The organism is Curtobacterium sp. ME12 (assembly GCF_903970855.1).
GTDB classification, from domain to species: Bacteria; Actinomycetota; Actinomycetes; order Actinomycetales; family Microbacteriaceae; genus Curtobacterium; species Curtobacterium poinsettiae_A.
Window position 1 is genome coordinate 57,672 of sequence record NZ_CAJCKD010000004.1, and the last position, 57,671, is coordinate 115,342.

The following is a 57,671-nucleotide window of genomic DNA, read 5'->3' on the forward strand; positions in this document are numbered from 1 at the left end:
GGGTCCGGACGGCGTCGCGCTGCACGGCGTTCGACACCACGACGGGCACCGTGACCGGCACGGTGAGTGAGGCGAGGGCGTCGAGCACCCGGTTGTCCGCTGCGACCAGCACGATCGCTGCGACGTCCTGCGCGAGCAGCGTGGTGAGTGCGCCGGACAGGTCGGACGGCCGCGGCTCCTCCGGCAGCGTGGACAGCAGCACGTGGTACCCGGCGGAACGGGCCGCCCGTTCGAAGCCGATCGAGGTGCTCGACGGACCGTACAGCGCATCGCCGGCGGTGATGATGCCGAGGGCCTTGCTCCGCCCTCCGGCGAGGGCGCGGGCGGCGGCGCGGGGCCGGTACCCGAGCTCGGTGACGGCGTCGGTGACCTGTGATCGGTACTGCTCGCGGACGGTCGGGTCGCCGTTGATCACGCGGGAGACGGTCTGGTGGGACACGCCCGCACGCTCGGCGACGTCGAAGATCGTCGGGGCCTTCCGGCGCTTGCCGCCCCTGCCCTCGGGGGCGGTCGTGGTGCTCACGTCGCCAACCGTACCGCTCGGTCCGGCCACCGCGGCAAGATCACGAAACGGCGACGCTGAGTTGACACCCCGTCACGGAACCCACAAGATGTGAGCGCTCACACGAGCGCATCCCGCGGGGCACAGCAGCCCCGGCACCCGAGGCGTCGAGGACGACGTAAAGGAACAGAGGTACTTCGATGATGAAGCGCAGGATCATCGCGGGCGTCGCAGCCGTCGGCATCGCGATCTCGCTGGCCGCTTGCTCGGCCGGCGGCCGTGCATCCACCGACGGTGGCGGCAGCGGCGACAACAAGGGCGCCCTCGTCGGCGTCGCCATGCCCACCAAGGTCTCCGAGCGGTGGATCAAGGACGGCAACGCCGTCAAGAGCGACCTCGAGAAGGCCGGCTACAAGGTCGACCTCGAGTACGGCGACAACAAGGTCCAGCAGCAGGCCCAGCAGGTCAGCAACATGATCACCAAGGGCGCGAAGGTCCTGATCATCGCGTCGATCGACGGTGGCGCGCTCTCCGACCAGCTCGACGCCGCCGCCAAGGCCGGCATCAAGGTGATCTCGTACGACCGCCTGCTCACGGGCAACAAGAACGTCGACTACTACGTGTCCTTCGACAACGAGAAGGTCGGCGTCGACCAGGCGAACAGCCTGCTCACCGGCCTGGGTGTGCTCGACGCGGACGGCAAGAAGACCGGCGAGAAGGGCCCCTTCAACATCGAGGTCTTCGCCGGTTCGCTCGACGACAACAACGCCGGGTTCTTCTTCAACGGCGCCATGAAGACGCTCAAGCCGTACCTCGAGGACGGCACGCTGAAGATCCAGTCCGGCCAGGACGAGCTGTCCCAGGCCGCCACGCAGCAGTGGGACCCGGCCACGGCCAAGGCCCGCATGCAGAACCTGGTCGCCAAGTCCTACTCGGGCGGCACCACGCTCGACGGCGTGCTCTCGCCGTACGACGGCATCTCGATCGGCATCATCTCGGCGCTGCAGGGCGCCGGGTACGGCACGAGCGACCGTCCGCTCCCGACCGTCACCGGCCAGGACGCCGAGGCCGCCTCGGTCAAGTCGATCATCGCCGGTCAGCAGTACTCGACGATCTACAAGGACACGCGCAAGCTCGCCAAGCAGTCGGTCACCATGGCCGAGGACCTGCTCAGCGGCAAGGAGCCCGAGGTCAACGACACGAAGAGCTACGACAACAAGGTCAAGGTCGTCCCGACCTTCCTGTTCCAGCCGACGGTCGTCACGAAGGACAACTACAAGGAAGTCCTCGTGGACTCGGGGTACTACACCGAAGCCGACCTGAAGTAGTCAGGTCCATCTCACGGACCGGAGGCGCGGTGCCAGCCCGCACCGCGCCTCCGGTCCGTCTCCACCAGCGCGCCCACGCGCGCACGACGGAAAGGCGTCCACATGGCGGACACCATCCTCGAGATGCGGGACATCACCAAGACGTTCCCCGGCGTCAAGGCCCTGCAGGGCGTCTCGATCGAGGTCGAGCGCGGCCAGGTCCACGCGATCTGCGGCGAGAACGGCGCGGGCAAGTCGACGCTCATGAAGGTGCTGTCGGGTGTCTACCCGGCCGGTTCCTTCGACGGCGAGATCCTACTCGACGGCGAACCCGTGCGGTTCGCGGACATCAACGACTCCGAGGCTGCGGGCGTCGTGATCATCCACCAGGAGTTGGCGCTCAGCCCGTTCCTGTCGATCGCCGAGAACATCTTCCTCGGCAACGAGCAGTCCAAGGGCGGCTTCATCGACTGGAACAAGACGAACCTGACGGCCGCCGAGCTGCTCAAGCGCGTCGGGCTGAAGGACAACCCGGTCACCAAGGTCGTCGACCTCGGTGTCGGCAAGCAGCAGCTCGTCGAGATCGCGAAGGCGCTCTCGAAGGAGGTGAAGCTCCTCATCCTCGACGAGCCCACCGCGGCGCTGAACGACGACGACTCCGCGCACCTGCTCGAGCTCATCCGCTCGCTGCAGGCCGAGGGCATGACGGCGATCATCATCAGCCACAAGCTCAACGAGATCAAGGCGATCGCGGACAAGGTCACGATCATCCGTGACGGCAAGACCATCGAGACCCTGGACATGCGGGCCGACGACGTGTCCGAGGACCGGATCATCCGCGGGATGGTCGGCCGTGACCTGTCGAACCGGTACCCCGAGCGCGAGAACCCCGTCATCGGCGAGGAACTGCTGCGGATCGAGGACTGGACCGTCCACCACCAGCTCGACTCGTCGCGCGAGATCATCCACCAGGCCAACCTCAGCGTCCGCGCCGGCGAGGTCGTCGGCATCGCCGGGCTCATGGGCGCCGGGCGCACGGAACTCGCGATGAGCGTCTTCGGCCAGTCCTACGGCACCGGCATCAGCGGCACCGTCTACAAGCGCGGCACCCCGATCAAGACGCACACCGTCTCGCAGGCGATCGACAACGGCATCGCCTACGTCACCGAGGACCGCAAGCGCTACGGCCTGAACCTGATCGACGACATCAAGCGGAACATCTCCGGGTCGGCGCTCGGCAAGCTCGCGAACTGGGGCTTCGTGAACTCCTCGGAGGAGACCACGGTCGCCAGCCAGTTCCTCAAGAGCCTCAACATCAAGGCGCCGAACGTCGACGTCGTGACGGGGAAGCTCTCCGGCGGGAACCAGCAGAAGGTCGTCCTGTCGAAGTGGATGTACGCCGACCCGGACGTGCTCATCCTCGACGAGCCGACCCGCGGCATCGACGTCGGCGCCAAGTACGAGATCTACACGATCATCAACCAGCTCGCCGACCAGGGGAAGGCGGTCATCGTGATCTCCTCCGAGCTCCCCGAACTGCTCGGCATCTGCGACCGCATCTACACCCTCTCCGAGGGCACCATCACGGCCGACGTCCCGCGCGCCGAGGCGACGCCCGAGGTCCTCATGCAGTACATGACCCAGGAACGGGAGACCCCTGTCAATGAACGCGCTTAAGTCCGCAGTCGGCTACCTCACCGGGCAGCTCCGACAGATCGGCCTGTTCATCGCGCTGATCGTCATCGTCATCTTCTTCCAGGTGACCACGAACGGCATCACGCTGGCCCCGATCAACGTCTCGAACCTGATCGTCCAGAACAGCTACATCCTCATCCTGGCCATCGGCATGGTCATGGTCATCATCGCCGGCCACATCGACCTGTCGGTCGGGTCGGTGGTCGCCTTCACGGGCGCCATGGCCGGCGTGATGATCACGCAGTGGAACATCCCGTGGCCGATCGCGGTCGTGCTCTGCCTGGTGGTCGGTGCGCTCGTCGGCGCGTGGCAGGGCTTCTGGATCGCGTACTTCGGGATCCCGGCGTTCATCGTGACGCTGGCGGGCATGCTCGCGTTCCGCGGCGCGGCCCAGATCGTCCTGCAGAACCAGCAGATCTCGCCGTTCCCCGCCGGCTTCCGCTCGCTCGGCTCCGGCTTCCTGCCGTCCTTCGGCACCACCGGGTACGAGCCGCTCACGATGATCCTCGGCTTCGCTGCCGCGGCCGTCATGGTGATCGCGGCGTTCCGCGGTCGCATCACGCGTCGCAAGTACCAGCTCGAGAGCGAGCCGTTCGCCTGGTTCATCGTGAAGACGGCGTTCGGTGCCGTGCTCGTGATCTACGTGGCGCTCCTGCTCGCCAGCTACAACGGCACCCCGATCGTGCTCGTCGTGCTCGGTGCCCTCGTGGTGATCTACTCGGTCGTCATGCGGAGCGCGGTGTTCGGCCGTCACATCTACGCGATCGGCGGCAACGCCCTGGCCGCGCAGCTGTCGGGTGTGAAGACGAAGCGCGTCACGTTCCTGCTCTTCGTCAACATGGGTGTCATCTCGGCCCTGGCGGGCGTGGTCTTCACCGGCCAGCTCAACCTGGCGGCACCGGGCGCGGGCAACGGCTTCGAGCTCGACGCCATCGCCGCCGTGTTCATCGGTGGCGCGGCCGTCACCGGCGGCATCGGCACCGTGCCGGGCGCCATCGTCGGTGGTCTCATCATCGGTCTGCTGAACAACGGCATGTCGATCCTCGGGGTCGGCACCGAGTTCCAGTCCCTGATCAAGGGTCTGGTGCTGCTCGCCGCCGTCGCGTTCGACGTGTTCAACAAGCGCCGGGCGGCGTCCGCGCGCAAGTAACGCGTCGGAGTCGCCCCCGCCGAAGCGACAGAAGTGCACGGAACAGCCGTGCACTTCTGTCGCTCCCGCGTTTCAGCGGGACAGGACGGCCCAACCCCCGGCCGGGAGGCGCAGGGTCCCGTCTCCGAGATCGGCCCCGCCCGCCTCGACCTGCGTCGCGTCGGCCACGGGCACCTCGACGGGATCGTCCGACAGGTTCAGGGCGGTCACCACGGCGGCGTCCGCCGTCGCGGTCCGCAGCACCACGGCGGTGTTCGTCAGGTGCACGACGTCGGTGTGCGCGCGGTGCAGCCACGGGTTGCGGCGACGCAGGGCGATGAGCGCCTCGTACGCGTGGGTCAGGTCCGTCGGCGTCGGGACCTCGGCCGGGAACTCCGGGCGGACCGCGTCGTCGCCGCCCTCGCGTTCCTCCTTCACCCCGGTCCAGCCGTACTCGTCGCCCGCGTAGACCACCGGGGTCCCCGCCACCGTGAACAGCACGGCGGCGGCGTGCGCGGCGAACCGCTCTCCCACCGCGCTCGCGATCCGGGTGACGTCGTGGTTGCCGACGAACGTGGTCGGGGCGAACGTGGCCAGCAGCGCGTCGTGCCGCTCGATCGCGTGCGCGAGCTCGTGACCGTTGCGGTCCGCGATGCCGTGCCAGATCCCCTGCCACAACTCGTACTGGGTCAGCGAGTCCATCGTCGAGTCGCGAGCGATCGCCGCCGCGTCTCCGTGGATCACCTCGCCACTGAACCAGGCGTCCGGGAACCGCTCCCGCACCCGCGGTAGCACCCGCGCCCAGAACGCCGGCGGCACCGCGTACGCCGCGTCGAGCCGCCAACCGTCGACGCCGCGGGCCAGCCAGTGCGTCATCACTCCCACCACGAGGTCCTCGGTGGCGCGGCTGTCGTGGTCGAGCGCGACGAGGATGTCGTGGCCCTCGAACAGTCCGACGGGCACGGGCTGCCCCGGCTGCCACCCGGACCAGTCGATGGCGAACAGGTCGGCGGTCGGCGCCTCCGGGCCGTGGTCGGACAACGCGCGGAACGCCGGGTGCTCACGGCCGACGTGGTTGAACACCCCGTCCAGCAGCACCCGAACGCCCCGCTCGTGCGCCGCCGCGACCAGGGCGGTGAAGTCGGCGTCGTCGCCCAGGCGCGGGTCGATGCGGAAGTGGTCGACCGTGTCGTACCCGTGGGTCGAGCTCGCGAACACCGGGCCGAGCAACAGGCCGTTCAGACCGAGGTCGACGACGTGGTCGAGCCACCCGGCCAGGCGGTCGAGGCGGTGTTCGAGCGGACGCTCCCCCACCGGCGCCGCGGGGCGGATCTCGGCGCCGACGAACCCGAGCGGGTAGACGTGCCACCACATCACGTGCTCGACCCAGGCGGGTTCGGGGTGACGGGCGGGTGCGGTGTCGGTGCTCACTCGTCCGATGCTGCCAGCCGGACCTGCACCGGGTGCGCTCGTGCTGGGAACGGACAGGAGCAGCAGGACGAGGATGAGGGCATGGGACGCGCGATCAGGACGGCAGCGGACGCTGCGGCGAACGAGGCGGAGCACGCCGAACGTACGTGCGCGTCGTGCGGGCGAACGATGCCCTCGTCGGCGGCACCGGAAACGCGGTACTGCTCCGCAGCGTGCCGCAAGCACGGAGTCGACGCCACCGACCGGGCCCTCGAACAGCGCATCGACGAGCTGCTCGCCGTGCGCGCACGGACCTCGAGCATCTGCCCGTCCGAGGTCGCTCGGTCGCTCGAGCCCGACGACTGGCGGCCGCTGATGGAACCCGCCCGCCGCGCCGCCCGTCGCATGGTGGCCCGCGGCGAGGTCGAGATCACGCAGGGCGGCTCCGTGGTCGACCCGTCGACGGCGAAGGGGCCGATCCGCATCCGTCGCCCGCGCTGAGGGAACACGTGTCGTCCATCGTCGGTTGCATGCAGGGATGACTGCAACCGGATCGACCGAACCGACCCCTGTCCAGCCCCGAGCCCTCGTCGTGGGAGCGAGCGGCATCACCGGCTCCGCCCTGGTGAGCCACCTGCTCGACGACGGCTGGGAGGTCGCGGCGCTGTCCCGCCGGCCGATCGGCCGCGACGGCGTCCGGACCGTCGCCGCGGACCTCCGCGACCCCGAGAGCCTGTCCACCACGCTGGCGGACGAGCAGCCGACCCACGTGTTCTTCACGGCGTGGCAGCGCCAGGACACCGAAGCCGAGAACATCCGCGTGAACGGCGGCATGGTCCGCGACCTGCTGGCAGCGCTGTCGCACGCTCCGCTGGCGCACGTCGCCCTGGTCACCGGCCTGAAGCACTACCTCGGCCCGTTCGAGGCGTACGCCGCCGGCGAGATGCCCGACACGCCCTTCCACGAGGAGGAGCCGCGCCTCGACACCCCGAACTTCTACTACGCGCAAGAGGACGAACTCTTCGCAGCGGCCGAGCGCCAGGGGTTCACCTGGTCGGTGCACCGCTCGCACACCGTGATCGGGCACGCCGTCGGCAACGCCATGAACATGGGGCTCACGCTCGCCGTGCAGGCCACGCTGGCGAAGGAACTCGACCTGGACTTCGTGTTCCCGGGCAGCGAGGCGCAGTGGAACGGCCTGACCGACATGACCGACGCCGGCATCCTCGCCGAGCACATGGTGTGGGCCTCGACTTCGCCCGAGGGTGCGGACGAGCCGTTCAACATCGTCAACGGCGACGTCTTCCGGTGGCGCTGGATGTGGCCGCGCCTGGCCGCGCACCTCGGTGTCGACCCCGCGCGCGTGGTGGGCTACCAGGACGCGCCCCGCCCGCTCGAGGTCCAGATGGCCCCGTACGAGGCCGAATGGGCCGGCATCGCCGAGCGGCACGGCTTGGTCGAGTCGGACATCACCCGGCTCGCCTCGTGGTGGCACACCGACGCCGACCTCGGTCGTGCGATGGAGGTCGTCACCGACATGGGGAAGAGCCGCGAGGCCGGGTTCACGGCCTTCCGACGCACCGAGCAGGCCTTCGCCGACCTGTTCGCCCGGTACCGCGCGGACCGCCTGATCCCCTAGCCGGTCACCGGGGTACGTCGTTCCTCGGACCCGGCCGCGAGCGTCGCCGACCCGCGTGGTTGTCTCGTGGTCACACGCGCCGGGAGCCCTCGGCGGTTCCCGGAGGAAGGAAGACACCATGTCGCTCGGAGACAAGGCGAAGGACGTCACGCAGAAGGTCGCCGGCAAGGTCGAGGAGGCCGTCGGCAAGAAGACCGACGACGCCGAGCTCACCCACCAGGGTCAGAAGGACCAGGTCATGGGCGAGGGTCGTCTCGACAAGGAGAAGGCCAAGGACGCGTTCGACGGCAAGTGAGCCTCGGGCTCAGACGCCCGTACCGCTCGTCGGTGCGGGCGTTCGTCGTTCCCGGAGGCGGCCGCGTGGACCGCGCGCAGCGTCAGAACGCGTACCGGATGCGACAGGAGGGCAGGTGCTCGGCGACGAGTTCGCGGAAGCGCTCGACGAGCTGCCCCTTCATGCCGGATCGGTAGCGCACGTTCACGGCACCGTTCTGGGACACCTTCTGCTCCTGCAGGTCCGGACGCCACAGCAGGTCCTCGGCCTTGGGGTGCCAGCCGAGGTTGACCTCGTGCAGGGGTTGGTTGTGGGTCAGGAAGATCACCTCGGCCGCGAGCTGCGCCTTGGCGGCCGGGGACAGCACGTCGTCGACCTGCCGGAGCAGCTCGGCCCAGTCCGACTCCCACGTCGGCGTGAGGATGATCGGCGAGAAGTTCAGGTGGACCTCGTACCCGGCGTCCACGAAGTCGTTCACCGCAGCGATCCGCTCGGCGATCGGGCTCGTGCGGATGTCGGTGACCTTCGCGGTCTCGTGCGGCATCAGCGAGAAGCGGATCCGGGTCCGGCCCATCGGGTCCCAGTCGAGCAGGTCGCGGTTGACGTACTTCGTCGCGAACGAGGCCTTGGCCGTCGGGGTCATCCGGAACAGGTCGCAGAGGTCGCGCACGTTGTCGCTGATCATCGCGTCGACCGAGCAGTCGCTGTTTTCCCCGATGTCGTAGACCCAGGCTTCTGGATCGCACTGGTTCGGCTCGGTCTTCGGCCCCTGCTTCGCGACGTTCCGGGCGACGTGCTTCGTGATCTGGTCGATGTTCGCGAACACGGTGACCGGGTTGCTGTAGCCCTTGCGCCGCGGCACGTAGCAGTAGGCGCAGGCCATCGCGCAGCCGTTCGCGGTGGACGGGGCGATGAAGTCGGCCGAGCGACCGTTCGGCCGGGTGACGAGCGACTTCTTCACCCCGAGCACGAGGGCCTCGGTCTTGATCCGCACCCAGCGCTGCACGTTGCGCTCGTCGCCGTGCACCTCGGGGATGTTCCAGTGCGACTCGACCGGCACCACCTCGGCGTCCGGCCACTGCCCGACGATCTCCTGCCCGCGCTGCAGCTCGAGGGCGGCGGGCTCGGCGTAGATGCGGTGGACGTCGAGCATCGGGCGGACACGTGCGTTGCTCATCGACACCTGTCTACCGGGGACCACCGACGGTGCAGACTCGGGGCATGACCGCCGAACCCGACGACCACTTCTTCGTCGTGGACGGACGACGCTGGCGCCGCACCGACCCGGCGCTGCCCGAGGACGTCGCCGCCGCCCTCCGCTCGCACCTGGGCCGCGGTCGCAACGCCGTCAAGCAGGCGAAGCGGGCGGACGACGACGCTGCCCTCGAGGCCGCGCGACACCGCAACGGTCTCGCCAAGCACGGCCTCGGCGAACGGGGTCCGGAGTGGTGGACCCGCCCCGAGGCCGACCGGATCGCTGATGCCGAGCACGCCCTCGCCGAGCTGGACGCCCGCGACGAGGGCTCCTCGTGACGGTCGTCCGGCCGCCGCGGTGGGAGCTCGTCCTGACGACGTCGACACTCTGGATCCTGTCGGCGATCGGTGCCGCCACGGCCGCCGCCGGTATCGTCCACGGCGACGTCCTGCTCGTCGTGGTCGGCTCGGTCTGCGCTGTGCCCGGCGGATGGGCCGCGGTCCGCGCCCCCCGTGTCGGCGTCCGACTCGCGGCCGATCAGCTGCGCTACGAGGGGTGGCTGGTCGGATGGACCGCACCCCGGCAGGCGATCACCGTCGTGCTCGACGACGGGAGCGTCGAGTGGCGTGACGGACGAGGGGTCGAACAGCGACGACACATGGCCATGCTGGCGCAGGCATGGGAGGACGATGGCACGAAGTTCGCGCCGTACTGGCGGTGGCGCCGGGAGGGACTGCTCCAGGTCCGCCAGTGGGCGGGCGCCCGAGCCGTCTGACCAGCCGGGGCCGAGCGCACCACCGACGCCTCGGCCGTCGGCGCCGCACCACATCGAGTGAGCAGAAGACGTCGGGTGTGTGGGGCACACTCGACGTCTTCTGCTCACTGGGAGCCCGGCGCCGACGCCAAGCGCCGACGCCCGGCGGGGCCGCTAGGCCTCGGTGTGGCCCAGGTCGGGCTCGACGAGCAGGCACGCGGTGCGGGACGCGGCGGCGTGCAGTTCGAGCACGACGAGCTCGTTGCGACCGTGGCGGAGCACCGGCCCCGGGATCGCCAGGGTCTGCTGCGGGCCTCGTGACCAGTACCGACCGAGGCAGAACCCGTTGACCCAGGCGACACCCTTCCGGAACCCGTCGAGCGACAGGTACCGGTCGTCCACGGCGTCGAGGTCGAACGTGCCAGCTGCGAACGTCGGCCCGGCGAGCACCTCGCCACCGGTCGGAGCGACCTCGGACAGCGCGGCCACGGCGGCAGGTGCGATGGGGTCGAGGGCGAGCGGCGATGCCGTCCACCGGGCAACCGGGACGCCGTCGATCGCGACGCCCCCGATCAGGCCCTTCGGCTCGCCGATGCGGATGCCGTAGTCGACGCGGCCCTGGTCCTCGACGAGGAGCTCGAGCGTGCCGGTCACCGGCGGCAGGGTGATGGCGCGGTCGTGGTGCTCGCGCTCCAGGACCCCGACCACGACACCGTCGGCCGAGACGATCGCACGGTCACGCACCTCGGTGCCGACGGTCAGCACCCCGCCGGCGGGCAGGTCGACCTCGGCGCGGTAGGCGACGAAGCCGCTCGCAGCTCCGAGCGAGTCGAAGGTCGGCGGCTCGTCGTGCGCGGACCACGTCGTGAGCGTGGGCAGCAGGGAACGGAGCGACGCGACGCGGTCCAGACGGACGGCGAGGTCCGTGGCGGGGGTGATCCGGGCCTCCAGGCCGACTCCGTCCGCCACATCGGACGCGAGCCGACCCGATCCACCCGGCTCCATCGACGCCGGCAGCGGCGGGACGGGCGCGTAGCGCTCGATGACCGCGCGGAAGGCGTGGAACTTCGCCGTCGGTCGGCCGGCCTCGTCGAGCGGGGCGTCGTAGTCGTACGACGTCGCGATCGGACGGTAGACGCCCTTGTCGTTCGCGCCGTTCGTGAAGCCGAAGTTCGTGCCGCCGTGGAACATGTAGATGTTCACCGATCCCCCGGCGGCGAGCAGGTCGTCGAGGTCCGACGCCGAGGCAGCCGCAGGGGTGGTGTGGTGGTGCTCGCCCCAGCTGTCGAACCAGCCGTCCCAGAACTCCGAGCACATGAGCGGACCGGTCGGCTGCGCCTGGCGCAGGCGGGCGAGGCGTTCGGTGGAGCGCGACCCGAACGAGCCGGTCTTGTGCAGCGAGGGCAGGGAGCCGTCCTCGAGCATCGTGCCCATCGGCTGGTCGACGCTCGTGAAGGGGACGGTGAGCCCGATCGACCGGTGCATCGCCTCGAGCTCCCGCAGGTACGAGGGGTCGGAGCCGTAGGCGCCGTACTCGTTCTCGACCTGCACCAGGACGATGGGCCCGCCCTGGTCGATCTGCCGCGGGACCAGCACGGGGGCCAGGTGCTGCAGGTACGTCTCGACCGCTGCGAGGAACCCGGGCTCGTTGCGCCGGACGCCCACGGAGCCGTCCGCGAACAACCAGTACGGCAGACCGCCGTTCGTCCACTCGGCACAGATGTAGGGGCCGGGGCGGACGATGGCGTGCATGCCCTCGGCGGCGACGAGGTCGAGGAAGCGGCCGAGGTCCAGCCCACCCGACAGGTCGAACACCCCGGGCGACGGCGCATGCGCGTTCCAGGCGACGTAGGTCTCGATGGTGTTGAGGCCCATCAGCTTCGCCTTGCGGATCCGGTCGGCCCACAGGTCGGGGTGCACGCGGAAGTAGTGGATCGCGCCGGACAGGATCCGGTGCGGCTCGCCGTCGAGCAGGAAGTCGGTGTCGCCGATGGCGAAGCGCATGGTGTGATTCTCTCGTTGCCGGCCGGGCCGGTCGTGGAGCCGGCGGGGCGTGGAGCGGGGCCGTGCGGACGTGTCCGCACGGCCCCGCCAAGGGTGCGGTGCTACTTGGTCGAGACCGTGAAGCCCTGGTCCTTGCCGTACTTGGCGAGGGCCTTCTGCCAGGCCTCGAGGCCGGCGTCGAGCGAGGTGCCGTTCTCGTACGCCTGACCGACGGTGTCGGCGTAGACGCTGTTCGCGTACACCTGGTACGGCAGGTAGGTGAAGTCGTTGTCCGAGGACTTCGACGCGTCGACGAGCACCTTGTTGATCTGCTGACCGCCGAAGTACTCCGGCTTCTCGTCGAGGAACGCGGACGAGTCCAGGTCGGCGGTGGTCGACGGGAAGCCGCCGGACTCCATGAAGACCTTCGTGGACTCCTTCGAGGAGTTCAGCCACTTGAGGAAGCCGGCGGCCAGGGCCGGGTTCTTCGACTGCTTCATGACGACCTCGGCGCTGCCGCCGTTGTTCGCGGTCTGGGCGGTGCCGCCGTCGTAGGTCGGCATCGGGGCGACGCGCCAGTCACCGGACGCCTGGGCGACGCCGGACTCCAGGTTGCCGGGCATCCAGGCGCCGGTGATCATCGTGGCGATCTCACCGTTGCCGAGCTGCTTGTACCAGTCATCGGTCCAGCCGACGGTCTTCGACAGCAGCCCCTGCTCGACGAGCTCGTTCCAGGTGCTCGTCCACTTCTTGGTGCCCTCGTCCTGCAGGTTGATGGTCACCTTGTCACCGTCGGTGGTGAACGGGGTGCCACCGGCCTGGGCGATCATGCTCGTGGTGAAGCCCGCGTCGCCGGAGTCCGCCGCGAGGTACGCGTTCGGGTCGGCGGCGTGCAGCTTCTTCGCGGCGGCGACGTACTCGTCCCACGTCTTCGGCACGGCGAGGTCGTACTTGTCGAAGACCTTCTTGTTGTAGAACATCGCCATGGGGCCCGAGTCCTGCGGCAGGCCGTAGACCTTGCCGTCGATCGTGACCGAGTTCCAGGTGCTCTTCGCGAACTTGCTCTCGAGGGAGTCGAACCCGTACCCGCTCAGGTCGAGCAGCGATTCGGACAGGGCGAACTGCGGCAACGCGAAGTACTCGACCTGCGCGACGTCGGGGGCGCCCGAGCCGGCCTTGATCGTGTTCTGCAGCTTGGTGTACTGGTCGGCGCCGGTGCCGGCGTTGACGAGCTTGACCTGCACCTTCGGGTACTGCTTCTCGAAGGCGGCGACCTGCGCCTTGGCCGACGGGGTCCACGACCAGTAGGTCAGGGTGCCGCCGTCTTTCAGGGCCTTGTCGATGTCGTCGGCCGAACCGCCGGCGGACGACCCGCCGGAGGCGCACGCGGCCAGTGCGATGGCGGCGGTGACGCCGATGGCGAGGGCGCTGAGCCCGCGCCGGAGACGCTTGTTCATGGGAGTGCCTTTCACTTCTTCGTGGAGGGGGTGGAGCTGCTGTGTGCCGGACCGGCCGGCGCGTGGCGGGGTCGCCACGGGCCTGCCGTCCGACGGATCAGGCCTTGACCGACCCGGCCGCGAGGCCGGACTGCCAGAAGCGCTGGAGGAAGAGGAACGCGACCACGATCGGGATGATCGTGAGGAGCGATCCCGTGACGACGAGGTTGTAGATCGGCTGCGCGCCGGACCCGGTGGCCTGGGCGTTCCACTGGTTCAGGCCGACCGTCAGCGGGTACCACTTCGGGTCGCTCAGCATGATGAGCGGCAGGAAGTAGTTGTTCCAGGTGGCGACGACCGCGAAGAGCAGGACGGTGACGACTCCGGGCGCGAGCAGGCGGAGCGCGATGGTGAAGAAGATCCGGAACTCGCCGGCGCCGTCCATGCGGGCGGCCTCGAGGAGCTCGGCGGGGATCGCGTCGACCGCGTAGGTCCAGATCAGGTACATGCCGAACGGGCTGATGAGCGAGGGCAGGATGATCGCCCACGGGGTGTTGGTCAGGCCGACCTGCGAGAAGAGCAGGAACGTCGGGACCGCGAGGGCCGTGCCGGGGACCGCGATGGCGCCGAGGACGACGGCGAAGACCGCGCGCCGACCGGGGAACTGGAACTTCGCCATGCCGTAGCCCGCGACGGTGGCGAGCAGGGTGGCCCCGCCGGCACCGACGACGACGTAGAGCAGCGTGTTGCCGAACCACTGGAGGAAGATGCCGTCGTTGTAGGTCAGCGTGTCGACGATGTTCTGCCAGAGGTTGAAGTCCCCGCCGAACCACAGACCGAACGTGGAGAGCAGTGACGCCTGCGTCTTCGTGCTGTTCACGAGCAGGTAGAACAGCGGCGCGAACGAGTACACGACGAAGACGACCATGACCGCGGTGAGCAGGCCGGAACGCTTCGGCTTGCGTCCGTCGACGTGCTGTTCGGCCTTGCGGGAGGCGCGGGTCGAGCGGGTGCGCGGCGCACGTTGCGTCGTGGTCGCCTCGGTCACCGTGGCCGCTGCGGGCCCGGCGGGGTGCTGGATGGTGCTCATCGGTTCTCCTCGCGGGTGCCGCGGACCTGGACGACGTAGGCGATCACCGCGGTGATCACGCCCATCACGATCGCCACCGTGGCGGAGTAGTTGAACTGCTGGCCGCTGAAGGACAGCGAGTAGGCGTACATGTTCGGGGTGAAGGCGCTGCCGATGACGTTCGGGGCGAGTGTCTTGAGCAGGTTCGGCTCGTTGAAGAGCTGGAAGCTGCCGATGATCGAGAAGATCGTGGCGATGACCATCGGGCCGCGGAGCGCCGGGAGCTTGATCGAGAAGACCGTGCGCAGCGGACCGGCACCGTCGAGCTCGGCCGCCTCGTACAGCTCACCGGGGACGGTGCGGAGTGCGGCGTAGAAGATCAGCATGTTGTAGCCGAGGAACTCCCACGTGACCACGTTGCCGATCGACGTCAGGACCCAGCTCGGGCTGAACGGCTGCAGCAGGTCGATGCCGAGGGCGTCGTTCGCGGCGCCCGTCAGACCGAACTGGTTGCCGTAGATGAAGCCCCAGATCAGGGCCGCGACGACCCCGGGGACGGCGTAGGGCAGGAACACCGCGATGCGGAAGAAGCTCGTCCCCCACAGTCGGGCGCTGTCCAGGGCCAGGGCGGCGACGAGCGCGAGCCCGAGCATGATCGGCACCTGGACGACCAGGAAGACGGCGACCCGACCGAACCCGGACCAGAACTTGGCGTCCTGGAAGAGCTGCACGTAGTTGGCGAACCAGACGAACTGGTTGCCACCGATGAGCTGGTCGCGGAACAGGCTGAGCCAGAGCGCGTACCCGATCGGCACGATGAGCATCAGGACCAGGACGACGACGAACGGCCCGACGAACAGCCATCCGGTGAACCGTCCCCGCGGCTTGGGGCGGCGGCCGGCGGGGCGCTCGGCGGTGGGGCGCGGTGCTGCCTCACCGGGGCGCGCTGCGAGCGTGCTCATGTGACTCCTTCGTCTGCTGCGTTCGGGCGGTCGGTGTCGGCGACTCGGCCCGGGCCGGATCAGGGTGTCCGGGCGGTCACCGATGTTGACGTCAACATCGAACGACGCGACGATAGCATGGCAACGTCAACATGCGCTAGCGTCCGGGGAGGCCGACCGTTCGGCCCTCTCGATCCGGAAGGAGCGCCAGCGTGACGATGGAGTCCCCCGCCGGCACCCGCCGCGCCCCATCGATGGCCGCCGTTGCCGACGTCGCCGGGGTGTCGATGCAGACGGTCTCGCGCGTCGCCCGGGGCTTCGACAACGTCAGCCCGGAGACCCGCGACCGCGTCCAACGCGCGATGGAGTCCCTCGGCTACCGGCCCAACCGTGCCGCCCGCGCCCTGCGCTCCGGCCGCTTCCGCACCATCGGCGTGATCATGTTCACGCTCGCGTCCTTCGGCAACATGCGCACGCTCGAGGCGATCGCCGACGCCGCCGGGGTCGCCGACTTCACGATCACCCTGCTGCCCATGGCCTCGCGCACCGAGGCGGGCGTCCGCTCCGCGTTCTCGCGCCTGCACGAACAGGCCGTCGACGGCGTCGTGATCATCATCGAGTCGCACATCATCGACACCGCCGAGGTCGTGCTGCCCGACGGCGTGCCGATGGTCATCGTCGACTCCACGGGCAGCACCGACCACCCCGCGATCGACACCGACCAGGCCGACGGCGCTCGGCAGGCCACGCAGCACCTGCTCGACCTGGGCCACGAGACCGTCTGGCACGTCGCCGGGCCGGAGTCGTCGTACTCGGCAGCCCGGCGCCTCGCCGCGTGGCAGGACACTCTGACGCGCGCCGGTCGACCGGTCCCCCCGGTGTTCCACGGCGGCTGGACGACCGAGCACGGCTACGAGGCCGGGCTCGAGATCGCCGCACGCCCGGAGATCACCGCGGTGTTCGCCGCGAACGACCAGACCGCTCTCGGTGTCCTCCGCGCCGCACACGAGTCCGGTCGCCCGGTGCCGTCGTCGCTCAGCGTGGTGGGGTTCGACGACTCCCCCGAGTCCGACTCGTTCTGGCCGCCCCTGACCACCGTGCACCAGTCCTTCGACGAGGTCGGCCGCCGAGCGGTCGCGAACCTGCTCGCCCAGATCGACGGCGAGCGGGTCAGCGTCGTGGCCGACCTGGTGCCGGTGCGGCTCGTCGAGCGCGCGAGCACGGCGGCGCCGCCGGCGCGCTGACGCGGCGCGCCCGTCCACCGAAGCGACACGCTGCCGCCGAAGATCCGGGGAGAACTGTCGCTCCCGCGGACCTGACCCGCCTCCCTGCCGGCCACCTGTCGCTTCGGCAACCACACGCCGGACGGGAGGCCCGGTGCCAGGCCGCCACGGGCCTCCCGGCCGCCGCGCGGGCCACGTCACAGGCCCGGCGACAGTCCACGCGCCCGTCACCCCGTGAGGCGTCCCCCAGCCCGTGACGGCGCGGTCGCCGCGCGGTCGCCGCGCGCCCGCGCCCGCAACGAGCAGAGGACGTCGGGCGCGAGCGCCCGACGTCCTCTGTGCTCACTCGACGCCCGCCGTGGCGTGCGCCGAGGCGTCCGGTCAGCCGATCGAGACGGCGGTCCAGGAGACCGGCGGGAGCTCGATCGTGACGGTGTCCCCCTCGCGGCGGACCGACTCGTTCGTGCGGAGCCCCACGCGCGAGGTGTTCTCCAGGTCGTTCACGGCGTGCAGGTCGTCGTCCCAGACGCCCTCGGCGTGGACGTCACCCGTCGCACCGATGCCGGCGAGGTCGATCGTCACCGTGGTCGGCTCGGACGGGTGGCGGTTCACCAGGAAGACCGCTGCCTTGCCGTCCTCGGACACGGTGGCAGCGGAGTCCACGACCGGGACCTCGCCGTACTTGCCGCCGTCGACCGTGTCGCCCGAGGCCTTGACCTGCAGCGACGTGCCCTGCGCCAGGCGCGAGGTGACCGAGAACGGGAAGAAGGTCGTCTGGCGCCAGGCCGGTCCACCGGGCTCGGTCATGATCGGGCCGATCACGTTGACGAGCTGGGCGAGCGAGGCCGAGGCGACGCGGTCGGCGTGCCGGAGCAGCGAGATGAGCAGGCCACCCACGACGACGGCGTCGGCGACGGTGTAGACGTCCTCGAGCAGACGCGGGGCGACGGGCCACTCGTCGAGCGTGAAGGTCTTGGCCTTCGCTTCCCACTTCTTGATCGACCAGACGTTCCACTCGTCGAACGAGATGTCGATGCGCTTGTCGGACTTCTTCTGCGCCTGGACGTGGTCGGCGGCCGTGGTGACCGTCTTGATGAAGTGGTCCATGTTGACGCCCGAGGCGAGGAACGACGGCAGGTCGTCGTCCTCCTCGTAGTAGGCGTGCGCGGAGATGTAGTCGACGTCGTCGTAGGTGTGCTCGAGGACGGTGCGCTCCCACTCGCCGAACGTCGGCATCGACGCCCCGGAGGAACCGCAGGCGACGAGCTCGAGGTCGGGCTGGATCTGCCGCATGGCCTTGGCGGTCATGGCGGCGAGCTTGCCGTAGTCGTCGGCGTTCTTGTGGCCGAGCTGCCACGGGCCGTCCATCTCGTTGCCGAGGCACCACATCGTGATGGCGAAGGGTTCCTGGCGACCGTTCGAACGGCGGTATTCGGACAGTGCCGTCCCGGCGTCGATGTTCGCGTACTCGAGGAGCTCGATGGCTTCCTGCGTGCCGCGGGTGCCGAGGTTCACGGCGAGCATGAGCTCCGAGCCGACCTGGTCGAGCCAGTGCTGGAACTCGTGCAGGCCGACCTCGTTCGTCTCGGTCGAGTGCCAGGCGAGGTCGAGGCGGCGGGGGCGCTGCTCGACGGGGCCGACGCCGTCCTCCCACTTGTAGCCGGAGACGAAGTTGCCACCGGGATAACGGATGGCGGAGACGCCGAGTTCCTTGACGAGTTCGACGACGTCCTTGCGGAAGCCGTGCTCGTCGGCGGTCTCGTGGGCGGGCTCGTGGATGCCGTCGTAGACGTGGCGGCCGAGGTGCTCGACGAACCCGCCGAACAGGCGACGTCGCACCGGCCCCACGGTGAACGCGGCGTCGAGGACGAGGTGTGTGCGGGGCATGGATCTCCTTCGATCGTGGCAGTGCGGTTCGTGCGGGGAGCGGGTGGGGCCACGGACGGGAACCGAAGCGGGCCGTCACGAAAGTGAGCGCTCACCTGCCGGAAACGCTACCGGGTTCCGCGCCGTCGCGAAAGGGGTGGCGGATGCCGGGAGCGAGCGCTAATGTGAGCGCTCACGGAGCACCGGAAGGTCGTTCCGTGTCCGGAGCAGCAGTGCTCCGGGTCCGGAGCAGCGATGCTCCGGCGGGAGCACCGACCCTGTTCCCGAGCCCGGCCCATCCCGATGGAGTGATGCCATGCCGATCCCACCCGCAACACCCGCGTCGCGCCTCTCGCGCCGGGGCTTCCTCGCCGCCGGCGCAGCGGCCGCGACGGTCCTGCCGCTCGCCGCCTGCTCGAGTCCCCTCGCCGCCGGCCTCGCCGGCAGTGCGCTCAACCCCGAGACGCTCGTCTTCTGGAACCTGTTCGGCGGCGGCGACGGCGTTCGCATGCAGGCCATGGAGGACGGCTACGCGAAGCAGCACGGCGGCGCGAGCGCGCTGCAGGGCACCACGTTCGCGTGGGGCAACCCGTACTACTCGAAGCTGACACTGGCCACCGTCGGGAACAAGCCGCCGGACGTCGCGGTCGCGCACCTGACCCGTGCGAAGCCGCTCTGGGACGGTGACCTGCTCGACCCGATCACGTCCGACGACCTGGCGAGCGTCGGCCTGAGCGCCGCCGACTTCAACCAGAAGGCCTGGGCGGCGCAGAAGACCGACGGCAACAACATCGCGGTCCCGCTCGACACCCACCCCTTCGTCCTCTTCTACAACGTCGACGTCTGCAAGAAGGCCGGTCTGATCGACGGCGACGGCAACCTCGTCGACCTCAACGGCATGGACAACTTCGAGAAGGCCCTCGCCGCGGTCGCCAAGGTCACCGGCGGCACGGCGCTCAACGTCGCGAACGTCGTGCCGGAGACGGCCACCCCGTGGCGCTTCTTCTGGACGATGTACAACCAGCTGAAGGACGCCACCCCGTTCATCAGCGACGGCGGGTCGAAGCTCACCGTCAACGAGGACGCCTACAACGAGGTCACGAGCCGGACCCAGAAGTGGGTGAAGGAGGGCTGGCTGAACAAGGCCCTCGACTACGCCACCGCGCAGTCGCTCATGTTCGACGGCAAGGCCGGCTTCTTCATGCAGGGCGAGTGGGAGATCAGCACCGCGCAGTCGATCAAGGGCCTGAACTTCGGCATGGCGCCGATCCCCCAGCTCTACGACAAGCCGGCGACCCAGGCGGACTCGCACACGTTCGTCCTGCCCAAGAAGGACCGCACCCCGGAGCAGCGCAAGCAGCACATGCTCTTCATCAAGCAGATGCTCGAGCAGAGCCTGACGTGGGCCGAGGGCGGGCACGTGCCGGCCTACATCCCGACGTTCGACAGTTCGGCGTACAAGAAGCTCACGCCGCAGTCGAACTACGCGGCCGCAGCCGAGACCGCCGTGTTCGACGACGCCGCCTGGTACGGCGGTTCCGGCTCGACGTTCGAGGGCACGGTGGGCGCCCAGCTCGCCCTCGTGCAGCAGGGCAGCTCGTCCCCCGCGCAGGCACTGCGCGCCATCAAGTCGCAGCTCGCGACGTACCTCAACACCCCGAGCCCCCTGTGACCCGGCACGCAACCGCCCGGCAGGCTCCCTCCGGGCAGACGACCCCCGCGATCGCCGTGAACACCGCGCGAAAGGCACGATGACGTGACCACAGCACCTGTCCTCGACCGGCCGACGGACGCGACCACCGCGCCGCGTCCACGCCGGAACCGCTCCTACGGCTCCAGTGTGAACCGCGGCCAGGGCCGCAGCGGCTGGCTGTTCCTCGCCCCGTTCGGCCTGTTCTACGTGGCCTTCCTGCTCGGCCCGACGGTCTGGATGATCGTCACGAGCTTCTTCAACACCTCGACCGTCCGCACCGGGCTCGGCAGCTTCGCGGGGTTCGCGAACTACGCCGAGATGCTCGGGCGCAGCGACTTCTGGTCGTCGCTCTGGCACACGCTGCAGTTCACGCTGTACACGACCCCGCCGCTCGTCATCCTGGCGTTCGTGTTCGCCGTACTGACGAACCGGATGAACCGCGGCCAGTGGTTCTTCCGCCTGGCGTTCTTCCTGCCGTTCATCCTGCCGTCGGCGACGATCTCGCTGATCTGGGTGTTCATCTTCACGCCGAGCACCGGCCTGTGGGCGAGCCTGCAGTCGGCGATCGGCATGACCCCCGGCTCGGGCATGCTCTCGAGCCCGAACACGGCCATGATCGGTGTGGCGATCGCCACCGTGTGGTGGACCCTCGGCTTCAACTTCGTGCTCTACCTGGCCGGTCTGCAGGAGATCCCGCGCGAACTGTACGAGGCAGCCGCGGTCGACGGTGCGTCGAACTGGCAGCAGATCAAGTCGATCACGCTCCCCCTGCTCGGCCGCACGACGACGCTGGTCGTCCTGCTGCAGATCATCGCGAGCCTGAAGATCTTCGACCAGGTCTACCTGATGACGAACGGCGGGCCGGGCATCTCGACCCAGGTCTCGCTGCAGCTCATCACCGGCGTCGGCTTCACCGACAACCGGCTCGGTGCCGCATCGGCCGCGTCGGTCCTCCTGTTCATCGTGATCGTGGCGATCGCGGTCATCCGGCAGCTCGTCGAGCGCGCTGCCGCCAAGCGAGAGATCGGGGCCTGACATGACCGCCACCGAGAGCATCACCACCGGCCGCAAGCTCCGCACCGGCGTCTCGTCCGCCGCTCCCACGAGCGCCGCGAAGATCGGCGTCAGCGGTCGTGGCTTCACGATCGCTTCGGGGATCGTCCTGACGATCTTCGCGATCATCTGGCTCATCCCGAGCGTGTTCGCCCTGAAGACGTCGCTGTCCGACAACGGCGTCGCCGCCCTCGGCGCCAATGCGATCCTGTCCAACTGGAACCCGACGCTGCACTCGTACTCGTCGCTATTCCAGGCCGGCGACATCTGGAACTGGTACCTCGCCAGTGCCATCACGAGCGTCGTCACGGCGGCACTCACCGTGCTGTTCGCGTCGATGGCTGCGTTCGCGCTGTCGCGGCTGGTGTTCCGCGGCCGCAACATCGCGTTCCTGCTCATCATCCTCGGGATCATGATCCCGACGCAGGTGCTGATCATCCCGATCTTCCAGGAGCTCAACGCGGTCGGCCTGCTCAACACCTACTGGTCGGTGATCTTCCCGCAGGTGCCCGCCGTGATCGCGGTGTTCATCTTCAAGCAGTTCTTCGACGGCATCCCGAAGGAACTCGAAGAGGCCGCGCGCATCGACGGGGCCGGCATCTGGAAGGTCTACTGGTCGGTCATCCTGCCGCTGTCGCGTCCGGTGATCGCGGCCGTGACGATCCTGACCTTCGTCGGGGTGTGGAACAACCTGCTGCTGCCGCTGTTCGTGCTGTCCAACCCGGACCTCATGACGATCCCGGTCGGGCTCGCCACGGTCCAGGGCAGCTTCGGCCAGCGCTACGCCGACATCCAGGCGGGTGCGATCCTCGCGGCGCTGCCGTTGATCATCCTCTACCTGATCTTCCAGCGGCAGATCGTGGAGGGCGTGACCGGCTCGGGCCTCAAGGGCTGACGCGACCCCACCACGGACGGGAGGCCCGGTGCCAGCTGGCACCGGGCCTCCCGTCCGTCCGTTGGTCGCGTCGCGTGCGCGGCGCGGCTGGTGCTGTCGGGCGTACCTGGCGGAACCGGGCGTACCTGGGCGGAAGTTCTGTGACGGTACGCCCGAACGCACCAGGCAGCGCGCCCGCCAGGGGAAAGACCGGGCGTACTTGGTCGGAACGGGCATACCTGGCGGAACGGGCGTACCTGGTCGGAAGTTCGGTGACGGTACGCCGGAAAACACCAGGCAACGCGCGCGCCAGGGGAAAGAACGGGCGTACCCGGGTGGAACGGGCGTACCTGCCAGGCACCGAGCGGGTCAGGCGGGGACGGAGACCTTCGTCTCGTGCTTCCAGAACCCGGAGAACGTGATGCGCGACTTCGGCAGGCCCGCACGGTGCAGATGGCGGCGGCCCTCGGTGGCGAGTCGCGACTCCCCCACGACGAACGCGTACCCCTGGTCGTCGGACGGCACGTGCCGCTGCAGTTCGGCGAGGGCGCCACTGCCGGGGACGGCACCCGGCTGCCGCACGATCCAGGTCACCTGCACGCCGGTGGGGGCGTCGAGGTCGCGGATGTCGGCGGCGGTCGGGACCTCTTGGATGATGCGGCCGACGGTGTCGCGCGGCAACGAGGCGGCGATGCCGACGACGCCGGGCAGGCCGGTCTCCTCGGCGGCGACGACGACCTCACTGGTGCCTGCGGGGACGTCGAAGATGCAGCCCTGGTCGAGCATCGCGAGCTCTTCGCCGGGGCGTGCGGCGCAGGCCCAGATCGCGGCCCGACCCTCGAGCTCGCCGCAGTGGTCCAGGTGCACGACGAAGTCGATGTCGAGCTCGGCGGTGCCGTCGGCGAGCAGGCGGTACGCGGCGACGGTGTAGTTCGCGCAGTGGGGGCGGATGTCCTCGGGGATGCCGAGGAACGTCGGCCACCACTTCTTGCCGTCCAGGTCGGGCATCCGGAAGGCGTCCTGGTCGGGGCGCCGGACGAACAGGCGGAACCAGTGGTCGAAACCGAGGTAACCGAACTCGTGCAGGTCGTCCCCGGTGACGGTGACGCGCTGCATCGAGGGGGTCACCCGCTGGGTCCTGAGGACACGGGCGCGGAAGAGCCGGGGGTTCGTCGGCAGGAGCCGCGGGGTCTTCGCCATGAGGCAAGGCTAACCTAAGATGACTTCCGTGCCAGCCCCCAATCCCGTTCTGGCTTCCGGTCCGGAGGTCCCCGAACCCGTCGCGTCCAGCACCCGACGCGGCGACGCGTCCCGCGCCCTCGGCGTCCACCGGACCGCTGTGCGCAGGCGGGCCGTGGTGATCGTCGGACTCGTCGTCGCGCTGGTGCTCGTCGCCGTGGCGAGCATGCTGCTCGGCAGCAACCGCATCGGTGTCGCCGAGGTGTGGGCGGGGCTCACTCGCTCCGGGTCGAGCACCGACGAAGCGATCGTGTGGGGCTCCCGCATCCCGCGCACGCTCATCGGTGCTGCGGTCGGCGCGGCCCTCGGCATCGCCGGGCTGCTCATGCAGGGACACACCCGCAACCCACTCGCCGACCCCGGCCTGTTCGGGGTCTCGTCGGGTGCGGGGCTCGCGGTGGTGCTCGGCGTCTACGTGTTCGGGGTCACGAGCACGAGCGCGACCGTGTGGTTCGCCCTGGTCGGGGCCCTGGTCGCCAGCGTCGTCGTCTTCTCGGTGACCATCGCCGGCAGCGGCACCGCCAGTCCGGTGCCGCTCGCCCTCGCCGGGGCCGCGGTCTCGGCGCTGCTCGCCGCCCTGACCTCATTCGTCGTGCTGACCGACCAGGCCTCGCTCGACGCGTACCGGCTCTGGGTCGTCGGGTCGCTCGCCGCACGCCAGCTCGACATCCTCGGGGCGGTGTGGCCGTTCCTGGCCGCCGGGCTCGTGCTCGCGGTGCTGAACGTCCGCGCCCTCGACGCCCTCGGGCTCGGGTCCGAGCTGGCGAAGGGGCTCGGAGAGAACGTGCTCGTCGCCCGGCTCGTCGGTCTGGGCGGGATCACGCTGCTCGCCGCCGGGGCGACCGCTGCGGCCGGCCCGATCGGCTTCGTCGGCCTGACGGTGCCGCACGTCGCCCGCGCGCTCGTCGGCACCGGACACCGCTGGACCCTGCCGGTCTCCGGTCTGGTCGGCGCCGCCCTCGTCCTGCTCGCCGACGTCATCGGTCGCCTGATCGGCGGGTTCTCCGAGGTCGAGGTCGGCATCGTGCTCGCCGTCATCGGCGGCCCGGTGTTCGTGGCCGTGGCCCGCCGCCGATCGCTGGTGTCGCTGTGAGCGGGGCAGCGGTGCGCAGCACCGGGCGCACGCCCGGCAGCACGCCCGAGACCACCGCACCGGGCAAGCCCGCCCCGGCTGCACGAACCCCCCGCCGCACCGGCATCCGCATCGGGCCCGTCGGCCTCGCCTGGCGCCCCCGGGTGTTCTGGTACACGGTCGCGTCGCTCGCGGCCGTCCTGGTGCTCATCGTCCTCGGGACGGCGGTCGGCTCGACGTGGATCGCTCCCGGGGTCGTGGTCCGGTCCCTGCTCGGCCTGGAGTCCGGGCCGGACGCCTTCATCATCACCACCCTGCGCCTGCCCCGCGTGCTCACCGGCGCGCTCGTCGGTCTGACGCTCGGGGTCGCCGGCGCGCTCACCCAGACCTTCACCCGCAACCCGCTCGGCACCCCGGACATCATCGGCGTCACCGCGGGTGCGAGCGTGGGTGCGGTCGCGGCGATCGTCCTCGGCGGCGGGACGTACTCGGTGTCGTCCCTGGTGCTCGGTGGCGGGATCCCGGTGGCCGCCACGATCGGCGCCCTGGTCGCAGCGGTCCTGGTGTACGGCCTGGGCTGGCGCGGCGGCGTGCAGAGCTACCGACTCGTGCTGGTCGGCATCGGCGTGAGCGCGACCCTCGACGCGGTGACCAGCTACCTGCTCGTCCGCGCGAAGATCACCGTGGCCACCGCGGCGTCGCAGTGGCTCGTCGGCAGCCTGTCGAGCACGTCGTGGGAGAGCGTCTGGCCGCTGCTCGTGGTGGCCGTCGTCGCGGTGCCGATCGCGCTCGCGACGAGTGCAGCCCTCGGCATCGGGCAGCTCGGCGACGAGGTCGCGACGGGCGTCGGACTCGGCGTCCAACGGCACCGGCTGCTCGTCATCGCGCTCGCGGTCGTGCTGACCGCCGCCGCCGTGGCCGCCGCTGGACCGGTCGGCTTCGTCGCGTTCGTCGTCCCGCAGGTCGGGCTCCGGCTCGCCGGTACGAACCGGCCGCCGCTGCTGCTCGCCGGTGCCCTCGGCGCCGTGCTCGTGCTCGCTGCCGACCTGCTGTCCCGTTCCGCGTTCCCGTGGCAGGTGCCGGTCGGCATCATCACCACCGTGATCGGGGCGCCGTACCTGATCTGGCTCCTCGTCCGTCACCGCAAGGAGATGTCCCGATGACAGCACCACACCAGCACCAGCACCAGAACGAGCACCAGGGCCAGGGCCAGCTCGACACCCCCGTCCTCGAAGCCACGGCCCTGTCCGTCGGCTACGACCGCCAGCCCGTGCTGCGCGACCTGGACCTGCGCATCGAACGCGGCACCGTCACGACGTTCCTCGGCGCGAACGGCTGCGGCAAGTCGACCCTGCTCAAGGCCTTCGGACGCGTGCTCAAGCCGCAGGCCGGCGAGGTCCTGCTCGACGGCACCCCGATCCGCAGGGAGCCGAACCGCCAGGTCGCCCGCAAGCTCGCGATCCTGCCGCAGTCCCCCGTCGCCCCAGCGGGCACCAGCGTGCTCGACCTGGTGATGCGGGGCCGGAACCCGCACCAGTCGTGGGCGAAGCCGTGGACCGCCGAGGACGCCGCCGTCGCCGAAGAGGCGATCGCCGCCACCGGCCTGACCGAGGTCGCGCACCGTGACGTCACGAGCCTGTCCGGCGGGCAGCGCCAGCGCGCCTGGATCGCCATGGTCGTCGCGCAGCAGGCCCAGACGCTCCTGCTCGACGAGCCGACGACCTACCTGGACCTCGCGCACCAGCTGGAGGTCCTGCGGCTCGTCCGGCGGCTGAACCGCGAGCAGGGGTCGACGATCGTGATGGTGCTGCACGACCTGTCGCTCGCGGCGCGGTACTCCGACCGGCTCGTGGTGCTGCACGACGGCGGGGTCGTGGCCGACGGCACCCCCCACGACGTCCTCACCCCGGCACTGCTCGAGCACGCGTTCGGCCTGCACGCCCGGGTGTTCCCCGACCCGGTGACCGGTGCACCGATGATCGTGCCCGAGGCGGACGAGCACGACCCCGTCCCGGGCGCCCCGACCGAGCACACGGAGCCGACGAAAACCGAAGACGCGCTGGCGAGTGCTGCGAACTTAGGTTAGCCTCTCCTAACGTGAAGACCTCCCGACGTGGCCACCTGCGCGCCGCCCTCCTGACCTCCGTGACCGTCTCGGCACTCCTCCTGACCGGCTGCTCGAGCACCGGCAACTCGAACGACTCCGACTCCGACGGCGGCACCGCCGCGTCGAAGGCCTGGTCGTACGAGGACGCCACGGGCGCCACCGTGAAGGTCGACCACACGCCGAAGCGCGTCGTCGTGCTGAACGACATCGCCCTGTCGTTCATCGAGTACGGCCTGAAGCCCGTCGGCACCTTCGGGCAGCTGACGATGGCGAAGGACGCCCGGTTCAAGGGTCTCGACACCGACGGCATCACGCAGCTCGGTACCGCCTACGGCGACATCGACCTCGAGCAGCTCGCCGCGCTCAAGCCCGACCTCGTCGTCACCTCGGTCTACCCCACCGATGCCAAGGGCACGCTCGACACGAAGCAGCCCGGCTACGGCTTCAAGGACAAGGCGCAGGAGAAGCAGATCGAGGCCATCGCGCCGGTCGTCCAGGTGAAGTGGGGCGGCAAGGGCGAGGACGTCATCGAGACGATCGCCGAACTGTCCGAGTCCCTCGGTGCGAAGGAGTCGACGGTCGACGCCGCCGAGGAGCGCTTCGACACCGCGGCCGACGAGCTCGAGAAGGTCTCGAAGGAGAAGGACCTGTCGGTCGTCTCGATGTACGCCGACGGTGACGGCGCGTACGTCACCCGTCCGACCGACGAGCCGTCGCTGCAGATGTACGCGTCGTACGGGGTCGACTTCGTCGACCCGAAGCCCGAGGGCTTCTACTGGGGCATCTACTCGTGGGAGAACGCCGGCCAGATCACCGGTGACGTACTGCTGCTGTCGCAGCAGGGCTACCAGGTCGCAGATCTGGAGAAGCAGCCGACCTTCGCCGACAACGCCGCGCTCGAGGCGGGGCAGGTCCACAGCTGGACGTTCCCGGCCCTCGACTACGCGTCGCAGGCCGACTACATGACCAAGCTCGCGGGCTGGCTCGAGGACAGCAAGAAGCTGTCCTAGGACGCAACCGAGAACCGGCCGGGAGGCACGGTGCCAGCTGGCACCGTGCCTCCCAGCCGTTCGTGGTTGCGTTGCGGGCCGTCAGCCGACCGGCAACGCCGCGTTCACCGCCGTCTGCGCGTCGCGCCAGACGGCCGCGCGTGACCCCGCGTAGGTGCCGCCCTGACCGTTGGAGAACGACCGCAGGTTGTGCTTGGCGCCGTCCGTGTTGCCCTGCCAGTAGGCGGTGACGGCCCGTGAGGTCCCGCCCACCAGCCACACCTGGTCGGCCGCGTCCGTGGTACCGGTCTTGCCGAACAGCGTCGCGCCGTCGGGGGTCTGGCCACCGCTCGCCGTCCCGCCGCGGAACGCGCCCTGCATGACGTCGAACGCGGTGGCCGCGGTCTCCGGGGACACCGCCTGCGTGCACGTGCGGGGTTGTCCGCCGAGTTCCTCGCCGTCGGGGGCGATGACCTGGTCGATCACCACGGGTGCACAGAACCGCCCGCCGTTCGCGATGCCCGCGTAGGCCGACGCCATCGTGAGCGGGGCGATGCTCTCGGTGCCGAGCAGGGACGCCGGGTTCCAGGGCAGCTCGCCACCGGTCGCCAGGTGCACCCCCAGCCCCTCGGCGACGTCGCGGATGTCGCACAGGTCGAGCTGTTCGGCCATCGACTGGTACGCCGCGTTCACGGACTGCGCCGTCGCCGACCGGACCGAGTACGGACCACGCTGCCCGGGTGAGTCGTTCTTCGGCTGCCAGAACGCCGAGGTGGGTCCACCGCAGGCGGTCCACTCGCTGTGCGGGTGCGGTGTGCCGTTGACGACGGTGTCCGGGCTGCGGCCGGCCTCGATCCACGCCAGCAGGGTGAACATCTTGTAGGTCGAACCGGTCTGGAACCCCGTCGAGCCGCCGTCCGTCTGGTCGGTGGCGTAGTTCAGCGAGGTCGCCGTGCGGGGCGCGTCGGACGACCGGTCGTGGTCGGTGTTCTGCGCCATCGTCAGCACACGACCCGTCCCGGCCTCGACCGTGTTGAACGTTGCCCCCAGCGCCAGCCGCGTCTCGGTCTTCGGGTCGTACTGGTCCAGCAGCCGCTTCTGTTGAGCGTTCAGGTCGAGGTCGAGCGTCGTCTGGATCCGGTACCCGCCGGTGCGCCACGCGTCCGCCCGCTGCTGCTTCGTCGTGCCGAGCTGCGGGAGCCGTTGGGCGATGGTCTCCGCGTGGTCACAGAAGAACTCCGCACCCACCTCGACCGCCTCGCACCCCTGCTGCGGTGCCGTCAGGTGGACGTAGTCGGCGACACGGGACAGCCGAGCCGTGCGGTACTCCTCGGTCGACAGGTGCCCCTGCTCGTGCATGGACCGCAGGATCACGTTCCGCCGGGCGGCGTTGTCGCGGTGGTGGTCCAGCGTCGACAGGTCGCGTCGCTCCGGCCACTGCACGATCGCGATGAGGGACGCCGCCTCGGCCGGGGTCAGGCCGGTCGCCGACTTGCCGTAGTAGTGCTGCGCCGCCGACTGCACCCCGTAGGTCTGGTCGCCGAAGTAAGCGATGTTCAGGTACGCCGCCAGGATCTGCTGCTTCGTGTACTGCTTCGCCAGGCTGATCGCGAGCTTCATCTCGGCGAGTTTGCGCTGCGGCGTCCGCCGGGTCGCGTCCTCGTAGGCAGCCTCGCGCTCCTCGGCGGTGGGCAGTTCGCTCGCCTGCTGGATCTTGATGTTCCGCACGAGCTGCATCGTCAGGGTCGAACCACCCGACCCGCCCTCGGTCCCGGACGTGGCGACGCTCACGAGCGACCGGACGACGGACGTCGCATCGACGCCGCCGGTCTCGTAGAACCGCTTGTCCTCGCCGTCCACCGCGGCGTGCTCCAGCTCGTCGCTGATCTGCTCGAGCGAGAGCTCCTGCCGGTCCTGGTCCCACACGTTGGCCAGGTGCACCGGCTCGCCGCCGCGGTACGCCCAGATCTGGTTGCGCTGCGGCAGCTGCCCGATCTCGATGTCCTCCGGCAGCGACTCGAACACCCCGATCGCCGAGGTCGTGCCGACCCCGGCGACCGCGATCACCGGAGTCACCCCGACGCTCACCAGCAACCCGGCGAGCACACTGCCACCCACGAAGCCGAGCGCGGCTCCCCCTGCACGTCGCATCGTCATGTCGTCCGTTCCCCCTCGGTCGCACCACCATCGGCGCGGTCCGGAGAGGCTCCCAGTCCTGCTCGGGCAGGCGCCGTGACTTCCCCGCGGAACACCGTCGTGTCCGCTGGGAAAGTGCCGGTGGGATCCGCTGCCGACGTGGTCGGCATCGGGCTCGGCGTCGCGGCGCTCGTCTCCGGCCTCGCAGCCGCTCGGCGCAGCGCGGCCTGACCACCGGTCGCGCGCCGCTCCGAACGCCACGGCCGCGGTGGTGGCGGGACCGCCAGGACCAGAGGATCATCGGCTCATGGAGTACTCGACGGCGATGCTCACCGAGGAGACGTGGCCCGACTTCGCCGCGCTCGTCACCCGCAGCAACGGCGTGTGGGGTGGGTGCTGGTGCATCGGTTTCCACCCGGACGGCCCACGCGGCACGCGCGACCCGACGCTGTCCCACCAGGAGGCGAAGCACCGACACGTGCGGAACGGCACGAACCACCAGGTGCTCGTCTACGCCGACGGAACGGCGGTCGGGTGGTGCCAGTTCGGTCGGCCCGTCGAGCTGCCGACGATCCTGAACCCCGGCGCGTACGCGCGTGATGCCTCGACGCCGCCGGACTGGCGGATCGGCTGCGTGTTCGTGGAGTCCCGGCACCGCGGCCAGGGCGTCGCACGTGCCGCGGTGACGACGGCGCTGGAGGAGATCCGGCGGGCCGGCGGCGGGACGGTCGAGGCCTACCCGGAGCAGACCGTCGAGCGGAAGCCGCAGCGCGGGGCCTACCTGCACACCGGACCGGAGGAACTGTTCACGCAGTTCGGGTTCGTGCGCGACCGCCGCATCGCCAAGTGGCGGTGGGTGATGCGCACGACGGTGTGACCGGCGTGCCCGCTCGACGCCGCACTGCCAGGCCGGCGCGCGTACCGTTGGAACAGTGACACGCACCGCTCCGGTACGACCGCACCGCCTCGCCCTCATCGGCGCCGCCGTGGCTCTGGTGATCGGGGTCGGACTGCTCTTCACCCCCTGGGACGGGCCGGTCATCGTGCTCGCCTGGGCGCTCATCGTCGCCGCGGTCGTCCTCGGCGCGGTGACGCTGTTCCTGGTGCGGGCTCCCCGCAGTTAGTCCCTCACGCTGGGCACTTGTCCCCTTTTCTCCCGACTGTCCGAGCGCGGCAACGGGTCTACGGTCTGTCCCGTGCGGCAACGACGCCGCACGATGACGAATCGAGCATCATGCAACGACGGATGAACCGCGTCCTCGCGCTCGCCCTGAGCCTCGGTGTCGTGGGGGCACTGGCGCCGGCGATCTCGGCCCAGGCGGTCGCCACGAGCGACACCCCGGACTTCGGCAGCAACGTGACGATCTACGACCCTTCGGTTCCGGCGTCGACCATCCAGGCCGACGTCGACGCGGCGTTCAACAGCCAGCTGCGCAGCACGACGGCGCAGTTCGGCACGCAGCGGCACGCCTTCCTGTTCAAGCCCGGCAACTACGGCCGCGTCTGGGCGAACCTCGGCTTCTACACGTCGGTCGCCGGGCTCGGAAAGAACCCCGACGACGTCACGATCAACGGCGCGGTGAACGTCGACTCCGGGTGGAACGCCGGTGACGAAAAGAACGCCACCCAGAACTTCTGGCGGTCGGTCGAGAACCTGGCGATCACGCCCGAGACCGGAACCGACCGGTGGGCGGTGTCCCAGGCCGCTCCGATGCGTCGGGTGCACGTCAAGGGGAACCTCACGATGGGGCCGTCGAACCAGGACGGCGGCCAGGGGTACTCGTCCGGCGGCTACATCGCCGACACGAAGGTCGACGGCACGGTGACCTCCGGGTCGCAGCAGCAGTGGTACACGCGGAACTCCACGATCGGGTCGTGGCAGGGCGGCAACTGGAACATGACCTTCTCCGGGGTCCAGGGCGCCCCGGCGAACGACTTCTCGAAGAGCTACACGACCCTCGCCACGACGCCGATCACCCGTGAGAAGCCGTACCTGTACGTGGACTCGTCGAACAAGTACCACGTGTTCGTCCCCTCGCTCAAGCAGAACGCGAGCGGCGTCACGTGGCCGAACACCGCCGGCACCGACCTCCCGATGCGCAACTTCTACGTCGCGCACCCGGGCGACTCGGCGGCGACGATCAACGGCGCCCTCGCACAGGGGCTGAACCTGTTCTTCACCCCGGGCACGTACCAGCTCGACGCCGCGATCAACGTGCAGCGGGCGAACACCGTCGTGACCGGCATCGGGTTCCCGACCCTCGTCCCGACCAAGGGCAACTCCGTCCTGGTGTCGAACGACGTCGCGGGCGTGAACGTCTCGAACATCGTCGTCGACGCCGGCACGCAGAACAGCGCACAGCTGATCCGGCTGGGCACGGCGAACTCGCACATCGACCACGCGGCGAACCCGCAGAGCATCCAGGACGTCTTCTTCCGCGTCGGATCGAGCATCCAGGGCAAGGCGAGCGCCTCCCTGCGGGTCAACGCCGACGACACCCTGATCGACCACATCTGGGCATGGCGTGCAGACCACGGCGGTGCCCCGACCGGCTGGAACGTCAACACGGGTGCGACCGGTGTCGAGGTGAACGGCAACGACGTCCTCGCGACCGGACTCTTCGTCGAGCACTACCAGCAGTACGAGGTGCTCTGGAACGGTGAGAACGGCCGCACGATCTTCTTCCAGAACGAGATGCCGTACGACGTCCCGGACAACGCCTCGTGGCAGAGTCCGACCGGCGCCGGCTACGCGGCCTACAAGGTGGCGTCGTCCGTGACGAAGCACGAGATCTGGGGCGGCGGCGTCTACGCCTTCTTCAACACGAACCCCGCGGTGCACGCGGACCGGGCGTTCGAGGTCCCGCAGACCGCCGGCGTCCGCGCCCACGGGCTCGTCACGGTCTCGCTCGGCGACACGGGCACCATCTCGAGCATCATCAACGGGGTCGGCGGCGCGGTCCCCACACCGGCGGGCAACACCGCACCGAACCGACTCGCGTCGTACAACTGATCGGTGCCGGCGGGAGCGGCTGCTCCTGATCGGTGTCGACGGGAGCGACCACTCCTGATCGAACGACGGCCGACTGCTCCCGCCGGAGCAGTCGGCCGTCGCGCTGTCGTCAGTTCCTCCGCCGCGCGCCCGCGGATCGCGGTGGGTTCGCCCGGAGGTGCTCCGCCGCTCCCCCGAGGATCCGCGCGAGGTCGTCGACGTCCGCGTCCGACATCGACGCGAACAGCAGGGTGTGCAGCGCCTCGATGTGTCCGGGGAAGACCGCGGCGAGGACGTCACGACCGGCCGGGGTGATCGTCACGACCGTGCTGCGTTCGTCGTCGGGCGAGGGCCCGCGGGTGACCAGCCCGCGCTGCTCGAGCAGTTGCGCCTGATAGGTCAGCCCGCTGCGGCTGTAGACGACCCCGTCGGCCAGGTCGGTCATGCGCTGCTGCCCGCCCGGAGCGTCACCGAGCCGGGCGAGCAGCTGGAACTGCACGTAGCTCAGGCCACCCACGTCGCGCAGCTGCCGCTCGACTGCGTGGCGCAGCAGGCTGCTCACCTCGGTGAAGGCGAAGTATGCCCCGAGCTGCGTCGGGGTCAGGGAGTTCGGCGCATCTGTCACGAGAGTCATCCTACCTGTTGCTTCGAGTTCGAAGCAGTGGTAGCGTCGCCGTCAGTTGCTTCGAACTCGAAGCACATCGCGCAACACGACGAAGGGCACGATCATGCAGGCAGTACGGTTCCACGAGGTCGGCGGTCCCGAGGTGCTCCGCACCGAGGACGTCGAGCAGCCCACCCCGGCCGCCGGGCAGGTGCGACTCCGCGTCGCCGCCTCGGCCTTCAACGCGGCGGACAACGGGATGCGGGGCGGGTTCCTGCCGATCCCGGTCCAGCTGCCGCACGTCCCCGGGTACGACGTGTCCGGCACCGTCGACGCGCTCGGCGACGGCGTCGAGGGGATCGCCGTCGGGGACGCCGTCGTCGCGTTCCTGCCGATGGAACTCGACGGCGGGGCGGCCGAGTACGTCATCGCCCCGGCGGACGCGGTGGTCGCCGCACCGACGAGCATCCCGTTGGCCGATGCGGCGGCACTGCCCTCGGTGGCACTCACCGCGTGGCAGGCGCTGTTCGACGACGGGCGGCTCGAGGCCGGCCAGCGCGTGCTGGTCATGGGCGCCGGCGGCGTGGTGGGCAAGTACGCGATCCAGCTCGCCGTCCGCGCCGGCATCCACGTCATCGCGACGGCGAGCCCGCGCAGCATCGAGGCCGTCCGGGCAGCCGGCGCCCACGAGGTCATCGACCACACCACGACCGACGTCCGTGCCGCCGTGACGGAGCCGGTCGACGTGCTGCTCAACCTCGCCCCGATCGACCCGCAGGACTTCGCGGCACTCGTCGACGTCGTGCGTGACGGCGGCGCGGTCGTCAGCACCACGGCGTTCATGGCCACGCCGGACGACGAGTCCCGCGGGGTCCGGGCGGCGACGGTGTTCGTCCTGCGCAACCGCGAACGCCTGGCGGAGCTGGTGTCCCTGGTCGACGCCGGGGCGCTCACGGTCGAGGTCACCCGGCGCATCCCGCTGACCGAACTGCCGTCCCTGCACGCCGAGGCGGCCGCGGGACGGATCAGCGGCAAGGTCGTGGTCCTGGTCGGGTGACGGCCGCACACCCCCGCACCAGCACCGCCCGCACCAGCGCCGGATACGCTCGGCGCATGACGGACCAGGGGTGGCACGAGGACGTGCTCGGAGCACCGTACGAGCGGCTCGAACTGCCGCTCGGCACCGACTCCGAGGGCCCCGTCGTCGCCACCCTGGTCCGCCGCCGGCACACCCCGACGGACCTGCTGCTGCACGGTCGCGGGCCCCTGCACGGGGTCGACATGCTCTACGTGCACGGCTGGTCGGACTACTTCTTCCAGGTCGAGCTCGCCGAACGCCTCGAGCGGCTCGGTGCCCGGTTCCACGCGCTGGACCTGCGGAAGTACGGTCGGAGCCTGCGTCCGTACCAGACCCCGGGCATGGTCGACGACCTGGCGGTGTACGACGAGGACATCGCCGCAGCGCTCGACGCGATCTCGGCCGAGCACCCCGGCTCGGACCGCCGCCGACTCGTCCCGATGGGCCACTCCACCGGCGGCCTGACCCTGTCGCTCTGGGCAGCTCGGCACCCGGAGCTCGTGCACGGCCTCGTGCTGAACAGCCCGTGGCTCGAGTTCCAGGCCACCGCGGTCGGGCGGGCGATCGTCGCACCGGTCATCAAGCTCGGTGCCCGCCGGAACCCCCTCGCGCCGATGCCCGCGGTCGACCCCGGCTTCTACACGCGCACCGTCTCGGCCGAGGGCGAGGGGTCGTGGACCTACGAGCAGCAGTGGCGGCCGGAGCGCGGCTTCCCGCTGCACCCCGGTTGGCTCGCCGCGGTCTTCGACGGTCAGGCACAGGTCGAGAAGGGCCTCGGCATCGGGGTCCCGACCCTGGTGATGCTGAGCGACAAGAGCATGCTCCAGCCACGGTGGGACCCCGGGATGGCGCGGGCCGACGTCGCCCTGAACGTCGACACGGTGGCGCACCGCTCGCTCTCCCTCGGCGGTGAGGTCACGGTCCGTCGGCTCAGAGGGGCCCTGCACGACGTGGTGCTGTCCGCGCCGGAGGTGCGGGAACGGGCGTACGACACGATCGGGCGCTGGGCGACCACGATCCGCTAGTCCCGCGACGCCCCGCGACACCCCACGACGCGTGCGACTCAGTCGGTCAGCCCGGCCACCGCGGCACGGGTCGCCTCGGCGACGAGCGCGTCCGACGGCTCGGCACCGGGGTCGGCCCGGCTCGTCATCACCACGAGCACGACGGGCGCCCGCCCCGGCGGCGTCACGACCGCGATGTCGTTCCGCACCCCGTAGGACGCCGTACCGGTCTTGTCGGCGACCCGCCACGACGGGTCCACCCCGGCACGGATCGTCGCGTCCCCGGTCGTGTTGCCGAGCATCGCCTCGCGGAGCACCCGCCGGTCGGCGACGTCGAGGGCGTCCCCGAGCAGCACGGTCCGGAGGTCCGCCGCGAACCGCTCCGGCGTCGTCGTGTCCCGCCGGTCGCCCGGGATCGCCTCGTTCAGGTCGGGTTCGACCCGGTTGACGCTCGTCGTCCGGTCCCCGATCCCGCGCAGCCACCGCTCGACGTCGTCCGGCCCGCCCAGCCGCTCCACCAGCAGGTTCGCCGCGGTGTTGTCGCTGAAGCGGAGCGCAGCGTCGATGAGCCCGCGCACCGTCATCCCGGTGTCGACGTGCTCGCTCGTCACGGGCGCGTACTCGAGCAGGTCGCTGCGGTCGTAGTGCACGACGGTCGCCAGGTCAGCGTCGGACGAGGCGTCGAGGACCGCCGCCGCGATGAACACCTTGACCGTCGATGCGAACGCGAACCGCTCCCCCGCACGGTGCGCGATCGTCCGACCACTCCCGGTGTCGATCGCGGCGACCCCGAGCCGTGCGTCGTACCGCCGCTCCAGCGTCGCGAAGGTCCGGGCAGTGGCAGTGGCCGGGTCGGTCGACGGCGCCGCTGCGCCCGAAGCCGACCCGGACGCAGCAGCAGGAGCCGATGCGGACGACGTCGGCCCGGTCGTCGCACCACCCGGCGCACCTGAGCACCCCATCAGCCCACCCAGCACCAGCGCCGCCAGGGCCGCGGCCGTCGTCTTCGTCCCGCCTCGCACGCCCCCGAGCATGCACGACGACCGTGCAACTACCCTGAGCGGCATGTCCGTGACCGCCGTCCGCCTCACCCGCCTGGACCCCACCGGCGCCGATCGCCAGGAGCTGCTCGCGTTCCTGACGTCCGAGGAGTTCCCGTTCCACGTCCGACGGCGCATCGGTGCGGCCGACGCGGCGAGCGCCGTCGACTCCGGTGCCTACCGCGACGACGAGCACGACACCTCCTGGCTCGACCACGACGACCTCGGGCGCATCGGACTGGTCCGCCTCGAGGACCTGGCTGACCCCGTCCCCCTGTTCGACCTGCGCCTGGCGGGTCGGTTCCGGGGTCGGGGCCTCGGGGTCTCCGCCCTGCGTGCGGTGACCGACCACGTGTTCACGACGATGCCGACGACCACGCGCTTCGAGGGCCAGACCCGCGAGGACAACACCGCCATGCGCCGGGTCTTCGTCCGCGCCGGTTGGGTGCAGGAGGCCCACTACCGCGAGGCGTGGCCCGTCGACGGCGGCCCGGCCGTCGGGTCGGTCGGTTACGGCGTGCTGCGCCGCGACTGGGAGACGGGCGAGACCACCCCGGTGCCGTGGGACGACGTCGCGCGGTGAGCGGCTGACGGTTCTGGTTCACGTTCCCCGGGGTTCGTGAACCGGAACCGTCAGCGCGGACACGAACCGCCGTCCCGCGCCCGTCACGTGGCCAGCAGACGGACGGGAGGCCCGTGGCGGCGCCGCCACGGGCCTCCCGTCCGCCCGTCCGTCGCGTCGCAAGGCCGCGACAGAGACTCCGTGGTGGGGTGCACGCCGTCCGCGATGAGCCGGTTGCGGGGATCGGGGGACGAACCTGGGGATGCACTCAACTTCGTTGCACCGAGTGCATCGATGCACCTAGTGTTCGATCTCGTGACCATCGCGACCGACCGCCGTGCTGCCCTCAAGGCGAAGCACCGTGCCGCGATCCTGCAGGCCGCTCGCGACCTGATCGACGAGCGCGGCGGCCGCGACTTCAGCGTGGACGACCTCGCTGCCCGCGCCGACATCGCCCGGCGCACCGTGTTCAACCACTTCGCCTCGCTCGACGAGGTCCTGCTGGCCGTGTGCGAGCAGGAGCTGTCCGTCATCATCGACCGGTTCCTCGCCGACATGGCCCGGACCCCGGTGGGCGACGGCAGTCGGGCGTCGATGTTCGACGAGCTCGAGTCCGCCGCCCGCGGTGCCGACCTGGCACCGGCGATCGCCAGCATGTACCGGATCCTCGGTGACCCCGGCAAGGACGACCCGAAGGCCGCGGTCCTGACCCAGACGGCGTTCTCGCGTGTGACCGAACGGCTCCGGCACGAGGTCGCCCGACGCTACCCGGCCGCGGACCCCCTCGACGCCGCGCTGCTCGTCGAGTCGCTCATGAGCGGCATCGTCGTCATCGCGGAGCACTGGCTGGCGACGTCCGGCCCCGAGCTCGACCAGCCGGCGCTCGACGCGTGGGACGACCTGCTCGCCCGACTCGTGCACAGCGTCCGCAGCGGCTACATGGCCGACGGCTGACACCGCTCCACCTCCTCGTCCCCCAGGGGTCCACCGGCGCACCCCGCACCACCAGCACCTGACAACGAAAGGACCGCAGGCACCCGCATGGCCGGTCTCCTCTACCGTCTCGGACGGTTCTCCGCACGACGCCACTGGCTCGTGATCATCACCTGGGTCGTGATCATGGCCGTCGCGGGCGTCACGTACACGCTCTTCGCCGGCACCATCTCGTCGTCGATCACGATCCCGAACACCAAGACCAGTCAGGTGCAGGACCAGCTCGCCGACAAGTTCCCGTCGGCGAACGGCGGCAACGGCACGATCGTCTTCGAGACGAAGGACGGCAAGGCGTTCTCGTCGTCGCAGCAGTCCGAGATCGACGACTTCCTGACGAGCCTCGAGAAGCTCGACGGCGTCAAGGGCACGACGAGCGGCTTCGAGACCCAGCAGCAGCTCGACGACCAGCGGCAGAAGATCGTCGACGGCCGCGACCAGATCGAGTCCGGTCGCGCGAAGATCGAGACCGGACAGGAGCAGCTCGACGCCCAGAAGGCGCAGCTCGAGTCCGGCAAGCAGAAGATCGAAGACGCCCAGGCACAGCTCGATGCGCAGAAGGCCCAGGCGCAGGCGGCCGGTGGCGCAGCCGTCCCCGCCGCACAGGCGCAGGCAGCGGCCGCCCAGCTCCAGCAGGCCCAGGCGCAGATCGACGCCCAGCAGGCCCAGATCGACGCCGGTGAGCAGCAGATCGCCGACGCCCAGAAGACGATCGACACGAACAAGCAGAAGCTCGACGACAACGAGCAGGAGCTCGAACAGGGCTCGGACCTGCTCGACCTGTCGAAGGACATCCGCTTCGTGTCGGACAACGGCAGCGCCGCGATCGGCACCGTGCAGTTCACGAAGTCGACCTACGAGGTCCCCGCGGACACGAAGACCGCCATCGCGGACGACGCTGAGTCGGCCGACATCCGGGGCGTCAACGTGTACGTCTCGAACGACATCGCACAGGGTGTGCCGTCGATCCTCGGCCCCGGTGAGATCGGCGGTGTCATCATCGCCGCGATCGTGCTGCTCCTGATGCTCCGCACGGTCATCGGCGCCGCGGTCCCGCTCGTCAGCGCCGTGCTCGGCGTCGGCGTCGCCTCGCTCACCGCCCTGTCGTTCTCGAGCGTCGTCGAGTTCATCTCCGTCACGCCGGTGCTGGGGGTGATGCTGGGCCTGGCGGTCGGCATCGACTACTCGCTGTTCATCCTCAACCGGCACCGGACCCAGCTGAAGCAGGGCATGCAGGTGCACGAGTCGATCGGACTCGCGAACGGCACCTCGGGCAACGCCGTGGTGTTCGCCGGTGCGACGGTCATCGTCGCGCTGCTCGCGCTGAACATCACGGGCATCCCGTTCCTCGGCCTGATGGGCACGGTCGGTGCGGTCGCGGTGCTCTTCGCGATCCTCATCGCGACGTCCTTCACCCCGGCCCTGCTGTCGCTCATCGGCATGCGGATCCTGCGGAAGAAGGAGCGCGCGAAGATCGGCAACACCGACTCCACGCGGATCCCGAACAAGCCGATGTCGAGCTGGCGCGCGGTCATCACGCTCGTCCTCGGCGTCGCGGTGCTCGGCACCATCGCCCTGCCAGCGACCCAGATGCGCCTCGGCCTGCCGAGCGGTTCGTCCGAGGCGGTCGAGTCGAGCCAGTACAAGGCCTACAAGACGCTCGAGCAGGAGTTCGGCGCCGGGCAGAACGGCCCGCTGCTCGTCGTGGCGACCCTGCCGGAGTCGATCAGCAAGAGCGACGTCACCGCGACCGAGGTCACCATCGGCCAGGCGATCGCGAAGAACGACGACGTGGAGGCCGTGCTGCCGATCGGCGCTTCGAAGGACCGCGACATCATCGCGTTCCAGGTGAAGCCCGCCGGCGGCCCGGACAGCGTGTCCACCGAGGACGTCGTGAAGGACCTGCGCGAGCAGACCGTCTCCACCGACGACGGCAAGGTCACCCTCGGCGTCGCCGGCAACGCGTCGGCGAACATCGACGTGTCCGAGAAGCTGTCGAACGTGCTGCCGCTCTACCTCGTGGTGGTCGTCGGGCTGTCGCTGATCATCCTGATCATCGTGTTCCGGTCGTTCCTCGTGCCGATCACCGCCACCGCCGGGTTCATCCTGTCCGTGCTGGCGTCGTTCGGCGGTCTGACCGCGATCTACCAGTTCGGCTGGCTCGGCTCGGTCTTCGGTGTGCACGACCCGGCACCGATCCTGAGCTTCCTGCCCATCATCGAGATCGGCATCCTGTTCGGTCTGGCGATGGACTACCAGCTGTTCCTGGTGTCCGGCATGCGTGAGGCCTACGCCCACGGCGCGAGCGCGAAGGTGGCCGTCCAGCGCGGTCTGCACGCTGGTCGCGCGGTGGTCACGGCGGCGGCGATCATCATGATCTCGGTGTTCGCTGGCTTCATCTTCTCGGACTCGTCCACCATCAAGCCGATCGGCTTCGGGCTGGCGTTCGGTGTGCTGATCGACGCCTTCGTCGTCCGCATGCTGCTCATCCCGGCCGCGATGCACCTGCTCGGCACGAGTGCCTGGTGGTTCCCGAAGTGGCTCGACCGCATCGTGCCGGACGTCGACGTGGAGGGCGCGAAGCTCGAGCGCACCCACCCGGTCGCCGGCCACGAGGACACGCACACCGGCACCCACGCGCTCCCCGTGGAGCCCGACGCGAACGCGCACGACTCGGGGCACCCGCCCGCGCACCGCGCGTAGTCGACGCACCAGCGCACCCACCCTGGAGGCCCGGTGCCGGTCCACGAGACCGGCACCGGGCCTCCAGGCCGTTGCGCCCACCGCCCCGGGTCGCGACCACACCACTTCGTGCACGAACGAAGTACCCTGAGGGCATGACCCAGACCGCACCGGACCCGCTCGCGCTCGACCGGCAGCTCTGCTTCGCACTCGCGGCGACGAGCCGCAGCGTCATCGGGCTGTACCGCGACCTGCTCGAGCCGATGGGCCTGACCCACCCGCAGTACCTCGTGATGCTCGCCCTGTGGGAGCGTGACCCGCGGTCGGTGCGCGAGATCGCCGGCGAGCTGCGACTGGACTCCGCGACGCTGAGCCCGCTGCTCAAGCGCCTGGAGGCCTCCGGCTACGTCCGCCGCACCCGCAGCGCCGCCGACGAACGCCAACTCGAGGTGTCCCTGACGACCGCCGGGCACGCCCTGCGCGACCGAGCACAGGCGGTGCCGCTCGCCGTCGCCGACCGGCTCGGGTGGCCACTCGTACGACTCGAGTCCCTGAAGGACGAGCTGACCGAGCTGCTGGAGCGCGTCGACCAGGTGTGATCCACGGCCATCAGTGCCATGATGGTTCGTGCACGAACGAAAGGATGCACCGTGGGACGCTTCGGCCAGTGGTACGAACGGTGGAACACGACGCTCATCAACAAGATGGGCCCCTCGCAGATCGGTGCCGGTCGGCCCGAGGGCATCGACGACCGGACGATCGACCGGGGCTGCCCCCTGTGCGGCAAGCCCCTCTCCCAGCACCAGGTGATCCGCCCCGAGGGCCAGGTGCGCTCGTCGACGCTGGTGTGCCCGCGCGACTGACCGCACTGCCTGAAGAAGTGCTCCGAGGCGGAATTGCACCGGACAACTCGTCGTTCGCCCTGACGTGAAGCTCTTCGAACCCGCCTCCATCGGCGCCCTGTCCCTGTCGAACCGCGTCGTCATGGCCCCGCTCACGCGCACCCGCGCCGGCGAGCACGGGGTCCCGAACGACCTGCTCGTCGAGCACTACCGGCAGCGCGCCGGCCTCGGCATGATCATCACCGAGGGCACCTGGCCCGTGCAGGAGGGCCGCTCCTACCCCGGGCAGCCCGGCATCGAGACCGACGAGCAGATCGCCGGCTGGCGCCGCGTGACCGACGCCGTGCACGCCGCCGGCGGCACGATCGTCATGCAGCTCATGCACGGCGGCCGCGTCTCGCACACCGACATCTCGCAGACCCCGCGCATCGTCGCGCCGTCCGCCATCGCCGCCCCCGGGCAGACGCACCTGGCCGACGGCTCGAAGGCGGACATGCCCGTCCCGCACGAGCTGACCACCGCCGAGGTGCAGGAGGCCGTGCAGGGCTTCGTGCAGGCCGCCCGCAACGCGATCGCCGCCGGACTCGACGGGGTCGAGGTCCACGGCGCCAACGGCTACCTGGTGCACGAGTTCATGTCGCCGGTGTCGAACACCCGCACCGACCAGTACGGCGGCTCCCCCGAGAACCGCGCACGCTTCGCGATCGAGGTCACCACGGCCATCGCCGAGGCCATCGGCGCCGACCGCACCGGCATCCGCCTGTCGCCCGAGCACGGGATCCAGGGCGTCATCGAGGACGACGCCGCCGACGTCCGCGCCACCTACACCGCCGTCGCCGAGGGCCTCGCGCCGCTCGGCCTCGCCTTCGTCGACGTCCTGCACGCCGAGCCGACCGGCGACCTGGTGCAGCACGTCCGCCGCACCGTGGGCGCGCCGTTCATCGTGAACTCGGGCTTCTCGTCGCTCACCACCCGCGACGAGGCCATCGCGATCGTCGAGGGCGACCACGCCGACGCCGTCGCCGTGGGCCGCGCCGCGATCGCCAACCCGGACCTCGCGCACCGCTGGGAGCACGACGCCGAGCTCAACGAGCCGCGTCCGGAGCTCTTCTACGGCGCGACCGCCGAGGGCTACACCGACTACCCGTCGCTGGCCGAGGCGCGCGCGACCGTCGCGTAGTCGACGCACCACCTGAGGAACGGGAGGCCCGTGGCGACACCGCCACGGGCCTCCCGTCCGTCGTGCCCCGCGAAGGTGACGCCGTCTCCTAGGATCGAGGCAGTGAGTACAGCAACGCCGGGCGAACGGGGCCCCGCGCACCGAGCGCGCGACACCACGCGGTGGGACATCCAGGGCCTCCGCGCGTTCGCCGTCCTCGCGGTCGTCGTCTACCACCTGTGGCCGGGCGCCCTGCACGGCGGGTTCGTCGGCGTCGACGTCTTCTTCGTGATCTCCGGCTTCCTGATCACCGGGCTGCTGCTGCGGGAACAGCTCGCGACGGGCACGATCCGGCTCGGACGGTTCTGGTCGCGCCGGGCCAAACGCCTACTGCCGGCCGCGTTCCTCACCATCGTCGTCACCGGAGTCGCGGTGCTCGTCGCCGTGCCGAGCGCGCTGTGGGGGCAGTACGGGCGTGAGCTGATCGCCTCGACGGTGTACCTGCAGAACTGGGAGCTCGCGGCGAACGCCGTCGACTACCTGGCGTCGGCCGACGCCCCCTCACCGTTCCAGCACTTCTGGTCGCTGTCGGTCGAGGAGCAGTTCTACATCCTCCTGCCGCTCCTGCTGCTCGGCATCGGGGCACTCGCACGCCGTCGGTCCACGCCGCTGGCGACCGCGCGGCTGCTGCTCGGCAGCGTCGTCGTGCTGTCCCTCGTGTGGAGCATCGTGCAGACCGCCACCGACCCCGGCGTCGCCTACTTCTCCACCGGCACCCGCGCGTGGGAGTTCGCACTCGGCGGTCTCGTCGCCACCGTGCACCTGCCCGAGGTCCGCACCGAGGTCGCCCGGCGGGTCCGCCTGGTCGCCACCGGCATCGGCGTCGTGGCCCTCGCACTGTCCCTCGTCGTGATCACCCCGGAGACGGCGTTCCCCGGGATCGCGGCGCTGCTGCCGGTCGCCGGCGCGGCGCTCGTGCTGCTGTTCGGCGCGGGGACCGAGTTCGAGGACGTCGGTGCGCTCCGGCCCGTCGCCTTCTTCGGGCGGATCTCGTACGCGCTCTACCTCTGGCACTGGCCACTCGTCGTCATCCTGCCGATCATGCTGGGACGTCCGCTCGACTGGGCGACGAGTCCGGCAGTACTGCTCGTCGCGATCGGTCTGGCCACCGTGACGACGATCTGGTTCGAGGAACCGGTCCGGTTCTCGACGTGGCTGCGGGACCTGCAGCCCCGGGGCGTCGTCTCGCTCGCCGTCATCTGCAGCTTCACCGTCGTGACGCTCGGGGCAGCCACCCTGACCGCCGTCTACGTGCAGGAGGTCAACGCGACCACGGTCACGAAGCAGGTCACCGCGGAGCAGGAGGACGACGACGAGTCCTGCTTCGGTGCCGCCGCGCGCATCGGGTTCGCGGACCCCTGCGTCGACCCCGAGCTCGCCGACGTCCGTGTGCCCGCTCCGGCCGTGGCCAAGGACGACGACGACAACCGCGCCGAGTGCTGGAGCGGCACGTTCCGGCCCTGCGTCCTCGGCAAGACCACCGGCTGGTCGAAGCACCTCATCGTCATCGGCGACTCGCACAGCAACGCACTGCTCGGTGCGTACGAGAAGATCGCGGACGACAACGGCTGGCGGATCGACCTGGCCGGCGCCGGCGGGTGTTACCTCACCACCGCGCAGCAGGACTCGCTGAGCCCCTCGTCGATGCGGGGCTGCAACTCGTGGAAGCACGCCGCCATCGACTACGTCCGCGAGCACCGCGACGCCGACGCCCTGGTCGTCACCCACTCCACCACGCAGATGCCGGTGAGCCTGCCGCCCGGACCCGCCCGCGACAAGGCCACCCGCAACGGCCTGGTCGACGCATGGGAGCAGGCGGCCGGTGACGAGCTACCCGTCATCGCCGTCCGTGACAACCCGGTGCCCCGCCCCGACGTCGTCGCCTGCCTCAGCACGATGTCCGGGCCGACGACGGACGCCTGCGACCGGTCGCGCGCCGAAGCGCTCGGCACGACGGACTCGTCGGTCGAGGCCGTCGCCGCGTTCCGGGCAGCCGGGGGCAAGGCGGCGTCGATCGACCTGAGCCGCTACTACTGCACCGACACCACGTGCCCTGCGGTCGTCGGGGGCGTCCTGGTCTACCGGGACAGCACGCACATCACCGCGACGTGGGCGTCGTCGCTCGAGCCGTACCTGGAGCGTGCGCTGCAGGACCGGTTGGCGGCCTTCGCGCGCTGAGCGGGGCGGCCCGGACGGGGGGACTGAGCGCTTCATCAGACGATCGTCTGCCGAATTGCAGGACCGTCCCAAGTTGAGGGACGAAGTTGCTCGGACCATGCCGCGGCCATCAGCATCGCACAGCGCGATCGACGGCCAGCGGACGCTCGAGGCAACTGAAGGGGCACCCCCGTGCACATCTCGCGCCGAACTGCGCTCATCGGCATCACCGCCACCGTCCCGCTCGTCACGACCGCACTCGCGGCCCCGGCCGACGCTGCCACCCCCTCCGGCGCGGCCGGCTCCACCGGGTCGACCGGTTCCTCCGGCTCGTCCGGCTCCGCCGACTCGGGCGTGCTGGCCGTGCAGCGCTGGCTCAACACGACCTTCGGGCACCTGCACGGATGGGTGCACGTGGATGAGGACGGGCTGACCGGCAGCGGCACCGTGCTCGGGATCGTGCAGGCCACCCAGTCGCTGCTCGGCATCTCCCCCGTCGTCGCGACGTTCGGGCCGACGACCCGTCGGAAGCTCGAACAGCACGGCGACGTCGGGGCCGAGACGGGCGACGACGCCGCCACCTGGCGCCGGCTCGTCCAGGCCGGACTGGTCTGCAAGGGCGCCTCGACCGTCACGCTCACCGGTGAGTACGACGCGGCCACCGTCGCGGCCGTGCAGGCGCTCCGGTCCGACCTGGGTGCCGAGCCCGGCGCGCTCCCGCTGTCGGCGCACCTGTACGCCGCACTCCTGACCGTCGACCCGGTCCGGCTCGCCTCCGGCGGGTCCCGAGCGGTGCGCGCGGTGCAGCAGTACCTCAACCGCACCTACGCCGAGGCGACCGGCGGCGCGTACGGCAGCACGAGCGGACTCGTCGACACGAGCACGTACTCGGCGGCGATCCGCGCGGTGCAGGTCGCGGTGGGCGTCACGGTCGACGGCGCCTGGGGACCGGGGACGGCCGCCGCGCTCCGTGCCGCGGGCCCGAGCGTCGTCGGGGTCGGGGCCACCGGCGCCTGGGTGCTGCTCGTCAAGGCGCTCCTGGTGCTGAACGGCGAGCGCGTCGTGTTCAGCAGTGCCTACTCGGCGGCGGACGCCGCGGTGGTCCGTGCGTTCCAGCAGTTCCAGGCGTTCCCGCCCGCCGAGCAGACCGGGACGTGCGACGCCGGCACCTGGGCAGCCCTGGCGGCGAGCACGGGTGACCCGGACCGTGCGACGACCGGTGCCGACACCGCGGTGCGCCTCGACGACGCCCGCGCGGCCGCCGTCCGGGCGTCCGGTGCCACCAGCGTCGGCCGGTACCTCACGAACCACCAGCGTTCCGGGGCACTCGACAAGGCCCTGACCCCCGAGGAACTCCGTGTGATGGCGAGCGCCGGCCTTGGGCTGTGGCCGATCTTCGAGGAGGGCGGGTTCGCTGCCTCGTGGTTCACGGAGGAACAGGGCGTCCGCGACGCCCACCGCGCCCACGACGCGGCCCGGAAGCTCGGGATCCCGAAGCAGACCACCGTCTACTTCGCCGCCGACTTCGACGCGACCGCGGCGCAGGACGAGTCGCTCGTGGTCCCGTACTTCCGTGGCGTCGCCGCCGGCCTGCGGGACCGCGGGAACCTGTACAAGGCGGGCGTCTACGGCTCCCGCGCCACGTGCACCGCCGTGAGCAGCGCCGGACTCGCGCACTTCTCGTTCGTCGCCGGGATGTCGCCGGCCTGGTCGGGCAACCAGCTCGAGCCACTGCCGGGCAACTGGTCGCTCAACCAGATCCAGAACCGCACGGTCGGGTCGGGCAACGGGTCCACCGAGATCGACGCGGTGGTGGACTCCGGGCGCGACCCCGGCGTCCCCGCGGCTCGGCTGGCCGGCTGACGAACTGCCGACCGGGATCGAGCGCCGCCGTGACCACCACGACCCCGCGTGACGACGAGCCGCACGCCGTGTTCCCGCACCGTGCCACCTACGTCTTCTCGAACTTCGAGGAGGCGATCTCGATGGACTGCTACTGCGACGAGGGCGCCGACCACTTCGGCGTCTACCCGTTCTACGACGAGGTCATCAAACCGATCATCGACGATCTGACCCGACGCGTCCGGCGCCGGTTCGGGAAGGAAACCCCGTGAACACCGCACACCACACCACCCCGACCACCGTCCGGCACCGCACCCGCCGGACCGCCGCGACGGCCCTGGCCTTCGGGCTGCTCGCGGCGGGCATCGCCCTGCCGACCTCGGCGGCGAACGCCGATCCACTGCCCACGTCCGCCGAACCGACGGGTTCCACGATGACCATCTCCCACGACGGTTCCCGTCCCACGGCGTCGACGGCGGAGCTCGACACCATCGGCACGCTCATCCTCCGACGGCTCGAGCTCGCCGACCCGGTGGCGGAGTCGAAGTGGCTCAGCGGGAAGCCGGTCGCCGATCCGGTGCGCGAACAGGCCGTCGTGGACGAAGCGGTCACCCTGGCGGAGCAGCAGGGCGTCGACCCCGTGCTGGTGACCCGGGTGATCCGCGCGCAGATCGCCGCGAGCAAGGTCGTCCAGCGCGGCCTCATCAACCACTGGACGCACAACCCGTGGACCGCACCCACGACGGCACCGGACCTGACGACCATCCGCCCCCAGCTCGACGCCATCGACACCGACCTGGTGACGGCACTCGGCCAGGCCCAGACCGTCGCCCAGGACCACCGGTGCGCACACCTGGTGGACGCCGAGCGGAAGCACCTCGACGTCGGACTCGACTCGCTGCACCGGAAGGGGATCGACGTGGCCTGGCACACGTTCTGCGCCGCCTGACGCGGGCAGGGGACGGGCCGTCATCGTGAGCGGCCCTAGGATGTGGTGTTCACTGATCGCTCAGCTCGGGCGAGGAAGGACACCGCGCCAGATGAACCAGCGGCAGCTTGCCATGGAGGCCTCTCGACGAGCCATCATCGATGCCGCAGGGCAGCAGTTCGCCGCCTTCGGCTACGAGGCGACCACGTTCTCCCGCGTCGCCGAGGCGATGGGGAAGCCGAAGTCGGCGATCGGGTACCACCTGTTCCCGTCGAAGAAGGACCTGGCGACGGCGGTCATCGAACTGCAGCAGCAGCGCTGGCGTGAACTCTTCGACGCACTCCCTGCGCAGCCGGGCATCGAGCGGCTGACGGTGTTCCTCCTGACCACCGGGATGGACGTCCGCCGGGGCTCGGTCGCGGGCGGCGCGGTCCGGCTCCTGCACGAACTCGGCAAGGCCGGCGTGCCGGTACCGCGCGGTTTCGACTGGTTCGAGATGACGCGGGGCGAGCTCGTCAGCGCCGGGGTCGCGGCGGCGGACGTCGACGCGGCCGCGGTCCAGCCGTCCGTCCTGCTGCTCCTCAACACGACGCTGGGCATGGTGGACGGTTCGACGCAGCTGACCGACGACGAGCTCGTGGCGCAGCTCAAGGCGCTGTGGGCACCGCTCTTCACGTCGTTCGGCATCGCCGGTGCATCCGAGGTCATCGCGGCGGCCCAGCCGTACACGCCGGCTCCCTGACCGGTCGCACCGTCCGGTGCACCCGTGGTCGGGCCGCACCGTACAGTGCCCCATGACCGGAACAGCGCCAGCGCTCCAGTTGCTCCGCCTCGGGGTGGTCGCCGGCGCCCGGAAGGCCGACGAGCGTCGCCTGCCGGAACGAGGAAGGGCCCCGGTGGAATCCACCGGGGCCCTTCCTCGTACTGTGCGCTCGAAGGGACTCGAACCCCCAACCTTCTGATCCGTAGTCAGATGCTCTATCCATTGAGCTACGAGCGCGTGGCCTTGCGGCCGTGGAAGACTCTACAACAGGTGCGGCCCGGGCGCCAATCGAGGCCCTCCGGCCCCCGTGCTCGGCGTGTCGCGAACGGTCTCCGACGGCCGCACCGTCACAGCGCCGCGGGCTCCTCGTCGAACACCTCGGCCAGGAACACCCGGAGTGCCTGCCACGACCGGCGATCGGCACGCTCCTGGTACTGCGCGCCGTGGTCCGGGGCGTCGGTGCCGGGTACGGCGAACGCGTGCATCGCGCCCGAGTACGTCACGACCTGCCAGTCGACGTCCGGCGCCGCCCGCATCTCGTCCTGCCACGCGTGCACGGCCTCGTCCGGCACGACGGGGTCGGCGCCCCCGGTGAGGACGAGCAGCTTCGCCCGGATGTCCGCGGCGTCCGAGGGGTCGTGCGCGATGAGGCCGCCGTGGAACGCCACGGCACCGACCAGGTCGGCCCCGGTCCGTGCGAGTTCGAGTGCGGTCGAGCCACCGAAGCAGTAGCCCATCACCACGACGCGGGCGGGGTCGACGTCCGGGTCGGCGAGCAGTCGCTCGAGCCCGGCAGTGGCGCGGGCGCGCAGCAGGGGCAGGTCCTGGTAGAAACCGCCGGCGACCTGGGCCGCGGTGTCGTCACCGGGCCGGACGCCGGCTCCGTAGATGTCCGCGCCCAACGCGACGTAGCCGAGCCTGGCGAGCATCGTCACCCGTGCCTCGACGTGCTCGTTCACGCCGTGCCAGTCGTGCACGACGAGGACGGCCGGACGACGGCCCGCGATCGCGGCGTCCTTCGCGAGCACACCGAGCAGTTCGGTGCCCTCGTGGTCGTAGGGGACGTCGTCGACGCGGATGTCGGCGCCGGCGGGTTCGGGAACGGTCTGCAGGACGTCGTCGGTGGTGTTCACGTCGCCCGACGCTACGCCGCCGCTCGGGCTCAGGCCTCGATGTTGTCCCAGCCGTCGGGGCCGACGGAGCCGGCGGCGTACTCGTCGAGGGGCGCCTTGCCGGCCTTCCACGCGTCGAGGAACGGTCCGACGACCTTCCAGCCCTGCACCGCGCTGTCACCGCGGACCGACAGCGTGGCGTCGCCCTCGAGCACGCCGGCCAGCACCTCGCCGTAGGCACTCAGGCGCCCAGGGTTGAAGGTCACCTCGAGGCTCGTGTGGTCGATCGTGTACGGGTCACCGGCGCCGTTGACGTTGAGCTCGAGCTGCATCTCGTCCGGGGCGATCCAGATGCGCAGCCGGTCCGGCAGCTCGGTGCCGGTGAGCCCCTCGGGCACGTGCGGGGAGTCCTTGAACGTGATGACGATCTCGCGGCGCTGCGCGGCGAGCGCCTTGCCGGAGCGCAGGGTGAACGGGACGCCGGCCCAGCGCCAGTTCGCGATCTCCAGGGTGAGCTGGGCGAGGGTCTCGGTGCCGAGCGACGGGTCCACGCCGTCCTCGTCGACGTACGACGGCAGCTGGCGGTCCCCGACGGTGCCGGCGGTGTACCGGGCGCGCTTGCCCGCGGTGACGACATCGCCGCCCCACGGTCGGACGGCCCGCAGCACGAGCTCCTTCTGGGTGCGCAGGTCGTCGGCCTTGATCGAGGCGGGGGCCTCCATCGCGACGACGGCCATCACCTGCAGCAGGTGGCTCTGGATCATGTCGGTGAGCGCCCCGGCCTTGTCGTAGTAGCGCGCCCGGCCCTCGAGCCCGAGGGTCTCGTCGTAGACGATGTCGACGCGCTCGACGTGCTGCGACGACAGCAGCGGCTCGATGATGCGGTTGGCGAAGCGCAGCCCGAGCAGGTTGAGCACGGTGGAGCGGCCGAGGAAGTGGTCGACGCGGTGGATGCGCTCCTCGGGGATGAACGAGTGCAGCAGGTCGTTCAGGTGCGAGGCGCTGTCGGCGTCGGTGCCGAACGGCTTCTCGAGCGCCAGCCGGGTGCCGGCGGGCAGGTCGAGGTGCGCGAGCTGCTCACAGCTCTTCTCGGTGACCGCCGGGGGCAGCGCGAAGTAGATCGCGGGGTCGTGCTCGCACGCGGCGAGCAGTGCGCGCAGGTCGTCCGGGTCGGTGACGTCGGCCTTCCGGTAGGTCGAGGCGTCGACCACGGCCTGCAGTCGCTCCGGCAGCGCCGTGTCACCGGAGGCGCCCTCGTCCTCCTCGTTCTTCGACGCCTGCGCGTTCTCGAAGGACTCGCGCACCTGCGCCTTCCAATCGGCGTCGGACAGGTCCTCGACACCGGCCCCGACGAGCTGGACGTCCCAGTCGTCCTTCACCTGGAGCAGGGTCGCGAGGCCGGGCAGGAGCAGGCGCTTGGACAGGTCGCCGCTGGCTCCGAGGATGAGCAGGCTGGTCTGGAGGCTCGACATGCTGCAGACGGTACTCATCGGCCCCGGTGGATGACCGGGCCGCTACGGTGGTGTCATTCCGGCGCGAGGGAGCACCATGAGCAGTGGGTACGAAGGGCGACGCCTCCGTGTCGCCGTGGTCGGGACGGGCATGATCGCCGGCGTCCACGCCCGGGCGGCCCGGGCCTCCGGTGCCGAGGTCCTCGGTGTGCTCGGTCGGAACGCCGCCCGCTCCGAGCAGGTGGCGGCGCAGCTCGACCTGCCCCGTGGTTACGCCTCCCTCGACGAGGTCATCGCCGACGCCCCCGACGTCGTGCACATCTGCACCCCGAACGACCAGCACCACCCGCAGGCGCTCGCAGTGATCGCGGCCGGCATCAACGTGGTGTGCGAGAAGCCCCTGGCGATCGACCCCGCGCAGGCCGCCGAGCTCGTCGCCGCCGCAGCCGAGGCCGGTGTCGTGGCCACCGTGCCGTTCGTGTACCGGTACCACCCGATGGTCCGCGAGATCCGGGCGCGCATCGCCGACGGGGAGCTCGGCCGGCTGCTCGCGGTTCACGGCCACTACCTGCAGGACTGGATGCTCGACGAGGACGCCTCGAGCTGGCGGGTCGACCCGACCTCGAGCGGGCTGTCCCGCGCGTTCGCCGACATCGGCTCGCACTGGTGCGACCTGGTCGAGTTCGTCACGGGCGAGCGCTTCGCCTCGGTGTCCGCCGCGACCGACATCGTCTACCCGACGCGGCCGGCGGCGTCCGGTCCGTCGTTCTCCGGCTCCCCCGACCCGGACCCGGTGGCCGACGCGGCCGAGCGTGCCGAGGTCACCACTGAGGACACCGCCGTCGCCACCTTCCGCACCGCCACGGGCCGCATCGGGAACGTCGTGATCTCGCAGGTCGCGTCGGGCCGCAAGAACCGCCTGTGGTTCGAGGTCGACGGCACCCGCGGCAGCGCGGCGTTCGACCAGGAGCAGCCCGAGTCGGCGTGGTTCGGCAACGAGCGCGGCGCGCAGATCGTGGTCCGCGACCCGTCGCAGGGGTACCCGGACCAGCGCCGGCTGGCGATCGTGCCGGCCGGGCACCCGCAGGGGTACCTCGACGCCTTCGCGGCGTTCGTCGCCGACACCTACACCGCGGTCCGCACCGGGGTGGTCCCCGACGGGCTGCCGACGTTCGCGGACGGCGCCCGCTCCGCCGACATCATCGAGGCCGTGATCGGCAGCGCGGCCGAGACGACCTGGCGGGAGATCCGGTGAAGCTCGGCATGCTGACCGCCTGCCTGCCCGGCTGGTCGCTCGACCGGATTGCCGGGTTCGCCCAGCAGCAGGGCTACGAGCGGCTCGAGGTCGCCGTCTGGCCGGGCACCGGCGGCCGCGACTTCGAAGCGGCGCACCTGCCGGTCGCCACCTTCACCGACGAGGACGCCCGGGCCACCCGCGCCCTGCTCGACCGCACCGGCCTCGAGATCTCCGCGCTCGCGTACTACGAGAACAACCTGCACCAGGACCCGGAGCACCGGGCGGCGGTGCGGACCCACCTGAAGCACGCGATCGACACGGCGCAGACACTCGGCATCCCGTACGTCGGCACCTTCATCGGGCGCGACACCACGAAGTCCGTCCGCGAGAACATGGCCGAGGGGAACCGGGTCCTGCCCGAGCTCGTCGACTACGCCGGCGAGCGCGGTGTGCGGCTCGTCATCGAGAACTGCGTGATGGAGGGCTGGCACCCGGACGGGTACCCCGGCAACATCGCGTACTCCCCCGAGCTCTGGGGCTGGGTGACGGATCTGGGCTTCGGGCTGAACTGGGACCCGTCGCACCTGACGTGGATCGGCATCGACCCGGTCGAGACGATCCTGCCGTTCGCCGAGCACATCGTGCACGCCCAGGCGAAGGACCTCGAACTGTTCCCCAGGAAGCGCAACGAGTACGGGTTCTTCGGCAAGGTCGACAAGGCCGACGACCCGTGGGACATGGGCTGGTGGCGGTTCCGCGTGCCGGGTCGCGGTGTCGTGGACTGGCCGCGCGTCGTCGACCGCCTCTACGAGGCGGGCTTCGACGGCACGCTGAGCGTCGAGCACGAGGACCCGCTCTGGGGCGGCACCGACGACAGGGTGCTCGAGGGGCTGCGCATCGCGCACCGCACGCTCCGTCCGCTGATCGCGCAGGAGCAGTAGCGAGCACCCACCGGCGACGAGCACATGGCCCTGGTCTGGAGGCCCGGATCACGTGACCGACGTCGGTCACGTGATCCGCGCCTCCAGTCCGGTGCCTGTGAACGGACCCGTGCGCGCCCGCGCACGCTGGTGCCATGAGCACGACCGTGAGCGACTTCGTCATCGACCGCATCAAGGCGTGGGGGGTCTCCCGCGTGTTCGGGTACCCCGGCGACGGGATCGGCGCCTTCGACGGCGCGCTCGGCAAGGCTGCGTCGACGGGCGACGGCCTGGAGTACGTCCGCCCCACGCACGAGGAGATCGCGGCGCTGATGGCGACCGCGCACGCGAAGTTCACCGGCGAGGTCGGGGTCTGCGTCGCGACGTCGAGTCCCGGTGCCTTCCACCTGCTGAACGGGCTGTACGACGCGCAGATGGACAACCAGCCGGTGGTGGCGATCGTCGGCCAGCAGGGGCTCGCGGCGATGGGATCGTTCACGCAGCAGGAGTCGAACCTGGAGCGCGTGTTCGCCGACGTCGCCTGCTACGTGCAGACGGTGGCCACGCCCGAGGCCGTCGGCGTGGTGCTCGACACCGCGTTCCGCACGGCATCGCTCCGCAAGCAGCCGGCCGTCGTCGTGCTGCCCCACGACGTGCAGGCGATGGCGTACGACGCGCCGCCGCTGGAGCACTGGGCCTCGCGGTCGAGCGACGTCCCCGCGTCCACCCGGATCACGCCGCCCGCCGACGAGGTCCGGAAGATGGCGGAGATCATCAACGCCGGGTCGAAGGTGACGTTCCTGGTCGGTGCGGGTGCGCGCGGTGCGACGGCCCAGGTGCTCGCCGCCGCCGAGAAGGCGGGTGCGGGGATCATCACGGCACTCCGCGGCAAGGACGTGATCCCGTCCGACGTGCCGTACCACTCGCAGCAGCTCGGGCTGCTCGGGTCGCTGCCGTCGCTGCACCAGATCCGCGACTGCGACACCCTCGTGCTGCTCGGCACGAACTACCCGTACGGCGAGTACATGCCGAAGACGGGGCAGGCCCGGGGCATCCAGGTCGACATCAAGCCGGAGCAGCTCGGCCTGCGGTACCCGACCGAGCTGAACCTGTGGGGCGATGTCGGCTCGACGCTCGACGCGGTGCTCCCGCTGCTCGAGCAGAAGACCGACAGGTCCTTCCAGCAGACCGTCGCCGACGAGATGCGCGAGTGGGAGTCGGAGATGCGTGCGCAGTCCGAGGTCGCCTACGACGACGGCGTGAACCCGCGCCGGGTGATCCAGGCCGTGAACGACCGGCTGCCCGACGGCGTCACGGTCACCGCCGACGCCGGCACGACGGCCGACTGGTACGGCCACCACATCCGGCTGCGCGAGGGCATGCGCGGCGACATGTCCGGCCGCCTCGCGACGATGCTCGCAGCCATGCCGTACGCGGTGACGGCGAAGTTCGCGTTCCCGGACCGCCCGGCGGTGTGCACGATCGGCGACGGGGCCTTCCAGATGCTCGGCATGAACGAGCTGATCACCGTGAAGAAGTACCTAGCGGCCTGGCCGAACCAGCAGCTCGTCATCGTGGTCATGCACAACGACGACCTCGGCCAGGTGTCGTGGGAGATGCGCACCGAGGACGGCAACCCGATGTGGCGCGGCTCGCAGGACGTCGAGTCGATCGACTACGCCGGGTACGCGACGCTGCTCGGGTTCCAGGGCATCGCGGTGCACGAGGACTCCGAGGTCGAGGCGGCGGTCGAGCGGGCCTTCGCGCACCAGGGGGTCACCCTGATCGACGCGTACGTCAGCCGGAGCGTCCCGCCGCTGCCCCCGCACATCACGAAGGAGTACGCGATCAACACGGCGAAGAGCCTGCTGAAGGGTGACCCGGTCGAGTTCGACGTCGTGAAGGACTCCGCCAAAGCGATGGCGACCGAGGTCACCGAGCGGGTGAAGGGGGCGCTCGGCCGCGACTGAACCAGGTCGGGCGGGCCCAGGGGGACGGCCGTGTGAACGTCATGTGACGACTTGCGACGGGGTCTGGCGGGTCGCCTGTGCGTCTTCGTAGGTTCGACGGCGATGAACACTTCCCACACCACCGGAACCGCCGGTGCGACGACCCGACGACGCCTCGGCGCCGGCGCGGCCCTCGCCACCGCCGGGGTCCTGGTCGCACTGTCCGTCCCGTCCGCAGCCGTCGCCGCCGAGGGCGACACGACGATCGACATCATCGACGTCAACGACTTCCACGGTCGCATCGAGTCCGAGGGCACCGCCGCCGACAAGGCCGCCGGCGCCGCGAAGCTCGCCGGCGTCGTGCAGTCGTACCGCGAGGCCAACCCGAACACGATCTTCGCCAGCGTCGGCGACAACGTGGGCGCCTCGACCTTCACCTCGCTCATCCAGCAGGACTCCCCCACGATCGACGCCCTGAACGCCATGGACCTCGACGTCAGCGCGATCGGCAACCACGAGCTCGACAAGGGCCAGGACGACCTGACCGGCCGCATCGAGGACCGCGCCGACTGGCCGTACGTCTCGGCGAACATCGTCAAGGCCGGCACCACCGATCCCGCGTTCACGCCGTACTCCATCGTGGAGAAGGGCGGCGTCAAGGTCGGCTTCATCGGTGCCACCACCGAGGACCTCATCCCCGGGCTCGTCAGCCCCGGCGGGGTCGAGGGCCTCGCGATGGCCCCGATCGTCAGCCAGGTCAACCGGTACGCCGAGCAGCTCACCGACGGCAAGGACGACAACGGCGAGGCCGACGTGCTCGTCCTGCTCGTGCACGAGGGCGCCACCACGAGTGCGCTCACCGACGCCACCGGCACCGGTGCCTTCGGCGGGATCACCTCGGGCGTCTCGTCGAAGGTCTCGGCAATCGTGTCGGCGCACACCCACGCGACGTACAACCACTCCATCGCCGGCCCCGACGGCACGAAGCGTCCGGTGATCCAGGCCGGGTCCTACGGGGTGAACCTCGGACACCTGCAGCTCACCGTGGACGCCGACAAGCAGCTCACCGGCATCACGTCCTCGGTCACCTCCGTCAACGAGGACAAGCGTGTCCCCGCCGACACCACCTCGGTCAACGCCGTGAGCGACATCGTGACCGCCGCGAAGGCCGTCGCCGACGTCAAGGGTGGCGAGAAGCTCGGCGAGATCACGGGTGACCTGCGTCGCGCCGTGCAGTCCGACCGCAAGGCCGAGAACCGCGGCGGCGAGTCCGTCCTGGGCAACTACATCGCCGAGGTCCAGCGCAGCGCCACCGAGCGGAACGGCTCGCAGGTCGCCTTCATGAACCCGGGCGGTCTCCGCACCGACATGGTCTACGCGTCCAGCGGCGCCGGCGACCCGGACGGCACCGTCACCTACAAGGAGGCCGCGCTCGTCCAGCCGTTCGCCAACACCCTGGTGACGAAGGACATGACCGGCCAGCAGATCAAGAACGCCCTCGAGCAGCAGTGGCAGCCGGACGGCCTCGAGCGTCCGTTCCTGAAGCTCGGCGTCTCGGACGGTTTCGCGTACACCTACGACCCGTCGAAGGGCCGCGGCGAGCGCATCACCGCGATGACCCTCGACGGCAAGCCGATCGCGCTGACCGACACCCTCAAGGTGACCGTCAACTCGTTCCTGTCGACCGGTGGCGACAACTTCGCCGCCTTCGCGACCGGCACGAACGTCGCCGACTCCGGCCAGGTCGACCTGCAGGCCCAGGTGGACTACTTCCTCGCCCACCCGAAGGTCACGCCCCCGAAGGACCAGCGCGCCGTCGGCGTGGCGGTCACGCCGACCCCGGCCGGTGGGTTCCAGCCCGGCGACGAGATCGAGCTCGATCTGTCGTCGCTCGTGTTCAGCAGCGAGGACCCGGCGGAGGCCGGCTCCGTCTCGGTCACCGCGGACGGCAAGGAGCTCGCATCGGCCGCGATCGACCCGACGATCACCGACAAGAACGACGAGCAGGGTCGCGCGACCCTGACCGTCACGGTGCCCGAGATCGAGGCCCCAGCGGCACGCGCTGCCGCCCGCACCGCCGGCTCCGTCTCGCTCGCCGCGGTGGCCGAGCCGGTCGCCACGACGGACGCTCCGCTCGTCGTCACCCTGCCGGGTGGCCAGACCGTCACCCTCGCCGTGACGATCCCGGTCGCCGCAGCGGTGGACCCGACGGACCCCACGGACCCGACCGACCCGACGGACCCGGTCGACCCGACGCCGACGCCGACCCCGAACCCGGGCGGCGGGGTCGTCCCCGGGCCGGGCACGGGTGACGGTGACGACGCCGGCATCGGTGGCGTCGGCGGGACCGACGACGACCCGCGCGCCGGTGGCGACCTCGCCTACACGGGTGCGGACCTGACCGCTCCGGCGATCGCAGCCGGCCTGCTCCTGCTCGCCGGGATCACGGCACTCGTGGTCCTCCGCCGCAACCGCGCACGACGTGCCGCGACGGTCCTGACGGACTGACCTCGCGCCTGCGGGCACACACGCGGACGGGCCGTCTCACCCTGGTGAGGCGGCCCGTCCGCATCGGTCAGGAGGCCCGGTGCACGTCCGGCGCACGCGTCGCGCGACCCGGTGGTCACGGTTGCTGTCCCATCCCGGTCGATCACTGCGGATCCGCGGATCCGCGGGGTACTCTCGGGGTTGTCGCACCGCGACGCGTCGTGCC

Annotated in this window: 50 protein-coding genes and 1 tRNA gene (1 of these 51 only partly in view); 36 read left to right on the plus strand and 15 right to left on the minus strand. The window is 70.5% G+C overall.

What is annotated here, in order from left to right; all coding sequences use genetic code 11:
- Window positions 1-523 carry the start of a substrate-binding domain-containing protein gene (locus tag H7A73_RS03870; RefSeq protein ID WP_182064760.1) on the minus strand. Its footprint begins 527 nt before the window's first position, so the window shows 523 of its 1,050 coding nt (coding positions 1-523); the start codon lies at window positions 521-523; the stop codon falls past the left edge of the window.
- Window positions 524-702: 179 nt separating this feature from the next.
- Here H7A73_RS03870 and chvE point away from each other — a divergent pair, with 179 nt between their 5' ends.
- The 3 genes from chvE to mmsB all read left to right on the plus strand — a co-directional run bounded on the left by chvE (window position 703) and on the right by mmsB (window position 4,654).
- Window positions 703-1,830 (plus strand): multiple monosaccharide ABC transporter substrate-binding protein, encoded by a 1,128-nt coding sequence (gene chvE, locus H7A73_RS03875; RefSeq protein WP_182064761.1) that lies wholly within the window; start codon window positions 703-705, stop codon window positions 1,828-1,830.
- Window positions 1,831-1,932: 102 nt separating this feature from the next.
- Complete coding sequence (mmsA, locus tag H7A73_RS03880) at window positions 1,933-3,486, plus strand: multiple monosaccharide ABC transporter ATP-binding protein (RefSeq protein WP_182064762.1); 1,554 nt, start codon at window positions 1,933-1,935, stop codon at window positions 3,484-3,486.
- Complete coding sequence (gene mmsB, locus H7A73_RS03885; protein WP_027466160.1) at window positions 3,473-4,654, plus strand: multiple monosaccharide ABC transporter permease; 1,182 nt, start codon at window positions 3,473-3,475, stop codon at window positions 4,652-4,654. The genes mmsA and mmsB overlap by 14 nt, the downstream gene beginning before the upstream one ends.
- 72 nt (window positions 4,655-4,726) lie before the next feature.
- Here the strand turns inward: mmsB and H7A73_RS03890 are convergent, their stop codons facing one another.
- On the minus strand, window positions 4,727-6,064 hold the full coding sequence (locus tag H7A73_RS03890) for an alpha-amylase family glycosyl hydrolase (protein WP_259362688.1): 1,338 nt from the start codon (window positions 6,062-6,064) through the stop codon (window positions 4,727-4,729).
- A gap of 81 nt (window positions 6,065-6,145) precedes the next feature.
- On the opposite strand from H7A73_RS03890, the gene H7A73_RS03895 reads away from it, so the two are divergent.
- The 3 genes from H7A73_RS03895 (at window position 6,146) to H7A73_RS03905 (ending at window position 7,977) form a co-directional block, all read left to right on the plus strand.
- Entirely contained in the window at window positions 6,146-6,544 is a 399-nt protein-coding gene (locus tag H7A73_RS03895; protein WP_182064763.1) for a DUF3253 domain-containing protein, read from the plus strand.
- Window positions 6,545-6,581: 37 nt separating this feature from the next.
- Complete coding sequence (locus H7A73_RS03900; protein ID WP_182064764.1) at window positions 6,582-7,682, plus strand: SDR family oxidoreductase; 1,101 nt, start codon at window positions 6,582-6,584, stop codon at window positions 7,680-7,682.
- Between the two features lie 118 nt (window positions 7,683-7,800).
- Complete coding sequence (locus H7A73_RS03905; protein ID WP_126891475.1) at window positions 7,801-7,977, plus strand: CsbD family protein; 177 nt, start codon at window positions 7,801-7,803, stop codon at window positions 7,975-7,977.
- 82 nt (window positions 7,978-8,059) lie between these two features.
- Here the strand turns inward: H7A73_RS03905 and H7A73_RS03910 are convergent, their stop codons facing one another.
- Window positions 8,060-9,133, minus strand: a complete 1,074-nt coding sequence (locus H7A73_RS03910) for a spore photoproduct lyase family protein (protein ID WP_259362689.1) — start codon at window positions 9,131-9,133, stop codon at window positions 8,060-8,062.
- 44 nt (window positions 9,134-9,177) lie between these two features.
- Between H7A73_RS03910 and H7A73_RS03915 the strand changes: the two genes are divergently transcribed.
- Both H7A73_RS03915 and H7A73_RS03920 read left to right on the plus strand, forming a co-directional pair.
- Entirely contained in the window at window positions 9,178-9,489 is a 312-nt protein-coding gene (locus H7A73_RS03915; protein WP_182064765.1) for a biopolymer transporter Tol, read from the plus strand.
- On the plus strand, window positions 9,486-9,926 hold the full coding sequence (locus H7A73_RS03920; protein WP_182064766.1) for a hypothetical protein: 441 nt from the start codon (window positions 9,486-9,488) through the stop codon (window positions 9,924-9,926). Before H7A73_RS03915 ends, H7A73_RS03920 begins: the two co-directional genes overlap by 4 nt.
- A gap of 153 nt (window positions 9,927-10,079) precedes the next feature.
- On the opposite strand, the gene H7A73_RS03925 is transcribed toward H7A73_RS03920, so the two are convergent.
- The 4 genes from H7A73_RS03925 to H7A73_RS03940 form a co-directional block, all read right to left on the minus strand.
- Window positions 10,080-11,909 (minus strand): glycoside hydrolase family 35 protein, encoded by a 1,830-nt coding sequence (locus H7A73_RS03925; RefSeq protein ID WP_182064767.1) that lies wholly within the window; start codon window positions 11,907-11,909, stop codon window positions 10,080-10,082.
- A 101-nt stretch (window positions 11,910-12,010) separates the two neighbouring features.
- Complete coding sequence (locus tag H7A73_RS03930; protein ID WP_182064768.1) at window positions 12,011-13,345, minus strand: ABC transporter substrate-binding protein; 1,335 nt, start codon at window positions 13,343-13,345, stop codon at window positions 12,011-12,013.
- A 97-nt stretch (window positions 13,346-13,442) separates the two neighbouring features.
- Window positions 13,443-14,414, minus strand: coding sequence for a carbohydrate ABC transporter permease (locus tag H7A73_RS03935; protein ID WP_182064769.1), 972 nt, complete (start codon window positions 14,412-14,414; stop codon window positions 13,443-13,445).
- Window positions 14,411-15,355 (minus strand): carbohydrate ABC transporter permease, encoded by a 945-nt coding sequence (locus tag H7A73_RS03940; RefSeq protein WP_182064770.1) that lies wholly within the window; start codon window positions 15,353-15,355, stop codon window positions 14,411-14,413. The genes H7A73_RS03935 and H7A73_RS03940 overlap by 4 nt, the downstream gene beginning before the upstream one ends.
- Before the next feature lie 197 nt (window positions 15,356-15,552).
- Between H7A73_RS03940 and H7A73_RS03945 the strand changes: the two genes are divergently transcribed.
- Window positions 15,553-16,578 carry a LacI family DNA-binding transcriptional regulator gene (locus tag H7A73_RS03945; protein ID WP_182064804.1) on the plus strand — a complete coding sequence of 342 codons (1,026 nt, stop codon included), beginning with the start codon at window positions 15,553-15,555 and terminating at the stop codon, window positions 16,576-16,578.
- Between the two features lie 360 nt (window positions 16,579-16,938).
- Here H7A73_RS03945 and H7A73_RS03950 read toward each other — a convergent pair whose 3' ends face one another.
- Window positions 16,939-18,444 (minus strand): alpha-N-arabinofuranosidase, encoded by a 1,506-nt coding sequence (locus H7A73_RS03950; protein WP_182064771.1) that lies wholly within the window; start codon window positions 18,442-18,444, stop codon window positions 16,939-16,941.
- A gap of 295 nt (window positions 18,445-18,739) precedes the next feature.
- Here H7A73_RS03950 and H7A73_RS03955 point away from each other — a divergent pair, with 295 nt between their 5' ends.
- The 3 genes from H7A73_RS03955 (at window position 18,740) to H7A73_RS03965 (ending at window position 22,064) form a co-directional block, all read left to right on the plus strand.
- Window positions 18,740-20,095: an extracellular solute-binding protein gene (locus H7A73_RS03955; RefSeq protein WP_182064772.1), complete on the plus strand. Its 1,356-nt coding sequence runs from the start codon at window positions 18,740-18,742 to the stop codon at window positions 20,093-20,095.
- 84 nt (window positions 20,096-20,179) lie between these two features.
- A complete protein-coding gene (locus H7A73_RS03960; protein WP_182064773.1) occupies window positions 20,180-21,151 on the plus strand; it encodes a carbohydrate ABC transporter permease in 972 nt (323 codons plus the stop codon).
- Window position 21,152: 1 nt separating this feature from the next.
- Complete coding sequence (locus H7A73_RS03965) at window positions 21,153-22,064, plus strand: carbohydrate ABC transporter permease (protein ID WP_027466145.1); 912 nt, start codon at window positions 21,153-21,155, stop codon at window positions 22,062-22,064.
- A gap of 348 nt (window positions 22,065-22,412) precedes the next feature.
- Here the strand turns inward: H7A73_RS03965 and H7A73_RS03970 are convergent, their stop codons facing one another.
- Entirely contained in the window at window positions 22,413-23,243 is an 831-nt protein-coding gene (locus H7A73_RS03970; protein ID WP_182064774.1) for a siderophore-interacting protein, read from the minus strand.
- 157 nt (window positions 23,244-23,400) lie between these two features.
- Here H7A73_RS03970 and H7A73_RS03975 point away from each other — a divergent pair, with 157 nt between their 5' ends.
- The 4 genes from H7A73_RS03975 to H7A73_RS03990 are packed head-to-tail and all read left to right on the plus strand — an operon-like array spanning window position 23,401 to window position 27,471.
- On the plus strand, window positions 23,401-24,375 hold the full coding sequence (locus tag H7A73_RS03975) for a FecCD family ABC transporter permease (RefSeq protein ID WP_259362690.1): 975 nt from the start codon (window positions 23,401-23,403) through the stop codon (window positions 24,373-24,375).
- A gap of 11 nt (window positions 24,376-24,386) precedes the next feature.
- Window positions 24,387-25,517: a FecCD family ABC transporter permease gene (locus H7A73_RS03980; RefSeq protein ID WP_182064806.1), complete on the plus strand. Its 1,131-nt coding sequence runs from the start codon at window positions 24,387-24,389 to the stop codon at window positions 25,515-25,517.
- Complete coding sequence (locus tag H7A73_RS03985) at window positions 25,514-26,440, plus strand: ABC transporter ATP-binding protein (RefSeq protein ID WP_182064775.1); 927 nt, start codon at window positions 25,514-25,516, stop codon at window positions 26,438-26,440. Before H7A73_RS03980 ends, H7A73_RS03985 begins: the two co-directional genes overlap by 4 nt.
- 11 nt (window positions 26,441-26,451) lie before the next feature.
- Entirely contained in the window at window positions 26,452-27,471 is a 1,020-nt protein-coding gene (locus tag H7A73_RS03990) for an ABC transporter substrate-binding protein (protein WP_182064776.1), read from the plus strand.
- Between the two features lie 81 nt (window positions 27,472-27,552).
- Here the strand turns inward: H7A73_RS03990 and H7A73_RS03995 are convergent, their stop codons facing one another.
- Window positions 27,553-29,607 carry a transglycosylase domain-containing protein gene (locus H7A73_RS03995; RefSeq protein ID WP_247737627.1) on the minus strand — a complete coding sequence of 685 codons (2,055 nt, stop codon included), beginning with the start codon at window positions 29,605-29,607 and terminating at the stop codon, window positions 27,553-27,555.
- A gap of 286 nt (window positions 29,608-29,893) precedes the next feature.
- On the opposite strand from H7A73_RS03995, the gene H7A73_RS04000 reads away from it, so the two are divergent.
- From H7A73_RS04000 to H7A73_RS04010, 3 genes are all read left to right on the plus strand, one after another.
- A complete protein-coding gene (locus tag H7A73_RS04000; protein WP_220456586.1) occupies window positions 29,894-30,463 on the plus strand; it encodes a GNAT family N-acetyltransferase in 570 nt (189 codons plus the stop codon).
- 55 nt (window positions 30,464-30,518) lie between these two features.
- Entirely contained in the window at window positions 30,519-30,710 is a 192-nt protein-coding gene (locus H7A73_RS04005) for a hypothetical protein (protein WP_110862603.1), read from the plus strand.
- A gap of 122 nt (window positions 30,711-30,832) precedes the next feature.
- Window positions 30,833-32,599, plus strand: coding sequence for a hypothetical protein (locus tag H7A73_RS04010; protein ID WP_182064777.1), 1,767 nt, complete (start codon window positions 30,833-30,835; stop codon window positions 32,597-32,599).
- Between the two features lie 109 nt (window positions 32,600-32,708).
- Here the strand turns inward: H7A73_RS04010 and H7A73_RS04015 are convergent, their stop codons facing one another.
- Window positions 32,709-33,203 (minus strand): MarR family winged helix-turn-helix transcriptional regulator, encoded by a 495-nt coding sequence (locus H7A73_RS04015; RefSeq protein WP_182064778.1) that lies wholly within the window; start codon window positions 33,201-33,203, stop codon window positions 32,709-32,711.
- A gap of 103 nt (window positions 33,204-33,306) precedes the next feature.
- On the opposite strand from H7A73_RS04015, the gene H7A73_RS04020 reads away from it, so the two are divergent.
- Together H7A73_RS04020 and H7A73_RS04025 are read left to right on the plus strand one after the other, a co-directional pair.
- Window positions 33,307-34,239, plus strand: a complete 933-nt coding sequence (locus H7A73_RS04020) for an NADP-dependent oxidoreductase (protein ID WP_182064779.1) — start codon at window positions 33,307-33,309, stop codon at window positions 34,237-34,239.
- A 56-nt stretch (window positions 34,240-34,295) separates the two neighbouring features.
- Window positions 34,296-35,285 (plus strand): alpha/beta hydrolase, encoded by a 990-nt coding sequence (locus tag H7A73_RS04025; protein WP_182064780.1) that lies wholly within the window; start codon window positions 34,296-34,298, stop codon window positions 35,283-35,285.
- Between the two features lie 38 nt (window positions 35,286-35,323).
- Here the strand turns inward: H7A73_RS04025 and bla are convergent, their stop codons facing one another.
- Window positions 35,324-36,226: a class A beta-lactamase gene (gene bla, locus H7A73_RS04030; RefSeq protein ID WP_374222213.1), complete on the minus strand. Its 903-nt coding sequence runs from the start codon at window positions 36,224-36,226 to the stop codon at window positions 35,324-35,326.
- Window positions 36,227-36,329: 103 nt separating this feature from the next.
- Here bla and H7A73_RS04035 point away from each other — a divergent pair, with 103 nt between their 5' ends.
- The 11 genes from H7A73_RS04035 to H7A73_RS04085 all read left to right on the plus strand — a co-directional run bounded on the left by H7A73_RS04035 (window position 36,330) and on the right by H7A73_RS04085 (window position 48,268).
- The gene (locus H7A73_RS04035; RefSeq protein WP_182064781.1) at window positions 36,330-36,887 is read left to right on the plus strand and encodes a GNAT family N-acetyltransferase; all 558 of its coding nucleotides are present in this window, start codon (window positions 36,330-36,332) and stop codon (window positions 36,885-36,887) included.
- A 294-nt stretch (window positions 36,888-37,181) separates the two neighbouring features.
- Window positions 37,182-37,820, plus strand: coding sequence for a TetR/AcrR family transcriptional regulator (locus tag H7A73_RS04040; RefSeq protein WP_163342754.1), 639 nt, complete (start codon window positions 37,182-37,184; stop codon window positions 37,818-37,820).
- Between the two features lie 87 nt (window positions 37,821-37,907).
- Window positions 37,908-40,559 (plus strand): MMPL family transporter, encoded by a 2,652-nt coding sequence (locus H7A73_RS04045; RefSeq protein ID WP_182064782.1) that lies wholly within the window; start codon window positions 37,908-37,910, stop codon window positions 40,557-40,559.
- 134 nt (window positions 40,560-40,693) lie between these two features.
- Window positions 40,694-41,137: a MarR family winged helix-turn-helix transcriptional regulator gene (locus H7A73_RS04050; RefSeq protein ID WP_182064783.1), complete on the plus strand. Its 444-nt coding sequence runs from the start codon at window positions 40,694-40,696 to the stop codon at window positions 41,135-41,137.
- A 51-nt stretch (window positions 41,138-41,188) separates the two neighbouring features.
- Complete coding sequence (locus H7A73_RS04055; RefSeq protein ID WP_027466129.1) at window positions 41,189-41,401, plus strand: hypothetical protein; 213 nt, start codon at window positions 41,189-41,191, stop codon at window positions 41,399-41,401.
- Window positions 41,402-41,465: 64 nt separating this feature from the next.
- Window positions 41,466-42,560, plus strand: coding sequence for an alkene reductase (locus tag H7A73_RS04060; RefSeq protein ID WP_182064784.1), 1,095 nt, complete (start codon window positions 41,466-41,468; stop codon window positions 42,558-42,560).
- Between the two features lie 102 nt (window positions 42,561-42,662).
- Complete coding sequence (locus H7A73_RS04065) at window positions 42,663-44,777, plus strand: acyltransferase family protein (RefSeq protein ID WP_182064785.1); 2,115 nt, start codon at window positions 42,663-42,665, stop codon at window positions 44,775-44,777.
- Window positions 44,778-44,948: 171 nt separating this feature from the next.
- Window positions 44,949-46,619: a glycoside hydrolase domain-containing protein gene (locus H7A73_RS04070; RefSeq protein WP_182064786.1), complete on the plus strand. Its 1,671-nt coding sequence runs from the start codon at window positions 44,949-44,951 to the stop codon at window positions 46,617-46,619.
- 29 nt (window positions 46,620-46,648) lie between these two features.
- Complete coding sequence (locus H7A73_RS04075) at window positions 46,649-46,870, plus strand: hypothetical protein (protein WP_071406470.1); 222 nt, start codon at window positions 46,649-46,651, stop codon at window positions 46,868-46,870.
- Complete coding sequence (gene aroQ / locus H7A73_RS04080) at window positions 46,867-47,547, plus strand: gamma subclass chorismate mutase AroQ (protein ID WP_259362691.1); 681 nt, start codon at window positions 46,867-46,869, stop codon at window positions 47,545-47,547. Before H7A73_RS04075 ends, aroQ begins: the two co-directional genes overlap by 4 nt.
- A gap of 91 nt (window positions 47,548-47,638) precedes the next feature.
- Window positions 47,639-48,268: a TetR/AcrR family transcriptional regulator gene (locus H7A73_RS04085; protein WP_182064787.1), complete on the plus strand. Its 630-nt coding sequence runs from the start codon at window positions 47,639-47,641 to the stop codon at window positions 48,266-48,268.
- A 185-nt stretch (window positions 48,269-48,453) separates the two neighbouring features.
- On the opposite strand, the gene H7A73_RS04090 is transcribed toward H7A73_RS04085, so the two are convergent.
- The 3 genes from H7A73_RS04090 to H7A73_RS04100 all read right to left on the minus strand — a co-directional run bounded on the left by H7A73_RS04090 (window position 48,454) and on the right by H7A73_RS04100 (window position 50,873).
- Window positions 48,454-48,526, minus strand: a tRNA-Arg gene (locus H7A73_RS04090).
- Between the two features lie 110 nt (window positions 48,527-48,636).
- Window positions 48,637-49,422, minus strand: a complete 786-nt coding sequence (locus H7A73_RS04095; RefSeq protein WP_182064788.1) for a dienelactone hydrolase family protein — start codon at window positions 49,420-49,422, stop codon at window positions 48,637-48,639.
- Between the two features lie 29 nt (window positions 49,423-49,451).
- Window positions 49,452-50,873, minus strand: coding sequence for a glucose-6-phosphate dehydrogenase (locus tag H7A73_RS04100; RefSeq protein ID WP_111101352.1), 1,422 nt, complete (start codon window positions 50,871-50,873; stop codon window positions 49,452-49,454).
- Window positions 50,874-50,949: 76 nt separating this feature from the next.
- Between H7A73_RS04100 and H7A73_RS04105 the strand changes: the two genes are divergently transcribed.
- From H7A73_RS04105 to H7A73_RS04120, 4 genes are all read left to right on the plus strand, one after another.
- Window positions 50,950-52,107, plus strand: coding sequence for a Gfo/Idh/MocA family protein (locus tag H7A73_RS04105; protein ID WP_182064789.1), 1,158 nt, complete (start codon window positions 50,950-50,952; stop codon window positions 52,105-52,107).
- The gene (locus H7A73_RS04110) at window positions 52,104-53,030 is read left to right on the plus strand and encodes a sugar phosphate isomerase/epimerase family protein (RefSeq protein WP_182064790.1); all 927 of its coding nucleotides are present in this window, start codon (window positions 52,104-52,106) and stop codon (window positions 53,028-53,030) included. Before H7A73_RS04105 ends, H7A73_RS04110 begins: the two co-directional genes overlap by 4 nt.
- Window positions 53,031-53,164: 134 nt before the next feature.
- Window positions 53,165-54,979, plus strand: a complete 1,815-nt coding sequence (locus H7A73_RS04115; RefSeq protein WP_111109936.1) for a thiamine pyrophosphate-requiring protein — start codon at window positions 53,165-53,167, stop codon at window positions 54,977-54,979.
- A 102-nt stretch (window positions 54,980-55,081) separates the two neighbouring features.
- Window positions 55,082-57,466, plus strand: a complete 2,385-nt coding sequence (locus H7A73_RS04120) for a bifunctional metallophosphatase/5'-nucleotidase (RefSeq protein ID WP_182064791.1) — start codon at window positions 55,082-55,084, stop codon at window positions 57,464-57,466.
- Window positions 57,467-57,671: the final 205 nt, after the last annotated feature.

Bases quoted from the DNA above. Each gene is read 5' to 3' on its own strand.
- chvE (WP_182064761.1), top strand. From the start codon at position 703: ATGATGAAGCGCAGGATCATCGCGGGCGTCGCAGCCGTCGGCATCGCG.
- mmsA (WP_182064762.1), top strand. From the start codon at position 1,933: ATGGCGGACACCATCCTCGAGATGCGGGACATCACCAAGACGTTCCCC.
- mmsB (WP_027466160.1), top strand. From the start codon at position 3,473: ATGAACGCGCTTAAGTCCGCAGTCGGCTACCTCACCGGGCAGCTCCGA.
- H7A73_RS03895 (WP_182064763.1), top strand. From the start codon at position 6,146: ATGGGACGCGCGATCAGGACGGCAGCGGACGCTGCGGCGAACGAGGCG.
- H7A73_RS03900 (WP_182064764.1), top strand. From the start codon at position 6,582: ATGACTGCAACCGGATCGACCGAACCGACCCCTGTCCAGCCCCGAGCC.
- H7A73_RS03905 (WP_126891475.1), top strand. From the start codon at position 7,801: ATGTCGCTCGGAGACAAGGCGAAGGACGTCACGCAGAAGGTCGCCGGC.
- H7A73_RS03910 (WP_259362689.1), bottom strand. From the start codon at position 9,133: ATGAGCAACGCACGTGTCCGCCCGATGCTCGACGTCCACCGCATCTAC.
- H7A73_RS03915 (WP_182064765.1), top strand. From the start codon at position 9,178: ATGACCGCCGAACCCGACGACCACTTCTTCGTCGTGGACGGACGACGC.
- H7A73_RS03925 (WP_182064767.1), bottom strand. From the start codon at position 11,909: ATGCGCTTCGCCATCGGCGACACCGACTTCCTGCTCGACGGCGAGCCG.
- H7A73_RS03930 (WP_182064768.1), bottom strand. From the start codon at position 13,345: ATGAACAAGCGTCTCCGGCGCGGGCTCAGCGCCCTCGCCATCGGCGTC.
- H7A73_RS03935 (WP_182064769.1), bottom strand. From the start codon at position 14,414: ATGAGCACCATCCAGCACCCCGCCGGGCCCGCAGCGGCCACGGTGACC.
- H7A73_RS03940 (WP_182064770.1), bottom strand. From the start codon at position 15,355: ATGAGCACGCTCGCAGCGCGCCCCGGTGAGGCAGCACCGCGCCCCACC.
- H7A73_RS03945 (WP_182064804.1), top strand. From the start codon at position 15,553: ATGGAGTCCCCCGCCGGCACCCGCCGCGCCCCATCGATGGCCGCCGTT.
- H7A73_RS03950 (WP_182064771.1), bottom strand. From the start codon at position 18,444: ATGCCCCGCACACACCTCGTCCTCGACGCCGCGTTCACCGTGGGGCCG.
- H7A73_RS03955 (WP_182064772.1), top strand. From the start codon at position 18,740: ATGCCGATCCCACCCGCAACACCCGCGTCGCGCCTCTCGCGCCGGGGC.
- H7A73_RS03965 (WP_027466145.1), top strand. From the start codon at position 21,153: ATGACCGCCACCGAGAGCATCACCACCGGCCGCAAGCTCCGCACCGGC.
- H7A73_RS03970 (WP_182064774.1), bottom strand. From the start codon at position 23,243: ATGGCGAAGACCCCGCGGCTCCTGCCGACGAACCCCCGGCTCTTCCGC.
- H7A73_RS03985 (WP_182064775.1), top strand. From the start codon at position 25,514: ATGACAGCACCACACCAGCACCAGCACCAGAACGAGCACCAGGGCCAG.
- H7A73_RS03995 (WP_247737627.1), bottom strand. From the start codon at position 29,607: ATGACGATGCGACGTGCAGGGGGAGCCGCGCTCGGCTTCGTGGGTGGC.
- H7A73_RS04000 (WP_220456586.1), top strand. From the start codon at position 29,894: ATGGAGTACTCGACGGCGATGCTCACCGAGGAGACGTGGCCCGACTTC.
- H7A73_RS04010 (WP_182064777.1), top strand. From the start codon at position 30,833: ATGAACCGCGTCCTCGCGCTCGCCCTGAGCCTCGGTGTCGTGGGGGCA.
- H7A73_RS04020 (WP_182064779.1), top strand. From the start codon at position 33,307: ATGCAGGCAGTACGGTTCCACGAGGTCGGCGGTCCCGAGGTGCTCCGC.
- H7A73_RS04025 (WP_182064780.1), top strand. From the start codon at position 34,296: ATGACGGACCAGGGGTGGCACGAGGACGTGCTCGGAGCACCGTACGAG.
- bla (WP_374222213.1), bottom strand. From the start codon at position 36,226: ATGGGGTGCTCAGGTGCGCCGGGTGGTGCGACGACCGGGCCGACGTCG.
- H7A73_RS04035 (WP_182064781.1), top strand. From the start codon at position 36,330: ATGTCCGTGACCGCCGTCCGCCTCACCCGCCTGGACCCCACCGGCGCC.
- H7A73_RS04045 (WP_182064782.1), top strand. From the start codon at position 37,908: ATGGCCGGTCTCCTCTACCGTCTCGGACGGTTCTCCGCACGACGCCAC.
- H7A73_RS04050 (WP_182064783.1), top strand. From the start codon at position 40,694: ATGACCCAGACCGCACCGGACCCGCTCGCGCTCGACCGGCAGCTCTGC.
- H7A73_RS04085 (WP_182064787.1), top strand. From the start codon at position 47,639: ATGAACCAGCGGCAGCTTGCCATGGAGGCCTCTCGACGAGCCATCATC.
- H7A73_RS04100 (WP_111101352.1), bottom strand. From the start codon at position 50,873: ATGTCGAGCCTCCAGACCAGCCTGCTCATCCTCGGAGCCAGCGGCGAC.
- H7A73_RS04105 (WP_182064789.1), top strand. From the start codon at position 50,950: ATGAGCAGTGGGTACGAAGGGCGACGCCTCCGTGTCGCCGTGGTCGGG.
- H7A73_RS04115 (WP_111109936.1), top strand. From the start codon at position 53,165: ATGAGCACGACCGTGAGCGACTTCGTCATCGACCGCATCAAGGCGTGG.
- H7A73_RS04120 (WP_182064791.1), top strand. From the start codon at position 55,082: ATGAACACTTCCCACACCACCGGAACCGCCGGTGCGACGACCCGACGA.